General features: G+C 58.4%; 49 protein-coding genes and 2 pseudogenes (1 of these 51 only partly in view). 37 read left to right on the forward strand and 14 right to left on the reverse strand.

Going from position 1 to position 57,671, the window contains the following annotated elements; genetic code table 11:
- Positions 1 to 336: the final stretch of a LysR family transcriptional regulator gene (locus AC1DS6_RS18570; RefSeq protein WP_441632323.1), read on the forward strand. 597 nt of this gene lie to the left of the window's left edge; the window shows 336 of its 933 coding nt (coding positions 598–933); its start codon lies beyond the left edge, outside the window; the stop codon is at positions 334 to 336.
- A 111-nt stretch (positions 337 to 447) separates the two neighbouring features.
- Positions 448 to 1,122: an RraA family protein gene (locus AC1DS6_RS18575; protein WP_477102895.1), complete on the forward strand. Its 675-nt coding sequence runs from the start codon at positions 448 to 450 to the stop codon at positions 1,120 to 1,122.
- 394 nt (positions 1,123 to 1,516) lie between these two features.
- Here the strand turns inward: AC1DS6_RS18575 and AC1DS6_RS18580 are convergent, their stop codons facing one another.
- Positions 1,517 to 2,431, reverse strand: coding sequence for a LysR family transcriptional regulator (locus AC1DS6_RS18580; protein ID WP_441632327.1), 915 nt, complete (start codon positions 2,429 to 2,431; stop codon positions 1,517 to 1,519).
- Between the two features lie 136 nt (positions 2,432 to 2,567).
- Here AC1DS6_RS18580 and AC1DS6_RS18585 point away from each other — a divergent pair, with 136 nt between their 5' ends.
- From AC1DS6_RS18585 to AC1DS6_RS18645, 13 genes are all read left to right on the forward strand, one after another.
- On the forward strand, positions 2,568 to 2,951 hold the full coding sequence (locus AC1DS6_RS18585; protein WP_441632329.1) for a VOC family protein: 384 nt from the start codon (positions 2,568 to 2,570) through the stop codon (positions 2,949 to 2,951).
- A complete protein-coding gene (locus AC1DS6_RS18590; protein WP_477102896.1) occupies positions 2,948 to 3,883 on the forward strand; it encodes an NAD(P)-dependent oxidoreductase in 936 nt (311 codons plus the stop codon). The genes AC1DS6_RS18585 and AC1DS6_RS18590 overlap by 4 nt, the downstream gene beginning before the upstream one ends.
- On the forward strand, positions 3,876 to 5,570 hold the full coding sequence (locus AC1DS6_RS18595; protein WP_441632333.1) for an IlvD/Edd family dehydratase: 1,695 nt from the start codon (positions 3,876 to 3,878) through the stop codon (positions 5,568 to 5,570). The genes AC1DS6_RS18590 and AC1DS6_RS18595 overlap by 8 nt, the downstream gene beginning before the upstream one ends.
- A gap of 31 nt (positions 5,571 to 5,601) precedes the next feature.
- The gene (locus AC1DS6_RS18600; protein WP_441632334.1) at positions 5,602 to 6,942 is read left to right on the forward strand and encodes an NAD(P)H-dependent oxidoreductase; all 1,341 of its coding nucleotides are present in this window, start codon (positions 5,602 to 5,604) and stop codon (positions 6,940 to 6,942) included.
- A gap of 65 nt (positions 6,943 to 7,007) precedes the next feature.
- Positions 7,008 to 7,976, forward strand: coding sequence for a Bug family tripartite tricarboxylate transporter substrate binding protein (locus AC1DS6_RS18605; protein WP_441632336.1), 969 nt, complete (start codon positions 7,008 to 7,010; stop codon positions 7,974 to 7,976).
- A gap of 22 nt (positions 7,977 to 7,998) precedes the next feature.
- Positions 7,999 to 9,537 carry a carboxylesterase/lipase family protein gene (locus AC1DS6_RS18610; RefSeq protein WP_441632337.1) on the forward strand — a complete coding sequence of 513 codons (1,539 nt, stop codon included), beginning with the start codon at positions 7,999 to 8,001 and terminating at the stop codon, positions 9,535 to 9,537.
- Between the two features lie 293 nt (positions 9,538 to 9,830).
- Positions 9,831 to 10,775 (forward strand): LysR family transcriptional regulator, encoded by a 945-nt coding sequence (locus tag AC1DS6_RS18615; protein ID WP_441632339.1) that lies wholly within the window; start codon positions 9,831 to 9,833, stop codon positions 10,773 to 10,775.
- 100 nt (positions 10,776 to 10,875) lie between these two features.
- Complete coding sequence (locus tag AC1DS6_RS18620; protein WP_477102897.1) at positions 10,876 to 12,060, forward strand: CaiB/BaiF CoA transferase family protein; 1,185 nt, start codon at positions 10,876 to 10,878, stop codon at positions 12,058 to 12,060.
- Positions 12,057 to 12,965: an HpcH/HpaI aldolase/citrate lyase family protein gene (locus AC1DS6_RS18625; protein WP_477102898.1), complete on the forward strand. Its 909-nt coding sequence runs from the start codon at positions 12,057 to 12,059 to the stop codon at positions 12,963 to 12,965. The genes AC1DS6_RS18620 and AC1DS6_RS18625 overlap by 4 nt, the downstream gene beginning before the upstream one ends.
- 63 nt (positions 12,966 to 13,028) lie before the next feature.
- On the forward strand, positions 13,029 to 13,997 hold the full coding sequence (locus AC1DS6_RS18630) for a Bug family tripartite tricarboxylate transporter substrate binding protein (RefSeq protein ID WP_441632345.1): 969 nt from the start codon (positions 13,029 to 13,031) through the stop codon (positions 13,995 to 13,997).
- Positions 13,998 to 14,212: 215 nt separating this feature from the next.
- A complete protein-coding gene (locus AC1DS6_RS18635; protein WP_441632347.1) occupies positions 14,213 to 15,166 on the forward strand; it encodes a D-2-hydroxyacid dehydrogenase in 954 nt (317 codons plus the stop codon).
- Positions 15,167 to 15,195: 29 nt separating this feature from the next.
- Entirely contained in the window at positions 15,196 to 16,680 is a 1,485-nt protein-coding gene (gene pyk, locus AC1DS6_RS18640) for a pyruvate kinase (protein WP_441632349.1), read from the forward strand.
- Positions 16,677 to 17,825, forward strand: a complete 1,149-nt coding sequence (locus tag AC1DS6_RS18645) for a glycerate kinase (RefSeq protein WP_477102899.1) — start codon at positions 16,677 to 16,679, stop codon at positions 17,823 to 17,825. The genes pyk and AC1DS6_RS18645 overlap by 4 nt, the downstream gene beginning before the upstream one ends.
- A 459-nt stretch (positions 17,826 to 18,284) precedes the next feature.
- Here AC1DS6_RS18645 and AC1DS6_RS18650 read toward each other — a convergent pair whose 3' ends face one another.
- Complete coding sequence (locus tag AC1DS6_RS18650; RefSeq protein ID WP_477102900.1) at positions 18,285 to 19,247, reverse strand: hydroxymethylglutaryl-CoA lyase; 963 nt, start codon at positions 19,245 to 19,247, stop codon at positions 18,285 to 18,287.
- A gap of 67 nt (positions 19,248 to 19,314) precedes the next feature.
- Positions 19,315 to 20,628, reverse strand: coding sequence for a dicarboxylate/amino acid:cation symporter (locus AC1DS6_RS18655; protein ID WP_477102901.1), 1,314 nt, complete (start codon positions 20,626 to 20,628; stop codon positions 19,315 to 19,317).
- 169 nt (positions 20,629 to 20,797) lie between these two features.
- Between AC1DS6_RS18655 and AC1DS6_RS18660 the strand changes: the two genes are divergently transcribed.
- From AC1DS6_RS18660 to AC1DS6_RS18670, 3 genes and pseudogenes are all read left to right on the forward strand, one after another.
- The gene (locus tag AC1DS6_RS18660) at positions 20,798 to 21,721 is read left to right on the forward strand and encodes a LysR family transcriptional regulator (protein ID WP_441635737.1); all 924 of its coding nucleotides are present in this window, start codon (positions 20,798 to 20,800) and stop codon (positions 21,719 to 21,721) included.
- Positions 21,722 to 21,826: 105 nt separating this feature from the next.
- Positions 21,827 to 22,447: pseudogene (locus AC1DS6_RS18665) on the forward strand (CaiB/BaiF CoA transferase family protein); the annotation flags it as partial.
- 1 nt (position 22,448) lies between these two features.
- Positions 22,449 to 22,614: pseudogene (locus tag AC1DS6_RS18670) on the forward strand (diaminopropionate ammonia-lyase); the annotation flags it as partial.
- Positions 22,615 to 22,811: 197 nt separating this feature from the next.
- Here the strand turns inward: AC1DS6_RS18670 and AC1DS6_RS18675 are convergent.
- The 5 genes from AC1DS6_RS18675 to AC1DS6_RS18695 form a co-directional block, all read right to left on the reverse strand.
- On the reverse strand, positions 22,812 to 24,116 hold the full coding sequence (locus AC1DS6_RS18675; protein ID WP_441635739.1) for an MFS transporter: 1,305 nt from the start codon (positions 24,114 to 24,116) through the stop codon (positions 22,812 to 22,814).
- Positions 24,117 to 24,257: 141 nt separating this feature from the next.
- Positions 24,258 to 25,409 (reverse strand): CaiB/BaiF CoA transferase family protein, encoded by a 1,152-nt coding sequence (locus AC1DS6_RS18680; RefSeq protein ID WP_477102902.1) that lies wholly within the window; start codon positions 25,407 to 25,409, stop codon positions 24,258 to 24,260.
- Between the two features lie 45 nt (positions 25,410 to 25,454).
- Positions 25,455 to 26,246 (reverse strand): enoyl-CoA hydratase/isomerase family protein, encoded by a 792-nt coding sequence (locus AC1DS6_RS18685; protein ID WP_477102903.1) that lies wholly within the window; start codon positions 26,244 to 26,246, stop codon positions 25,455 to 25,457.
- A 64-nt stretch (positions 26,247 to 26,310) separates the two neighbouring features.
- Positions 26,311 to 27,291 (reverse strand): Bug family tripartite tricarboxylate transporter substrate binding protein, encoded by a 981-nt coding sequence (locus tag AC1DS6_RS18690; RefSeq protein WP_441635745.1) that lies wholly within the window; start codon positions 27,289 to 27,291, stop codon positions 26,311 to 26,313.
- A gap of 263 nt (positions 27,292 to 27,554) precedes the next feature.
- Entirely contained in the window at positions 27,555 to 28,328 is a 774-nt protein-coding gene (locus AC1DS6_RS18695; RefSeq protein ID WP_441635747.1) for a GntR family transcriptional regulator, read from the reverse strand.
- 807 nt (positions 28,329 to 29,135) lie between these two features.
- On the opposite strand from AC1DS6_RS18695, the gene AC1DS6_RS18700 reads away from it, so the two are divergent.
- Together AC1DS6_RS18700 and AC1DS6_RS18705 are read left to right on the forward strand one after the other, a co-directional pair.
- On the forward strand, positions 29,136 to 30,089 hold the full coding sequence (locus AC1DS6_RS18700) for a tripartite tricarboxylate transporter substrate-binding protein (RefSeq protein WP_441635756.1): 954 nt from the start codon (positions 29,136 to 29,138) through the stop codon (positions 30,087 to 30,089).
- A gap of 501 nt (positions 30,090 to 30,590) precedes the next feature.
- Positions 30,591 to 31,553 (forward strand): Bug family tripartite tricarboxylate transporter substrate binding protein, encoded by a 963-nt coding sequence (locus AC1DS6_RS18705; protein ID WP_045235684.1) that lies wholly within the window; start codon positions 30,591 to 30,593, stop codon positions 31,551 to 31,553.
- 19 nt (positions 31,554 to 31,572) lie between these two features.
- Here AC1DS6_RS18705 and AC1DS6_RS18710 read toward each other — a convergent pair whose 3' ends face one another.
- The gene (locus AC1DS6_RS18710) at positions 31,573 to 32,502 is read right to left on the reverse strand and encodes a LysR family transcriptional regulator (protein ID WP_045235683.1); all 930 of its coding nucleotides are present in this window, start codon (positions 32,500 to 32,502) and stop codon (positions 31,573 to 31,575) included.
- Positions 32,503 to 32,627: 125 nt separating this feature from the next.
- Between AC1DS6_RS18710 and AC1DS6_RS18715 the strand changes: the two genes are divergently transcribed.
- The 5 genes from AC1DS6_RS18715 to AC1DS6_RS18735 all read left to right on the forward strand — a co-directional run bounded on the left by AC1DS6_RS18715 (position 32,628) and on the right by AC1DS6_RS18735 (position 37,099).
- Entirely contained in the window at positions 32,628 to 33,161 is a 534-nt protein-coding gene (locus tag AC1DS6_RS18715; RefSeq protein ID WP_441635751.1) for a phosphonopyruvate decarboxylase, read from the forward strand.
- 2 nt (positions 33,162 to 33,163) lie between these two features.
- Positions 33,164 to 33,760: a thiamine pyrophosphate-dependent enzyme gene (locus AC1DS6_RS18720; protein ID WP_045235681.1), complete on the forward strand. Its 597-nt coding sequence runs from the start codon at positions 33,164 to 33,166 to the stop codon at positions 33,758 to 33,760.
- Between the two features lie 30 nt (positions 33,761 to 33,790).
- Positions 33,791 to 35,260 carry an aldehyde dehydrogenase gene (locus AC1DS6_RS18725; RefSeq protein WP_441635753.1) on the forward strand — a complete coding sequence of 490 codons (1,470 nt, stop codon included), beginning with the start codon at positions 33,791 to 33,793 and terminating at the stop codon, positions 35,258 to 35,260.
- A 108-nt stretch (positions 35,261 to 35,368) separates the two neighbouring features.
- Complete coding sequence (locus AC1DS6_RS18730; RefSeq protein ID WP_441635755.1) at positions 35,369 to 36,364, forward strand: succinylglutamate desuccinylase/aspartoacylase family protein; 996 nt, start codon at positions 35,369 to 35,371, stop codon at positions 36,362 to 36,364.
- A gap of 84 nt (positions 36,365 to 36,448) precedes the next feature.
- Positions 36,449 to 37,099 (forward strand): alpha/beta hydrolase, encoded by a 651-nt coding sequence (locus tag AC1DS6_RS18735; RefSeq protein WP_477102904.1) that lies wholly within the window; start codon positions 36,449 to 36,451, stop codon positions 37,097 to 37,099.
- Positions 37,100 to 37,145: 46 nt separating this feature from the next.
- Here the strand turns inward: AC1DS6_RS18735 and AC1DS6_RS18740 are convergent, their stop codons facing one another.
- Positions 37,146 to 38,042, reverse strand: a complete 897-nt coding sequence (locus tag AC1DS6_RS18740) for a LysR family transcriptional regulator (RefSeq protein ID WP_441634782.1) — start codon at positions 38,040 to 38,042, stop codon at positions 37,146 to 37,148.
- A gap of 369 nt (positions 38,043 to 38,411) precedes the next feature.
- Between AC1DS6_RS18740 and AC1DS6_RS18745 the strand changes: the two genes are divergently transcribed.
- Genes AC1DS6_RS18745 through AC1DS6_RS18770 form a run of 6 tightly spaced genes read left to right on the forward strand, consistent with a single transcriptional unit; the run spans position 38,412 to position 43,032 of the window.
- Positions 38,412 to 39,230, forward strand: coding sequence for an ABC transporter substrate-binding protein (locus AC1DS6_RS18745; RefSeq protein WP_441634784.1), 819 nt, complete (start codon positions 38,412 to 38,414; stop codon positions 39,228 to 39,230).
- Between the two features lie 57 nt (positions 39,231 to 39,287).
- On the forward strand, positions 39,288 to 39,980 hold the full coding sequence (locus AC1DS6_RS18750) for an amino acid ABC transporter permease (RefSeq protein WP_441634786.1): 693 nt from the start codon (positions 39,288 to 39,290) through the stop codon (positions 39,978 to 39,980).
- Between the two features lie 12 nt (positions 39,981 to 39,992).
- Positions 39,993 to 40,733 carry an amino acid ABC transporter permease gene (locus AC1DS6_RS18755; RefSeq protein ID WP_441634823.1) on the forward strand — a complete coding sequence of 247 codons (741 nt, stop codon included), beginning with the start codon at positions 39,993 to 39,995 and terminating at the stop codon, positions 40,731 to 40,733.
- A gap of 56 nt (positions 40,734 to 40,789) precedes the next feature.
- On the forward strand, positions 40,790 to 41,518 hold the full coding sequence (locus tag AC1DS6_RS18760) for an amino acid ABC transporter ATP-binding protein (protein ID WP_477102908.1): 729 nt from the start codon (positions 40,790 to 40,792) through the stop codon (positions 41,516 to 41,518).
- Positions 41,519 to 41,578: 60 nt separating this feature from the next.
- Positions 41,579 to 42,574, forward strand: coding sequence for a threonine ammonia-lyase (locus tag AC1DS6_RS18765; RefSeq protein ID WP_477102905.1), 996 nt, complete (start codon positions 41,579 to 41,581; stop codon positions 42,572 to 42,574).
- Positions 42,571 to 43,032, forward strand: coding sequence for a RidA family protein (locus AC1DS6_RS18770; protein ID WP_441634790.1), 462 nt, complete (start codon positions 42,571 to 42,573; stop codon positions 43,030 to 43,032). Before AC1DS6_RS18765 ends, AC1DS6_RS18770 begins: the two co-directional genes overlap by 4 nt.
- A 220-nt stretch (positions 43,033 to 43,252) precedes the next feature.
- On the opposite strand, the gene AC1DS6_RS18775 is transcribed toward AC1DS6_RS18770, so the two are convergent.
- Positions 43,253 to 44,176 (reverse strand): LysR family transcriptional regulator, encoded by a 924-nt coding sequence (locus AC1DS6_RS18775; RefSeq protein ID WP_441634792.1) that lies wholly within the window; start codon positions 44,174 to 44,176, stop codon positions 43,253 to 43,255.
- 346 nt (positions 44,177 to 44,522) lie between these two features.
- Here AC1DS6_RS18775 and AC1DS6_RS18780 point away from each other — a divergent pair, with 346 nt between their 5' ends.
- The 3 genes from AC1DS6_RS18780 (at position 44,523) to AC1DS6_RS18790 (ending at position 50,125) form a co-directional block, all read left to right on the forward strand.
- Positions 44,523 to 45,701 carry a CaiB/BaiF CoA transferase family protein gene (locus AC1DS6_RS18780; RefSeq protein WP_441634794.1) on the forward strand — a complete coding sequence of 393 codons (1,179 nt, stop codon included), beginning with the start codon at positions 44,523 to 44,525 and terminating at the stop codon, positions 45,699 to 45,701.
- 114 nt (positions 45,702 to 45,815) lie between these two features.
- Positions 45,816 to 46,634, forward strand: a complete 819-nt coding sequence (locus AC1DS6_RS18785; RefSeq protein ID WP_441634796.1) for an HpcH/HpaI aldolase/citrate lyase family protein — start codon at positions 45,816 to 45,818, stop codon at positions 46,632 to 46,634.
- Between the two features lie 44 nt (positions 46,635 to 46,678).
- Entirely contained in the window at positions 46,679 to 50,125 is a 3,447-nt protein-coding gene (locus AC1DS6_RS18790) for a pyruvate carboxylase (protein WP_477102909.1), read from the forward strand.
- Positions 50,126 to 50,179: 54 nt separating this feature from the next.
- Here AC1DS6_RS18790 and citF read toward each other — a convergent pair whose 3' ends face one another.
- Positions 50,180 to 51,718 (reverse strand): citrate lyase subunit alpha, encoded by a 1,539-nt coding sequence (gene citF, locus AC1DS6_RS18795; protein ID WP_477102906.1) that lies wholly within the window; start codon positions 51,716 to 51,718, stop codon positions 50,180 to 50,182.
- A gap of 26 nt (positions 51,719 to 51,744) precedes the next feature.
- Positions 51,745 to 52,296 (reverse strand): hypothetical protein, encoded by a 552-nt coding sequence (locus tag AC1DS6_RS18800; RefSeq protein ID WP_441634800.1) that lies wholly within the window; start codon positions 52,294 to 52,296, stop codon positions 51,745 to 51,747.
- Between the two features lie 268 nt (positions 52,297 to 52,564).
- Between AC1DS6_RS18800 and AC1DS6_RS18805 the strand changes: the two genes are divergently transcribed.
- The 3 genes from AC1DS6_RS18805 (at position 52,565) to AC1DS6_RS18815 (ending at position 56,324) form a co-directional block, all read left to right on the forward strand.
- Positions 52,565 to 53,413: an HTD2 family dehydratase gene (locus AC1DS6_RS18805; protein ID WP_441634802.1), complete on the forward strand. Its 849-nt coding sequence runs from the start codon at positions 52,565 to 52,567 to the stop codon at positions 53,411 to 53,413.
- 22 nt (positions 53,414 to 53,435) lie between these two features.
- The gene (locus AC1DS6_RS18810; protein WP_477102907.1) at positions 53,436 to 54,596 is read left to right on the forward strand and encodes an acyl-CoA dehydrogenase family protein; all 1,161 of its coding nucleotides are present in this window, start codon (positions 53,436 to 53,438) and stop codon (positions 54,594 to 54,596) included.
- A gap of 384 nt (positions 54,597 to 54,980) precedes the next feature.
- Positions 54,981 to 56,324 (forward strand): MFS family transporter, encoded by a 1,344-nt coding sequence (locus AC1DS6_RS18815; RefSeq protein WP_477102910.1) that lies wholly within the window; start codon positions 54,981 to 54,983, stop codon positions 56,322 to 56,324.
- 195 nt (positions 56,325 to 56,519) lie between these two features.
- Here AC1DS6_RS18815 and AC1DS6_RS18820 read toward each other — a convergent pair whose 3' ends face one another.
- On the reverse strand, positions 56,520 to 57,266 hold the full coding sequence (locus AC1DS6_RS18820; RefSeq protein ID WP_441634808.1) for a site-specific integrase: 747 nt from the start codon (positions 57,264 to 57,266) through the stop codon (positions 56,520 to 56,522).
- Positions 57,267 to 57,671: the final 405 nt, after the last annotated feature.

Here is a 57,671-nt window from a genome sequence, read left to right on the forward strand (position 1 = left end):
TCTCGCGCGGTCAGTCCGACGTACTTCGACAGTATCATCGCAACTTGCCGCGCTGCCGGCTTTTCGCCCCGGATACTCCACGAAGTACGAACTGTTGCTACTCAGGTGGCGTTTGTTGGCTGTGGGCAAGGTATTGCGCTCGTGCCATCGTCTATGAAGAAGGCCGCACCCGAGAGCGTGGTTGTTCGTCCGTTAAAGGAGGCCGTCAATGTCGTCACCACCGCGATGGCCTGGTCGAAGAGCAGGCAGAGCCCTGCAGTTGAAGCCGCCATCGACATCCTTTCGAGTGGAAAAGTGGCCTCGTCGAAGTCACTTCAGCCACGCCAGGCGGGATAGGGCCAACTAGATTAACCATAGGTTTGGCGTATCAAATCCATCCGGTATTTGGAATTTACAGAAGTGAGGCGTTGCCGGAGAGTTCGCATATCACCGCGACCTTTCCAGGAGATGCCTGTGGCAACATCCAACCTAGTAATTAATCCCGTTCCAGACCTCGCGCCTGCCGAAGTTATCGAGGCTTTCCGAAACGTGGTCACTCCGCACATCAGCGACAACCTGCAGCGGTTGTCCGGCGTAACAGGGCTGAAGCGATACAACCGCAGCCGCAAGCTTGTCGGTACGGCCATCACGGTCAAGGCTCGACCGGGTGACAATCTGTTGATTTACAAGGCGTTGATGGAGTTGCAACCCGGCCACGTTTTGGTCGTCGATGGCGGCGGCGACTGTACGAACGCGCTCGTGGGCGAGCTCATCATGCAATACGCGGCGGAACGGGGTTGCGCCGGCTTTGTTCTGGATGGAGCCATCCGCGACACGGCTGCGTTCTATGAGGCAGATTTCCCGTGTTACGCGAGGGGCGTCAGCCATCGAGGACCCTACAAGATGGGGCCGGGTTCCATGAACGCGCCGGTGTCGATTGGGGGCCAGATTGTCTCTCCAGGTGACGTCGTTGTTGGAGATGAGGATGGCGTAGTCACATTCCCTGTGTCTCAGGCAGGCGCTTTGCTGGATGCAGTCACCCTAACCGCGAAGAACGAGCAGAAAATCATGGCAGAAATCGCAAGCGGTGTGAGGGAGCAGGAGTGGCTTCGCAAGGTGCTTGAGCCTCACGGCCTGTACTAATTTAGCGTTGAAGAAAGGGAGGTGATTCAGTTCGCCTCCCGAGCGGGAACCTCTCGCAGTAACTTGAGGCCATCAGCTCAATCTGGTTAGGGGCTCGCGCTATATGGTCGTCAATGCGCAAGTCTGTCACCAACATGTAGCTTGGCTCGTGGCCGAAGGTGATGGGAAACTTGGCGCTCATCACTCTGCACGAATACGGGAATCGAAGGCAGAGCCAGGCGTTCGGCGGCCACCGGCAGCGCGATAAACTGCCGGCGAGACATACGGAATTCAGTCATTTGTTAATTCGCGCCAGCCGGAGGTGGCGGGATGACGCAATGGGTCAAGCACGCAGCGGCGCGCTGGTGTTGAGCGGCCGTCGTGAAGCAGAGTGGCTTTACCGACCGTTAGCAGTTCAATCGGTCGTCTTACTTAGATGCTCGACGAGAAGTGCAGCTGAGCCTGACAAAGCGCGGGAGGCGCTCGTGGCAATGAGCAGCCTTCGCTCTGCCCAGCTGTCCACGAGCCGTATAGCTTTCAAGCCCAGGGGTTCGAGCTTTCGAAAGCATGCTCCGAGGGGGAGTACGCCAATCCCCAGATTCGAAGCTATCATTTCGGACATGGCGTCAAAGCTTCGAACTTGAACGCGCAGCCGCAAAGGGAAGCCGATGTCATGCGCCGCGGTCGAGATGGTGTTGAGCAGTGAGCTTCCGCGATTCAGACCCACGAAGTCATAAGAAAGACAGCTTCGAAAGTCGATTTCGTCCACTTTGCCTAGGGGATGGGTCTTGGAGCAAAGGACAACCAATCGGTCAGTCCGATAGGGGAGTACGTTTAGCCCGTGGGTCGGCGCACCTTCGACAAATATCCCCACGTCGGCCATCCCTTCCACCAACGCGCGCACGATGTCGCCACTAAGCTGCTCCTCGACCTCCACTCGTGTGTCAGGGTAAAGGTGCAGGAAGCGCTCCAGAGCAGAGGGAAGAAACTCGACCAGGGCGGACATGTTCGCCCAAAGCCTAACATGGCCGCGTGAGCCGTTCGAGTATTCGCTCAGCTCATTGCTGAAGAGCTCGAACCCCTGGAACAGTCGCATCGCGTGTTGCAGCGCCACGTGTCCAGCAGGAGTCAGCCGAGTCCCGTGAACTGTCCTCTCCAACAGTATTGCCTTCGAGGCCGCTTCAAAGTCCGAGATGCGCCGGCTTGCGGCCGACAGCGCTAGATTGCATCGCTCCGCCCCCTTCGTAATGCTGCCTGTCTGCGCTACCGCGCAAAACAGACGCAATGTGACGAAATCCACACGAGCGGGGTTGATGAGGTCTTGTGACATGGACAAATCTTAGCAGGTCACTGCGACCCATGTCTTCGCAAAATGCGAAGGACGCATGCGAAATTAGGAATTCCTCCCGCACTTTCAGCCCGCATACAGTCAGGTCATTCGCAAAAATGCAAGAAGGAGACAATCTGTGATTCATCACTTGGACCATCTTGTCCTGACCACCAGCAACGAGGAGGCCTGCGTCGACTTTTACGTCGGGCTCCTCGGGATGACGCTTGAGACATTTGGCGAAGGCCGAAAGGCATTCAAGTTCGGCGAGCAGAAAATCAATCTCCATGAGAAGGGCAGGGAGTTCGAACCGAAGGCCCACCTGCCGGTCCCTGGCGCGCTGGACTTGTGCTTCATTGCGTCGATTCCACTGGATGACGTCATCGCGAAACTGAATGCGCGGGGCGCCCGCATTATCGAAGGGCCGGTCGCCCGTACCGGCGCGAACTACCGCCTGCGTTCGATTTACCTGCGCGACCCCGACCTGAACCTGATTGAAATCTCCGAGAGGGCCGACGCATGACCCAGGAAAAATCCGGCCGCACCATCATTGGCTTCGTGGGTCTTGGCCAGATGGGCAAGCCGATGGCGCTGAACTTGATTCACGCCGATACGGACCTGCGTGTCACGTCAAAAGTACAGGACCCATATCCCGAACTGCAGGCAGCAGGCGCTACGACGGCCGACACCTTGGCCGGCCTGGCCGACGCCAGGATTGTGTTCCTGAGTTTGCCGGGCACTGCAGCAGTACTCGACGTGCTGTTCGGCGACGGCGGCCTGGCATCACTGCTGCGCCCCGGTTCTATCGTCGTCGATACCAGCACCATGGAGCACGGTGCCACGATGGACATCCATACTCGTCTTTCGGCTGCCGGAATCGCCTTCCTGGATGCGCCGGTGTCGGGTATGCAATCGCGCGCGGAAGCCGGCACGCTGACTGTCATGTGCGGAGGCGCCGAAGAGACGTTCGAAACAGTGAGGCCATGGTTCGAACGGATGGGCAACAACATCCTCTATATGGGTGACGCCGGCAGCGGACAGCTGACGAAGCTCGTGAATCAGCTGCTTTTCGACATCAACTGCGCAGCTCTTGCAGAGATTCTTCCCATGGCGCGACGCATGGGACTTGACCCGGAAAAGATTGCGTCGGTCATCAACAGCGGCACGGGGCGCAGCTACGCGTCGGAGTTCTTCCTGCCGCGCATCCTCGCACGCCACTTCAGTGACGGCTATCCGCTCAAGGCGGCTTACAAGGACCTGGTTAGTGCCGCCGAGCTTGGCGCGCGCCACTGCATCCCCATGCCGGTGCTCGCTGCAGCCACCGCTACCTATCAGATGAGTCTGTTGGCCGGCCACGGCACCAGCGACAAGGGCGCGATGACGCGCTTCTTTGAAGACATGCTTGCCGTGCAGTTCAGCGCCGCAGCACCCCAGACGGAGAAAGAAAATGGCTGAACCGCTTGGCCTTGACAATGGCCTGACAAACTACGGCGACCGGGATTTCGCGCGTTATCTGCGCCGCTCGATGGCGCATTCGATGGGCATCTCGGGGGAACTGCTGTCGAAGCCGGTTATCGGTATCGCGGCATCGCCGAGTGATTTCAACAACTGTCACCGCTACATGCCGCAACTCGTGGAAGCGGTATCGCGCGGGGTGTTGGCTGCAGGCGGCTTGCCGCGCATGTTCCCCACGGTGTCGCTGGGTGAGGTGTTCCTTAACCCGACCAGCATGGTGTACCGCAATCTGATGTCGATGGACGTCGAGGAAATGGTGCGGGCCCAGCCGATGGACGCCGTCGTGCTGATTGGCGGCTGCGACAAGACTGTCCCGGCTCAGCTGATGGGCGCCGCTTCTGCCAATCGCCCGGCCATTCAACTGGTGACTGGCCCGATGTCCACGGGTCGCCACAAGGGTGAGCGGCTGGGCGCATGCACGGATTGCCGTCGATTCTGGGGCAAGTTCCGCGCCGGAGAGATTGACCAGCAAGAAATCCAGATGGTCGAAACGCGTCTGGCCACCACAGCCGGAACCTGTGCCGTCATGGGTACCGCCAGTACGATGGCGTGCATTGCGGAAGCACTCGGCATGTCGCTGCCAGGTACCGCGGCGATTCCTGCAGTTGACTCGCAACGTTTGGTCGCCGCTGAAGAGAGCGGAAGGGCTGCAGTGCGACTGGCGCGTTCGCCAATCCTGCCTTCGCAAATCATGACCGAGCAGTCGGTCGAGAACGCCTTCCGCGTCCTGATGGCGCTGGGCGGCTCCACCAACGCCATCATCCACCTCACGGCCGTTGCCGGCCGCCTCGGCATCCGCATTAGCCCGCAGCGGCTGAACGAGATTTCGGACGAGACGCCGGTGCTGGTCGACCTCAAGCCGGTGGGAGAGGGCTACATGGAGGACTTTCATGCCGCAGGCGGTATGGGTGCGGTGCTGCGCGAGCTGCGCCCGTTACTGAACCTGGACTGCCTGACCATTGATGGCCGGACGCTGCGCGAGCGTCTGGACGAACCGGCTGGCTGGGTGGACCGCAAAGTCATCCGTGCGTTCGACAAGCCGGTTAGCGAAGTTGGTGGACTGATTGCCCTGCACGGCAGCCTGGCACCGGACGGTGCCATCTTCAAACGCGCTGCCGCCACGCCTTCGCTGTTCGAGACCGAAGGCCGCGCGGTGGTCTTCGAAAGCCTGGAAGACCTGGCCAACCGTGTCGATTCGCCAGACCTGGACGTCAATTCGGACGACATTCTGGTGCTGAAGAACGCCGGCCCTCTAGCTGCTGGCATGCCTGAGGCTGGATATCTGCCTATTCCTTCGAAGCTTGCAAAGGCCGGTGTGAAGGACATGGTGCGTATTTCGGACGCTCGCATGAGCGGCACTGCCTACGGCACCATCGTGCTGCACGTCTCTCCAGAAGCCGCTGCGGGCGGACCGCTGGAAGCAGTGCGTAACGGCGACCGGATTCGCCTCTCGGTGTCGCAGAAGACCATCGATTTGCTGGTCGAGCCTGAGGAAATCGAACGCCGTCTTACGGAGCGCAAGCCGCTGCCCCAGAAGCGCGGTGGCTATCAGGAACTCTATCAGCGCACAGTGACGCAAGCCCCTGAAGGCTGCGACCTCGACTTCCTCGCCCAGCCTCGCAGCTGACACCGTTCGTTACCTCCTTACTTGATTGACCATGAACTTTTATCCTCAGTTGCTCGCTCGCGCCGAGCAGGGAAAACCCGTGCGCGTTGGCCTCATTGGCGCAGGGAAATTCGGCTCGATGTACCTGGCGCAAGTGCCCCGCACGCCGGGCGTTCACATGGTTGGTATTGCTGACCTAAATCCGGCAAACGCGCATGCCAGCCTTGAACGTGTGGGTTGGGAATCCGGCCGCGCAACCGCAGCCTCGCTCGACGACGCCGTTAGCAAGGGCACGACGCACGTCGGCGATAACTGGGAAGCGCTTGTGGCACATCCCGGCGTTGACATCATTATCGAATGCACGGGCAACCCGATTGCCGCTGTCGACCACTGTCTGGCGGCCTTCAAGCATGGCAAGCATGTCATCAATGTAACGGTCGAAGCCGATGCGTTCTGCGGCCCGCTGCTCGCGCATCGTGCCCGCGAGGCAGGCGTGGTGTATTCACTGGCCTACGGCGACCAGCCGGGCTTGGCTTGCGAACTGGTCGACTGGGCGCGTACCTGTGGCTTCCCCATCATCGCGGCTGGTCGCGGTCACAAGTGGCTGCCGCAGTTCCGAGAATCCACACCTGATACGGTCTGGGACCACTGGGGCGTGACGGCCGAACAGGCGCGAATCGGCGGGATGAACCCGAAGATGTTTAATGCCTTCCTTGACGGCTCCAAGCCGGCCATCGAAAGCACCGCCATCGCGAATGCCACTGGCCTCCAGGTGCAAGCCGAAGGTATCACCTTCGCACCAGCGTCTGTCGAAAAGATTCCGACCGTCATGCGCCTCAAGTCCGATGGTGGCGTGCTGTCGGCCAAGGGCGTGGTGGACGTGGTGTCGTCGCTGAATCCCGACGGAAGCTCTGTCGGCTATGACATCCGCAAGGGTGTGTGGGTCTGCGTCGAAGCACCGACGGACTACATCCAGCGCTGTTTCAAGGAATACCAGGTCTTCACCGACCCCGATGGCCGCTGCATGGTGCAGTACAAGAAATGGCACCTCATCGGCCTGGAGCTTGGCATCTCCGTGGCGAGCGTCGGGCTGCGTCGCGAGCCGACCGGCGTTGGCCAGCATTTCAATGCGGACGTGGTTGCCACTGCGAAGCGCGACCTGAAGGCTGGTGAGATGCTGGACGGCGAGGGCGGCTACACGGTGTTCGGCAAGTTGTTCCCTGCTCAGGAGTCGCTGCGCCTTGGCAGCCTGCCGCTTGGCCTGGCCCATCACATGAAGCTGCGTCGCGACGTCAAGAAAGACCAGTCCCTGACGTGGGAAGACGTAGTCATCGACGCTGAGCAGCCGGCCTACCGCGTCCGCAAGGAAATGGAAGCACTGTTCCAGAAGTAAAGGAAACCAACAAAAGAACCGGGACGGCACCCCCGTCCCGGCAATAACCAAAAGGGAGACAGAAGATGAACTGGAGCGTGAAAGCCTCCGTGACGGCGCTCTTGCTCACCACGGTATTGCCGGCATTCGCCGCCGACGCCTATCCGAGCAAGCCCATCACGATGATTGTCCCGAGCGCGCCCGCCGGGTCAACAGACATCGTTGCGCGACTTATTGGCGAGCAGCTTGCCAAGGATTTGGGACAACCCATCGTCATCGAGAACCGTCCCGGTGCAAGCGGCAACATCGGCACGGAAGCGGTAGCTCGAGCCAAGCCGGATGGCTATACGCTCCTCATGCAGTACTCGGGATATCACGTCGGAAACCCGGCGCTATTTCCCCAGGCACGCTGGAAGCCTAAAGATTTCGTATCCGTGGCGCTCGTGATGCGCGCCCCCCATGTGGTAGCGGTAAGCGGGAAGATTCCGGCTCAGAACCTCAAGGACCTGATTGCGTTCGGCAAAAAAGACAATCGAGGCCTGTTCTACGCATCGTCGGGCAACGGTTCTATCCAGCACATCGCCGGCGTCGTGTTCGGCAAGCAAGCGCAAGTGCCGGTCACGCACGTTCCCTATAAGGGTGCAGGTCCCGTTGTTAGCGACCTCATTGGCGGCCAGGTCGATATTTTCGTGACGACACCTCCGTCGGTGATTGGCCAGGTGAAAGCAGGAAAAATCAAGGCTCTGGCCTACACCGGACCGAAGCGCCATCCGTCGATGCCAGACGTTCCGACTTCTGCCGAAGCGGGATTGCCAAGCTACCAAGTCGAATCCTGGTTTGCCGTCTTTGCCCCGACGGGAACGCCGCCCGACATCGTGAACAGGCTGTCCGCGTCGATTAAGAAGATTGTCGACAGCCCGGACTATCGGCGGAAGATTGAAGAGCAGGGTGGGTTCGCTGCCTACATGGACCCTCCTACGCTCGACAAGTTTGTGTCTCAGGAACTCGCTACCTGGGCGAAGGTAATCAAGGACGGAAACATCACGGCTGAATAAGAAAAATTCTGAGGAGGCAGCAATGAAGGCGGCGCACCTGGTAGCAGCGGCAGCGGGAGCACTCGCAGTCTTCACTTCGGCGGCATCAGCGGCTGAGGTCGTGAAGACCGAGGCAGGAGCGGTCTCCGGCATCGGAGAAGGCGTGAAGAACTATCGCGGCATTCCATATGCGGCGGCGCCGGAAGGTAAATTGCGGTGGCAACCCCCTCAACCAGCCCAACCGTGGGAGGGGGTGTTGGATGGAAGTCGTTTCGGTCCCGATTGCCCGCAGCCTGCGGAGTATCCCGAACTGCGTGGCAATGGAATGAGTGAGGATTGCCTCCGTCTGAATATATGGACTCCGGCAAAGGTTGCTAGTGATAAGCTCCCTGTCATGGTCTGGATTCATGGTGGTGGCTTTCGATACGGCTCGGGTTCGCATCCGACCTACGATGGCGAAGCACTTGCCCGTAGGGGTGTCGTGGTTGTCACCATCAACTACCGTCTTGGCTTGTTGGGATTCCTGGCGCATCCTGGCCTTGCCGCAGAGTCGCCGACGCACACTTCCGGAAACTACGGTCTGATGGACCAAATGGCTGCGCTTCGTTGGGTCCAGCGAAACATTGCAGCGTTTGGAGGGGACCCGGCGAAGGTGACCGTCTTTGGTCAATCTGCTGGTGCACATTCCATCAGCACACTGCTGCTGTCCCCGAAGTCGAAAGGACTCTTCCAGCAGGCCATCATGCAAAGCGTTGGCGTGATGCGGCCGCAGGCTACGCAGGCAGAGGCACAGGAATTCGGTGCGAGATATGGTGACCTCAAATCGCTGCGCAAACTCTCTGGCAAAGACCTAGTCGAGCTGCAGAAGAAGGGGCCGAAGTCCGATGGCAGGATGACAGCGCCTGCGATGATTAGCCTCGTACAGGACGGGGATATCGTTGCCCGGCCTGACTATCAGGCAATCGGCTCTGGAGCGTTGCCCAACATCCCGATTTTGGTTGGTAGTAACGCGGACGAGGGCGGCAAAGCAGCGAAGAGCTTCTTGCAGCCGACCGTCGAACGCTACTTTTCGTTTTTGGACCAGAATTTCCGTGGATTTGAGTCGCGAGCCAGGGCTGAGTATGGCGTGGAGTCTGAAGGTCAAATTTACAAAGCCACCGCCGATATGTACAGCGATACGCAGTTCAACTTCGGCACGCGCGAACTCCTTCGCGCGTATGCGAAAGCAGGACTTCCCGCTTACCGATACTTGTTCTCACGGCACAGGAACGACAGCAAGGCAGCGCCGGTGCATGGTGATGAGCTTCAGTACGCTTTCGACAATCTCTCCGCGTCGCATCGCGGAAAGAAGCCTCCATTCACCAACACCGACTCGAAGGTCGCAGTTGCAATGGCGGATGCATGGGTGAGCTTTGCAAAGACCGGGGTACCCGGAAGTCCCGAGCACGTGGCATGGCCACCCTTTAAGCTCCCACATGAGGCGTATTTGGACTTCGCGGACTCGGTACATGCCGAAAGCGGATTCAAGAGTGGGAGGTTGGACCTTGTGCGCGACTATTACGCTAGCGGCCGAGGTCAATAGTCACCTGATAGCCTGCGTCGGGTTCAAAGAAACTTTTTTGCAGACTGGAGTGCGCCAGCACTAGACCAGCGCGGACGGCGGAGACAGGACTCTACGCGTCCGGATTTCTTTTTCGGAAAGGCGTGTTGACGAACGGTCAATTTTCGCCACACGCCTTTCCTTTCACCATCCTACGACGACATTACCCCCAAGAAAGAAGAGGGGTGGCTGCACACGCGTGCAGCATGCCGCGTCAATCGGAACAAGACTTCGCTCTTCAGTAAGGTTGGTCGGGCTAGGTTTCCGATTCGGTTATGCTTGCTTCTATCGATTCGTATCTCCCCATTGGCTACAAGACTGTGCGGATAGACCCCATCACCCTGACCATCTTTCTCACGGTTGTTGAGGAGCAAAGTCTGGCGCGCGCCGCAGAGCGGCATTTCATGGCCGCTTCGGCTGTCAGCAAGCGGATTAGCGACCTCGAAGACGCGCTGTCAGCGCGGCTCCTCGACCGGCACAGCGGCGGCGTTCGCCCGACAGCGGCAGGCCTTGAGCTCGTCGAGTATGCGAAGGGCATCGTCGACTTGCTTCAGCGCCTGCGTGCCGACATGAGCCAATACAGCGAGGGTACGAAAGGGGATGTTCGGGTTTACGCGAATAGTACGTCGATAGTCGGCTTCTTGGACCAGGACCTTCCCGCTTTCCTCAATCGCTATCCCCAGGTTGAGGTACGTCTGGAGGAGTGGAGCAGTCCGTACATCGTGCGGTCGCTGAAGGACGGCTTGGCCGATGTCGGCCTCTTCTGGGCTGAGACACCTCATGCCGGACTCGAGACAGCAGCGTATCGCTCGGCTCGCCTTGTGGCTGTCGTTCCGAAGGGGCATGCCCTTGCCGACAAGCCAAGCGTGCAGTTCGCGGAGACCCTGGACTTCGCTCATGTTGCCTTCCATGAGGGCAGCATGATTCACAGACTATCCCTTCAGGCGGCTGAAGCACTCCAGCGAACAATTCGAACTCGACTCCAAGTGACAAGCTTTGACGCCATGAGAACCATGGTGTCGGCGGGGGTCGGCATCGGCATCATGACCGACGTCACGGTTGCTGCAAAGCACAATAGGGGCGAGCTTTGTATAGTTCCCCTGCTGGATGACTGGGCCGGGCTGGAAATGAGAATCGGTTATCGCGATTACGCAGCACTTCCGCGAGCGGCGCAGCAATTCGTTGAGCATCTGTCAGCCGAGAAGTCCACGCCGGGCTAGCCATCAAAATCTGGAACGGCCGCCATCGAAATCCAATTATTTACGGTTCTCCGAGTTTTTTCGACACTAGCCACTCAAGCAACAAGATGGCTGGTGCCCCATGACTCTTCCGTTGGATGGAATCACAGTAGTATCGCTCGAGCAGGCAATCGCGGCTCCCATGGCAACGCGTCACTTGGCGGATTGGGGTGCTCGTGTTATCAAAGTCGAGCGTCCCGAAGTAGGCGACTTCGCTCGCGGCTATGACAAGGTCATGCAGGGCATGTCCAGCCAGTTTGTCTGGACGAATCGCACAAAGGAAAGCGTCGCGCTCGACTTCAAGACCGAGGAAGGTCGTCGTGCGCTTGATGCGCTTCTTGAGAATGCGGACGTATTCCTGCAGAACCTCGCCCCCGGGGCTGCCAAGAAACTCGGCCTGGATGCCAAAAGCCTGGTCGCCCGCCATCCGTCCCTGATTGCTTGTGATATCTCCGGATATGGTTCGACTGGCCCGTACCGCTCGAAGAAGGCGTACGACCTGTTGGTTCAGTGCGAGACCGGTTTCCTCTCCATCAATGGCACCCCGGACGCGCAGGCAAAGTGCGGTCTGTCAATTGTTGATATCGCCACAGGCATGTACGCGCTGAATGGCATCCTGATGGCTCTGTACCGTCGTGAGCGTACAGGCCAGGGTACGGCGTTTGAGGTCTCACTGTTCGACAGCATGACCGAGTGGATGAGCTATCCCGCCTACTACACGCGCGACAGCGGAACGCCCCTTACTCGTGCTGGTGCGCGGCATGCCACTATCGCTCCATATGGTCCCTTCAAGGCCGGAGACGGCAAGGCAGTGTTCTTTGGCATCCAAAACGAACGTGAATGGCAAGCGTTCTGCACTCGGGTGCTGGAGGACGCTTCTATCGCAGTTGACCCGCGCTTCAGTACGAACCCGCATCGACTGGCGAATCATGCCGAGTTGGAGGCGGTGATTACGGAACGGTTTGCGAAGTGGTCGAGCGATGAGGTCGCCGTGAAGCTCGAGATGGCATCCATTGCGAATGCCCGCCTGAATGATGTCGCGGAGTTCCTGCAGCATCCGCAATTGCACGAACGTGACCGAATCCGAACTGTCGATAGCCCGGTTGGACGGCTTCAGGTGTTCAAGCCGCCTCTCATCATTGACGGAATCGAGCCGGTCCTCGGTGCTGTGCCAGCGGTCGGCGAGCACACAAACCAGGTCCTTGCCGAACTCGGATTGGATGGGGCGGCTCTGGCTTTGGCGTCTGCCGCAGGGAGTGTCAAATGAGGATTACACGAACTTATCTTGCCGTGCCAGCCCACCAGGAAAAGCTGGTGACGTCTGCCGCGCGCTCCGACGCTGACGCCGTATTTCTGGACTTGGAAGACGCCGTGCCTGAGACGATGAAGGCCGCGGCCCTCGGAGCTGCGGTACGTGCTATCAACGAACTTGATTGGGGCGACAAGGTCGTCGTAGTCCGGGTGAACGGCACTGGGCCCCGCCAGCGGAATGAAATCGACACGCTGGTGAGGTTCGCAACTAGGCTGAATGGCGTGCTGCTGCCCAAGGTGGAGTCGGCCCAGGAAGTCGTCGCCATTCAGCACCAGGTGGACGGTACGAGTGTCGCCATTGAGGCGATGATTGAGACGGCCAAGGGCTTGGTGTTTTGCGAGCAAATCGCTGCCGCCGGAGGAAGCCTCGAGGCGCTGCATTTCGGGGTAGGCGATTTTGGCGCCTCGATTGGGGCCAAAGGGGTGGAAATCGGTCTGTCGCATCCGCAGTACCTGATGACCTCCCGCGCGGAATCCGGCTACGCGGACACTGCCCTCGACATGTGGGCCTACCCGATGATGCGCATCCTGGTTGCCGCACGCGCCTTCGGGTTGCGAGCCATTGACGGGCCCTGTGGTGCCTTCCGCGACGCAACGCTTAGTGAATCCAGTGCGTTGAAGGCAGCAGCCATGGGATATGACGGCAAGCAGGTCATCCATCCTTTGCAGTTGGCTTTCACCAATCGCGCTTTCACCCCCTCGGAGGAGGAGTACGTTGCCGCGCAGCGGATTGTTGCCGCTCTTGCGGAGGCGGAACTGGAAGGGCGCGGTGCCGTTCAGCTCGATGGCAAGCTGGTGGACTACGCGAACATCCGGATGGCAAAGAAGGTGGTAGAAGTCCGCGACCGCGCTATCGCATAGGCGGGGCCCATTTACTGAAATGCCGGCCACGTTAGAGGGCCGGCAATACCCCAGGAGACAAAAATGAATCGACCGGTTCGCATGGCGCTTGCCTGCGTTCTCTTCGGCGCATCGCTCGCGAACGCCGCCACGGACAACTACCCTTCGAAGCCAGTAACCATTGTGGTACCGCAGGCGCCCGGCGGTACGAACGATATCGTCGGCCGAATTATCGGCGCCGCACTTTCCCAGTCCACAGGTCAGCAGTTCATCGTTGACAACAAACCTGGCGCCGGCGGAAACATCGGAAGCCAGTACGCTGCCCGGAGCAATCCGGACGGCTACACGGTTCTGCTGACCATCAGTAGTACCCAGGCAATCAACCCTGCGCTGTACAAGAAGATTCCGTTCGACCCAGTGAAGGACTTTGAGCCCGTCGCGCTCGTGGCCAGCGTGCCGAACGTTCTGGTGGCCAACCCGGCGTTTCCCGCAAACAACATGAAGGAACTCATCGCGTTGGCGAAGAAGAAACCGAACGAGTACCGGTTCGGCTCCGCCGGCAATGGCTCCCTCAATCATCTCTTGGGCGAAATGCTGAACAACATGGCCGGCATTTCCCTCGAGCATGTGCCGTATAAGGGCGTGGGCCCGGCGCTCAATGACCTGTTGGGCAATCAGATTCCGCTAGCCTATGCTAGCCTTCCTTCGGTCATCTCCCATATCAAGGCGGGCAAGTTGAAGGCTCTTGGCGTCAGCTCAGCCAAGCGTTCCAGCGCTGCACCAGATATCCCCGCTATTGCCGAGACTGTCCCGAACTATAACGGAGACCTTTGGGTCGCTCTCTATGCGGTACACGGCACGCCCAAAGACGTCGTTGCAAAGTTGACGAATGCGGTGGACAAGGTTCTTGACGACAAATCGGTCCAGGAAAAGCTGAAGGCTCAGGGCGCCGACTTGCCGAGGGCCACACCGCAGCAACTCTCCGCGATGCTGAAGACGGACATGGACAAGTGGGCCAAGATTGTCAATGCATCTGGCGCCACGGTCGACTGAGCGGAAGTCACCGAAGCTAAGGAAGGTATGGCCGCATAACCCTTTCCATTTGGGAAAGGAAGGTCAACAAAACCGCGGTTCTCCTATCTCGGCCTTCCCCTCATCATGTAAATGAAGCGACCCGGGCGGCGATGCCGCCCGCAGTTCATTCAGGTTGGCGAGTCGCAACACGCTCGCGCGAAATCCACCTCAGACCGTACCCCGGCACTATTCCGATGAAGATTGTATTCCTGGACCGTTCGACCATCTCCCCTCAGACGACGCTCAAGACACTCCCGTTTTCTCACGAGCTTGTTCTCCACAATGAGACGGCCGACGAGGATGTGGCGGGCCGTATCGCTGACGCTGATGTGGTGATTACCAACAAGGTGAAGCTCAGCGGTCAGCAACTGGAGCAGGCGACCAAGCTCAAGCTCATCGCCGTAGCAGCGACCGGCACCGATATCGTCGACCTCAAGGCGTGCGCGGCGCGAGGTATTGTCGTCTCCAACATCCGGAACTATGCCGTCAATACGGTGCCGGAACACACATTTGCCCTGATTTTTTTGCTGCGTCGCAGCCTGACGGCGTACCACGATGCCGTGCGGAATGGACGCTGGCAGGAAGCCGGGACCTTCTGCTTCTTCGACTACCCCATCAAAGACCTGCATGGTTCGGTACTGGGCATCATCGGCGATGGCGTTCTCGGACAATCGGTTGCTGCACTTGCACGAGCGCTGGGCATGCAACCGCTTATCTCCACGTACAAAGGCCGCAGTGATATGGGGCCACTGTACACACCGTTTGAAGAAGTCCTCCGCCGAAGCGACATCATCACTTTGCACTGCCCTCTGACTCCTCAGACCCGCAATCTCATCGATGCCGCGGAATTTGACATGATGGAGAAGCGTCCGCTGCTCATCAATACGGCACGCGGTGGCTTGGTGAACGAGTCCGCGCTTGTAGACGCCGTGAAGAGCGGGAAGGTTGCTGGTGCGGGTTTCGATGTCGCCACCCAGGAGCCCCCGAGCGAAGACCACCCCTTCCAACAGTTGAAGGACGAGCCCAACTTTATCCTCACCCCACACGTCGCGTGGGCCAGCGACGAGGCGGTGCAAGGATTGACCGACCAGCTCTTCGACAATATTGCCGCGTTCGTTCAGGGAAGCCCTTGCAACGTAGTGGTTTGACCCACAAGCTGCCACAGGAGGCAAAGCCCATGAGACGCTACCGCAAAGCAAAGATTGTCGCGACGCTGGGGCCGGCGACGTCATCCCTCGAGGCTATCCGTGCGCTGTTCGTCGCCGGAGCAGATGTCTTTCGATTCAACTTCAGTCATGGGTCTCATGAGACTCATCAGCAGAACTACGGTTTTGTACGTCAGGTTGAGAAGGAAACTGGGCGGCCAATCGCGGTACTGGCCGACTTGCAGGGGCCCAAGCTGCGAATCGGGATGATGCGCGAACCAAGCACCCTGGTCGAAGGTGCGGAATTTGTCCTCGACCGCTCGCTGGAGCCTGGTGATGCCACGCGCGTGTGTTTGCCTCACCAGGAGCTGTTCGACTGCGCAGAGCCCGGAAAGACGCTGTTGATTGACGACGGAAAGCTGCAGCTCCGCGTGGAGACCGTTGAATCGGAGAAATTGGTGACCACGGTCATCACCGGCGGCGTCCTCTCTTCGCGCAAGGGTGTGAATGTCCCCGATGCCGTCATCCCCATCCCGGCTTTGACGGATAAGGATATTGCCGACGTGGAATTTGCACTGGCACTCGGTGCCGACTGGGTTGCGCTCAGCTTCGTGCAGACTGCGGAGGATGTTACGGCGGCAAAGGAACGAATCGCGGGCAGGGCAACAGTCGTTGCGAAGCTGGAGAAGCCGGCGGCAATCGAGCATCTCGAAAAAATTGCACTGCATGCCGACGCAGTGATGGTAGCTCGTGGCGACCTTGGCGTTGAGCTGCCGCCCGAACGTGTACCCGCTGTACAGAAGCGAATCTCACGAGTATGCCGGCAGTTGGGGCGCCCCGTGATTGTCGCGACGCAGATGCTGGAATCCATGATTTCGGCGCCTGTGCCCACGCGAGCGGAAGCTTCTGATGTCGCAAGCGCGATTTACGACGGCGTGGATGCCGTGATGCTCTCGGCAGAGTCTGCGTCTGGTCGGTACCCCCGGGAAGCAGTCCAGATGATGGACCGAATTATCCGAGAGGTCGAAGCCGACCCGCTTTATCGCAACCTGATTGATGCTCAGCAGGTCGCTGCGCTGTCCAATCGACAGGATGCCGTATGCGGTGCTCTTCGTGACATTACTCGGACGGTCGGCGCAAAGACCACGATTGCCTACACATCTTCCGGTGCCACGACGTTGCGAGCTGCCCGTGTGCGGCCGCAAACTCCGATTGTCGGTGTAACACCGTCCCTCGAGGTCGCACGTCGGATGTGCCTCACCTGGGGCGTCCATGCTTCGGTGGTACCTGACGTAAAGGATGTCGATGAGATGGTTGCTGTGGCCAGCAACGCAGCATTGACTGAAGGCTTCGCCGTTGATGGTGAAGAAATAGTCATTGTTGCGGGCATGCCGTTCGGCAAGCACGGTTCGACAAACTTGGTGCATGTCGCCCGCATCGCAATGGCCCAGAATTCGGCGCTTAATGCAGGGACGGCCTCCCCAGAATCGGCTGCTCGTGAGGGAGTTCCCGCATGAACAAGGCAGCATTTCGCGTCCTGGTTGCCCCCGATTCGTTCAAGGGTAGCCTGGGTGCCTCGGATGTAGCCGAACGGATTCGTACGGGGATTCTGAGGGCCGTTCCGGAGGCTGAAGTCGTGCTGGCGCCGATAGCCGACGGCGGCGAGGGAACGGCGGAGGTTCTGGCGGCAACCCTGCCTGGCATGTGGGAGGAGGTATGTGTTAGCGATGCCAATGATGCGGAGAAGCCTGTACGCTATTTTCTTGGTCACAGCAATGAGTATGGGAGCATCGCCATCCTTGACGTGGCAGCAGTGGTCGGCCTTCCTGATGCCATAGCCAAGCCAGCCAGGCGGACAACGCGGGGTGTCGGGCAAGCCTTGCGATTGATTGCAGCGCGGGGGGTTAGCACCATTGCAATAGGGCTTGGCGGCTCTTCCACCAATGAGGCTGGGGCGGGTCTGCTCGCGGAGCTCGGGTTCTGCTTTTCCGATGCAAACGGCAATACGCTGTCGCCGTGCCTAGAGAATCTTGAGTCTATCCGTGATGTCCGCTACGAGCAGCCACCTGCTCTTGCGGGCGCTCGACTCATCGGTCTTTCAGATGTTAATGCTCCTCTTTGCGGCCCAACGGGAGCAACCTATGTGTTTGGGCCGCAAAAGGGCGTGGAAGCCCTGGCTGCGGTCGATGCGACGCTGGAGCGATTTGCACAGCGATGCACGTCGGCTGCGGGTCAGGACTTTGCAAACGAAGAGGGCAGTGGAGCTGCCGGCGGAATTGGCTATGCGCTTCGCCTATTGGGAGCTGAATTGGTATCGGGTGCGTCCTTTGTATTGAGTGCAGCCGGATTGCAGGAGGGGTTGAGTGAGTTCGACTGGGTGATTACGGGAGAAGGGCGTTCAGATGCTCAGACAATGATGGGCAAGGGGCCAGCGACTATTGCCGACTTGGCACGGCATGCTGGCGTTCCAGTTTCCCTAGTTTCCGGGGCGGTAGATAGTAGCGCTGCACTGACGGAGGCTTTTGACGGGTGTATTTCAATCCAGCAGGGCCCGGTATCGTTGAGCTATGCGATGGAGAACGCTGGGCGCCTGCTTGAGGATGCGTCGCTTCAGCTGACGCGGCTCGTTACATCCGCTCGGCGTTGGAGCAAAGGCTTGTAGGTGCCGACCACTGATTTTGTGGTTTCAGAGCCAGTTGCCCGTCATGTGCACTGGCTCTTTTTGCTTGGCATCCCCTCCTGCTTAGGGATACCGGAACGGGAGCGGGCGAGCCGCGCGTCCCGTTGGTCGTTGCGGTCACTCGTTCCGTGATGGACACGATTGCGGAGGGGACGTTTCGTGAGCGAGCCTAAACCTTGGGCGGCCATCCTCTGCGCAAGCATTCAGGGTTGCGCGAGAAGTGTCCTGCGTTAGCAGTGGGGCGAGGTCCCCTCTCGATGGTTGGCTGCTGAGACATTCGGCCGGGGTGTCAAGTATCGAGGTGGCTCAACAGTTCAACGCTGAGCGCTTAACGTAAACTGGTACTTCTTACTCGTTGAATCGAGATGACTGCCTGCCGTCAACGAAATCTGCCAACGCACGTAGTGTGCGTTGGCCGACAGTAATTCTGAGCAGCGGCACTTAGTTAGCGCATGTCGCGAATGCTTTCTGCTCCGGTAGGCTATCGGTTGCCGGCATCGGGTGAAGGTCCGAACGTCGACCAGCCTTAAGCAACTGACTCGGAACATCGTGGCCAATGAGGGAAGGTAATCGGGCTGAGGCGGAGAGGATGGCGGCTAGGTCGACGCCGGTATCGTATCCGTCCAACTCTAGCATGTGCACGAGTTCTTCTGTGCAGACGTTTCCCGTGGCCCCAGGTGCGTAGGGGCACCCACCGAGTCCGCCCAGGGACGCATCGAATCGGTCGATGCCAGCTTCCAGAGCTGCAAGGGTATTAGCCAGGGCCAGGCCGCGAGTGTTGTGGAAGTGGAGCGTCAGTTCGAGAAACGGGCATCGGTACTTAGCAGCCTCGCACAGAGCCTTGACCTGGGATGGGTACGCCATTCCGGTGGTGTCGCACAAGGTCACCCCATGAACGCCCAAGTCCGCGAACCGTTGCATCCAGCCGAGTACGGTTTCGACAGGTACGTCCCCTTCCATCGGGCAACCCATTGCTGTCGAAAGGGATACGTTGATGGCGGTTGGGGTGCTGCGGACCACTTTGATGACGTCCGACAGCTGGGCGAAGGATTGCTCCCGGGACATACGAAGGTTTGTTCGATTGTGGCTTTCACTGACGGACATAACAAGATTGACTTCGTCGACGTTGCAGGAAAGGGCTCGTTCCGCTCCACGGACGTTCGGAACCAGAACCGTGTACACCACGCCGTCCTGACGGGTGATGAGATGCATCACGGCCTCGGCATCGCGTAGGGCAGGGATTGCCTTTGGCGAGGTGAATGAGGTCACTTCGACCTTCGCATAGCCACACGCGCTGAGAGCGTTGATGAGGCTTACTTTGTCCTCCGTCGCTACGAATTTTGCCTCGTTCTGGAATCCGTCGCGCGTCGCGACTTCCTGGATGAATATCTTCTTGGCGTCCATGATGCTTTCCTCATTGACTTGGCTCACGAGCTGGCAGTCAGATGCCCCGGCTCGGAACCATTACTACTTAACTGAAATCGGGGCCCTGCTTAAGCTCGCGTTGGAGCGTTTCCTCGTCGAGGACCTTTTCCCATTTGGCAACCACGATGGTGGCGATGCCGTTTCCAATGACGTTTACGATGGCGCCGCCTTCCGAGATGAACCGGTACACGCCGAGAACGAGTACTAGACCTGCGACCGGGAAGCCGGGAATCGTCCCGAGGGTCGCGGCGAGGACGATGAAGGCGCCACCGCTCACGCTTGCCGCGCCCTTCGATGTCAGGAGCAGAATAGCCAGCAGCGTAATCTGTTGCCCCAGGGAGAGGTAGGTGTCGGTGGCCTGCGCAATGAAGATGGCGAGGACCGTCATGTTGATGCAGCTCCCGTCGAGGTTGAACGAGTATCTAGATGGGACAACCAGGCCGACAGCCGACTTGTCGCAACCAAGCCGCTCAAGCTTTGCCATCAGTCGAGGAAGCGCCGACTCGGACGATGACGTGCCGAGGACAATCAGGAGTTCTTCGCGGATGTATCTCAGGAAGCTAAAGAGACTGAACCCGGCTAAGCGACAAACCGCGCCAAGCACAATCACAACGAACAGCACCGCGGTGAGGTAATACGTCGCAAGCAATTGACCATACGATGCCAATGACCCGATGCCGTACTTCCCAATCGTGAATGCAATGGCGCCGAACGCGCCGAGAGGCGATACGTACATGACGATACGTACCATATTGAAGAAAGTGTTCGCTGCTGAATCGATAACGTCCAGCATCGGCTTCCCTTTTTCCCCCAGCATCTGCAGCGCGAACGCGAAGATGATGGAGATGAAGAGAACCTGAAGGAGGTCCCCTTCTGCAAACGCGCCAATCACCGTGTGGGGAATGATGTGGGATATGTAGCCGACAACTGTCTGCTCGTGTGCAGCCTTCGTGTAGGCAGCAATGGACGACGCATCGAGGCTGGTCGGGTCAACGTGCATGCCGACCCCTGGCTTCATTATGTTGACAACGAGTAGACCGATGGCAAGGGCCAACGTCGTCATTACCTCAAAGTAGATGAGTGCCTTACCACCAAGGCGACCGACCGCTTTGATGTCTCGCATACTGGCGATGCCATGCACGACGGTACAGAAGATTAGCGGGGCAACCATCAACTTCACCAACTTCAGGAAGTTGTCGCCCAGAGGCTTCATTGCTTGGGCAGCATTTGGGTAGAAGTGCCCTAAGAGGATGCCGATTACTACGGCGATGAATACCTGAACGTATAGATGGCGGTACCACTCCTTGTGGGAACGCGCGACTGGCGCGGCTGCAGGGATGGCCGAGTGCACTGTGGGCATGTGTGTCTCCTACTACTTTGCCCGGCGGGTAATTCCGCTCGTGAGTGCACTATTCTTTGACGTGCGCCCACATTGGAAAATCAGTCATCTCTCAAGGACCCTTTCCCAATTGGAAAGGCGACCATATGAGGAGTAACATACCATCCCCACTAGTACGGAGCCTGGCGCAGTGCTCAAGCCAACACATTTCGACCTTCAGTCGCTCCGAATCTTCCTGCTCGTCGCTGAGAACGGCAGCGTCACACGTGCGTCTGAAAAGGCGCATATGACGATGTCTGCGGTGAGCAAGCGGATTGCCGATTTGGAGCGCACGGTCGACTGCCCATTGTTTCTCCGCCTGCCTCGCGGCCTCATGCTGACCGCTGCGGGCCACGAATTGGTGAGGCACGCAAAGAGCGTGCTGGAGACCGTGAACCGCATGGCCAGTGCCATGGGCGATTTTTCGGTTGGAGTTCGTGGTCATGTGCGGGTATGGGCCAATACCTCAGCAGTCGTGCAGTTCCTGCCGAAGGACCTCGCCGCATTCCTGAGCAAAGAGCCACTCATCAGAATCAGCCTGGAGGAGCGTCTGAGTCACGAGGTTGTGGAAGCGGTGATGAATGGTGTGGCCGACGTAGGCGTGTTTGCTGACAATGTGCACGCTCCAGGGCTGCAAAAGTATCGCTATCGGGATGACGCTCTCGTGGTGCTGGTGCCGGCAGAGCACCCTCTCGCTCACCGTACGGAAGTGCAGTTTGCACACACCCTCGAATATGATTTCGTGGGCCTGAATCAGGGCAGCTCGTTGCTGGACCGCATGAGCGAGGCGGCGGCCGCGCTCGAGCGCGTGTTGAAGCTGCGGATTCAGGTGACGAGCTTCGATGGCATCTGCCGCATGATTGAAGCAGGACTTGGCATTGGCATTCTGCCGGAGGGAGCAGTACGGCAGGAAATCCTGGTCGCGGGGTTAAGAGCTGTCCGGCTATCGGACCCGTGGGCCGCCCGCTCGTTGTGGTTGGGGGTTAGGGACCCCAATGCATTGCAACCGGAGGCAACGAAGCTCGTCGAGCACTTATGCGGCCTGAAGCCACAGGGCTCCAACTGCGGCAACTGATTACGACCCTTTCTAGCTTGGAAAGGGTGCGTGACAATACCGCAAAGCTATGAGCGCCTGGATGTCACATCATTCTGTTCATCCAAGGACAAATGTAGTGAGGCAATGGAACAGGCTCTGAAAGGAATCCGCGTCGTCGAACTCGGACAACTAATCGCAGGTCCCTTCGCGGCGAAGATGCTCGGAGAATTCGGAGCAGAAGTTATCAAGATTGAATCCCCCCAGAACGGTGACCCACTCCGCAAGTGGCGCATGCTGCATGATGACACTTCCGTCTGGTGGGCAGCACAGTCGCGTAACAAGCAGTCTGTCACCCTAGACTTGCGTTCCCCGGAAGGCCAGGATGTTGTTCGACGACTCGTTGCATCCGCCGACGTTCTAATTGAAAATTTTCGGCCAGGAACGCTGGAGGGATGGGGCTTGGGATGGGACGAGTTGAAGTCCGTCAACCCGAAGCTAATTATGCTTCGGGTTTCCGGATACGGGCAGACCGGGCCGTATCGTGACCGGCCGGGCTTTGGCGTCATAGGCGAAGCGATGGGAGGGTTGCGTCATTTGAGTGGCGAACCAGGGCGCACTCCTGTAAGAGTTGGCGTATCCATTGGCGACTCCCTGTCCGCGCTACATGGGGTGATTGGAGTGCTTTTGGCACTTTCTCATCGTGAGCGCAACGGCGGTGAAGGCCAGGTCGTTGATGTTGCTTTGTACGAATCGGTGTTCAACGTTGATTGTCGTTGAGCCAGTGCAGGCCGATTGCCTGTACCAAAGTGCTCTGCAGGGACGGGGCGACCACTGCAACGGGGTCTGTCGATTCCGTCATGGCCGGGCTTGTCTGTGATGAGACGTCGCCGCTCGCATGGCGCTTCCTTGGGAACAGCGTCGACGCCTTCATTCTTCCAGACGCCGTTGCCCATCGCATGCGAGCCCGACAAGCACCCGTGAGGGTGGCTTGGCAGACTGGACCTCACGAGCGCCAGGTGTGCCTTCATTCAAGCTGGTGCGGATGGGGCGCCCGGTTTCGCGTCACCACTGGGCACCCATCGTGGGGCTACGCGACTACTGCGTCGTTCAGCCTCCGTGACCGTGCAAATCAAGCTTCTGTTGCCTGGGCGGCGCCATTCACTGTGGAAGTGGTCGTCCTGGATTTTGCGGCAATGATTAGGACTCCACCCAAAATCCCCGCACATCCCAAAATCACGAACGAAAGTGAAAAACCAGTGGAATGTGCTTTGGCGTAGCCCACAATGAGGGGGCCCAGAAACTGGCCCAGAAAGCTCCCGCCGCCGACGACCACGCCCACGGCAGGAATCGCCTTCTGGAGAGGGAGAATCTCTGTCAAGTAGGAAGAGACAAGTGGGGTAGGCATCTTGAGCATGAAGCCCACACACAAAATGAGGGCGATTTGGATGTACAGGGCATGAGTAGGCATCTCAGCGAGGACAACCAATGTCAGACCAGAGATGACCATCGGGATGGCCGCATGCCAGCGGCGTTCCTGGTTGTGCTTGTCGGAGCGGCTGGTAATGTAGTAGACCCCGACCATCGACATAATGAACGGCGCGCCGGAGAGGACGCCGACCATCATCTCGCTGACGCCACTGAACGACTTGAAGATGGTGGGTAGCCAGAGCGTCAGGCCATAGAGGATGATTTGGCTGCATGCGAAGCCAATCGTCAGCAGCCAGACGGACGGCTCCTTGAATACGACAATCCACGACGAAGTGTTATTGTCCTTGTGGGAAGCTTGCTCTGCCGCGAGCTCCCTCTCGATGCTCAGGCGGTCTCCCTCCGCGAGCCACTTCGCGGATTGCAGGCTCTTCGGAATCGAGTAGAACCATACAAGGCAGAAAATCCATGCCGGCAGGCCCTCGATGACCATCATCATGCGCCAGTCATGATGCGCTAGCACGGCCGCGGAGATAGGGCCGGCAAGGAAGCCGCCGGCTGCAACGCTTAGGTTCCAGATGCCGAAGGCGCGTCCGCGTTCCGACTTGACGAACCATTGTGTGAGCAGCATCGAGGATGCCGCATATATGGGCCCTTCCGCCAGTCCAAGCGCGAATCGGATTGCGAGTAGTTCTTCGAAGCTTCTGGCGAATCCCGTAAGTATCGAGATGCCCCCGAACAGCACAAGACAGACGCCGATGAGCTTGCGCGAGCCGAACTTGAGGGCCAGGTAGCCGGCGAGCAGCTGCGTAGCGAGATATCCCCATGCAAACGAGCCGCCAAGCCATCCGGCTTGGATTTCATTGAGCGCCAGCTCCTTCGTAATGTGGGGCAGCGCCATCCCGATGTTGACTCGGTCAAAGAACGAAATCATGTACATCAGGAACACCGCCGGCATGACGATGAGCCATCGTAGCCGTGCTGAGTTCTCGGACGTGGGGTTTAGCATGAAAGCCTCCGTGCCGTCTTCGGCGGACGCCGGCGGCGGTATTTCTGGTGCTGGCGCAGCCATGTGTGTTGCACGTTGGCCAGGAGATACGATGCACCTGAGCCTATTGCCCAGGTGCGTGATGCCCATGGTTCCTGCCAGTCAGGCGGCTTGTTTGGTCGGAGCCAGTGCCATGGACTGGTCTGCGCCGAGTGGATTGCACGGGCTTTGACTCAAACGCTCACCATCGAACTTCAGCGGGTTTGCCAGCAACTTCAGGTCGTCCTTCTGCGGATGCGGGACCTGGCTAACCATGCCAACTTCCTCGACGAACGGATTGTCCAGTGCCTGCTTCAAGTTCAAGACCGGGGCAATCGGCAGGACGCCGCGCAGGACATTGAGCCAATGCTCGACGGGTTGCTTCTTGAACTCGTTGTCGAGCGCCACGGTCAATGCGTCCCGGTTCGTAAGCCGGAGGGCCTGTGACTGGAAGCGCTCGTCTGCGCGCAGGGTGGGGCTGCCGAGCACTTCAAGCAGCGAGTCCCAGAACCGGTCGGTCATGCACATGACGTAAATCCAGCCATCTGCCGCCTGGAAGGTTTGAACCGGCGTGACCGAGAGGTGAGCCCCGCGGGGTACGCGGCCAGACACAAAGCCTTCGTTGAGGTACCACGTACCAGCGTAGCCCAACTGGTGCAAGGCGACATCAAACAGACTGACATCCACATCACCGCCGATTCCCGTCCTGTCAGCACTGCGCAGCTTGCCCAGCAGCCCCACCATGCCGGTGATGCCCGTCATGTAGTCGATGACCGATGCACCGAAGCGCGTCGGGGCGCCAGATGGGTCGCCGGTCAGGTCCATCAGGCCAGATTCGGCCTGCATCAGGAAGTCGTAGCCCGGCCAGGCTTCCCGCGAGTTGTTGCGACCATATGCCGAGATATGCAGGCAGACAAGCTTGGGATTCAGATGCTTGAGGCTCTTGTAGTAGATGGAGAGCTTTTCAGGCTGGTCGCCCCGCAGATTGTTGACCACCGCATCGGCACCCGCTACGAGCTTCTCGAAGACTTTGCGGTCATCTTCGGCCTTCATGTCGAGGACGACGCTGCGCTTGTTGGTGTTCCAGCCCTGGAAGAACAGGCTGTCCGCCTCGCCAAGATGGTATGGGCCAATGTGGCGCGAGGGGTCTCCGCCAATCGCCTTGTTCTCAATCTTGATGACCTCGGCACCCATATCGGCCAGGAACATCGAACCATAAGGGCCGGCAGCGAACTGCTCGAGCGAGAGAATGCGAAGACCTTCCAGCGGTTTCATTTGTACTTCCTCCAACTAATACGGGATGACACAGCAAGCGTTGATTCAAATGCCTTCGTAGTTTGGTGCTCCCTTCGCAAAGAAGGCACGCACACCCTCTGCACACTCGGGCGAACTGAACGCCTTATCGCTGGCGGCAAAGGAGACGTCCATGGCTTCGCGCATGGGGAGGTCGAAGGACAGATTGATGATGGATTTGCAGAGCGCCAGCGCCTGGCGTGGGCGACGGACCAGGGTGGCGCAAAGCTCCTGTGCCATTGTGTGAGCTTGGCCGGAAGGAGCAACACGGTTAATAAGACCCCAAGACAGTGCTGTTGTGGCATCCAGAGGCTCGCCCAGGAACATCATTTCCTTCGCGCGTGCCGAGCCGATGCGACGCGTCGCGCGAACGGTGCCACCGCTGCTCGGGAAGACGCCGAGCTTGATTTCCGGCAGTGCCACGCGGCTGGTCTTGGATGCCACAATCAGGTCGCAGCACAAGGCGAGTTCCAGACCGCCACCAAAGGCAAGTCCTTCGATTGCGGCCACGGTCGGCTTTGGAAAGTTCTCAAGCTGGAAGAAAATCTCGTTCTGGCGCTTAAGCTTCTTCGGTACCACTTGGCCGGGGGACATGAGCTCGAGTTCGACGAACTCTCCGATGTCCGAGCCGGCGCAGAAGGCTTTGGTACCTGCGCCTCGCAGAATGACAGCGCGGACATCGTCATTCGCAGCCAGTGCGTCCAGGGTCTCACCCAGTTGGCGGGAGAGGGTCAGCGTCACAACGTTGACCGGGGGATTGTCCAGAGTGATGGTGGCAACGCCGTTCTCGATGGCGCAAAAGACTTGCTGTGTTGTCATGCTGTTTTGGCTTACTGATACGAAGTGAAAGGGAGACCCTCAGCAGTACCGAAGGAGAGGCCGCTCAGTTGACGACCAACTTGGTCTGCGCGACCAGGTTCTTGAAGTCGGCAATTTCCTTGGTGATGAGCGCCTTGAACTCCGCCTGGCTGCTCGGGTGCGGTTCGATGCCTTGTGCAAGCAGTTGCTTGCTGATGGTCGGGTCGCTAACGGCCTTGACGATGGCGGCGTTCAGCTTGTTGATGATGGGCTGCGGTGTGCCCGCGGGCGCTAGGACGCCGAACCACGTGCCGACGTCGATGCCTTTCACGCCGGCCTCGGCCAGCGTGGGTACGTCGGGCAGGGCGCTGGAGCGAGTGGCGGTGGTCACGGCGAGGGCGCGGGTCTTGCCGGACTTGATATGGGGCAGCGCCGAGGTCACCGTATCGAACATGATGAGCACCTGGCCGCCTAGCAGGTCGGACACAGCCGGCGCACTGCCGCGATACGGAATGTGCGTGATGGGAGCACCGGTGCGCAGCTTGAACATTTCGCCAATCAGGTGGTGCGCGCTGCCGGGGCCGGCCGAGCCATAGTTGTACTTGTCCGGATTTGACTTCGCGTCCGCAACGAGTTCTTGGATGGTCTTCGCCTTGACGTTGCTGTTGACGACCACGACGTTCGGCACGATGGCAGTCATGGCAATGGGCACCAGGTCGGTATCGAATTTGTAGGAAAGTTTCAGCACCGACTGAGCAATGGTGTGGTGAGCGCTGCCGGCCAGCAACGTGTAACCGTCAGGCGGTGACTTCGCCGCGGCATCGGCACCAAGCGTCGCGGAGGCACCGGACTTGTTCTCGATGACGACGGGTTGCCCCAGCTCCTTGATGAGCGTGGGCGAAATCAGACGCATCAGCGTGTCGGTCGTGCCGCCCGCAGGGAACGGCACAATCATCTTGATGGGGCGGGTGGGGTAGTTTGCTGCCGGGTCTGCTGCGAATGCAGGCGTAGTCGCGGTAACCGTACAGGCGAGCGCTCCCAGCGCCAGGCGGAACATGGCGTTCATGCTTTGTCTCCTTGATTTTTCGAGTGGTAGTTGGGTGCCGTCAGGCCGGCCCTAATTCAAAGAAGCCTGACGGGAAACGCGAAGCGCTATGAAGGACTCGACTGAAGCGATGTGCGGTACAGGTTCTCGCGAGTCATCTCTTCGCCGAGCTGTCCATGCGCGCAGGCTGTCCGGGCAACTAGGCATGAGGCATTCAGGCCGGGCGGCGACAGCCGTAGTGAGAGAAGATGGGTTGTGCGGCGCATGGTCGAGGGCGGATGCAGTCAGATTTCGGTTGGCGTGGCCCGATAACGAACGGTCTGTGTGTACCGGTCGTGCGGGTAGTAGCTAATCGATGCCTGAATCATTCCCTGGTTGGCATCGTAGAAGAAACGCACCATCTGCAGCGCAGCGCTTCCAGGTTGGGCTTGCAGGATGTCGGCGAGTTCTGCGTCGAGCAGCGTCGCAGTGGTGTGCTGCTGAATTTCGGCCACACGCACGCCAAACATCTTTTCGATGCTCTTGTAAATCGGCGCGTTCGAGACGGCGTGCCGCTTCTGTGCTTCGGCATACCGCGGCGATACGTAGATACGGACATAGCTCATCGGCAAGTCCGCGCCGGGGCGCTTGCGAACGAAAGAGACTTCCGAGAGGAGGAGTCCTTTTGCGGCATTGAGCGTATTTGCCAACGCGTCGTCGACCACCACCTCGCGATGGCTTACCAGGTGCATCTCGGTGTTCTCAACGAACTGGAGCAAGTCGCTGACCGAGTTCACGGCGCTGAACACGTCGTCTCGATGCACCGGCTCGCGCACGATGGTGCCTATGCCGGGATGCGAAGAGATGAGTCCCTGTTCGCGCACGGCCCGCAGTGCTTGGCGCACCGTCTGGCGGCTGACGCCATACCGCTGCGCCAGCTCGTTCTCAGACGGCAGGATGGAGGCTGGTTGGTATTTGCCTTCCTGGATATCCGTGGTGAGGAGATTGGCCAGGGTCGAGTACAGCGGCTGCCTCCCGCCGGTACTTAAAAGAAGATTCTTGCCGTGTTCCGAGGCCATTGCGTTGTTCCCCATGCCCGCTACGGGCGGATGCGACCCCGTACCGGAGTCATTGAGTTCACTAACGCGAATTATCTCCGAAGCCTGTACGGTTGTCCGGCCAATACGGCCCGCTCCGCCCCGGGAACTGGGAGAACCGACATGCGGATGTGGCGAGCGGGCTGTTTTCATTTGGCTGTTCGAATGTACGTACTGTACGGCTGTACGTACATTATGCTTCCGTGACCGGGTTTGGTATGAGGGTTTCTACTAGGTCAAGCGCGGTGCCTGTCTCGGGGCCCAGAATGTACAGAGAGAGGCAATGCGGCGCGAAGGCCCGAAGGCCGCCTAATAGGGACGCAGGCAAACAAACTGTCGGCCGCCGGCACGCATGCCGAAATATGCGAGGGGCAGCAAGCCTTGCTCGGGAAAGCGCCCTGGCGCGTAACCGGTTGTCGAATCCACACCGACACAGTGAGTCCCTAAGGGGCTGAGCGCGGGTCGGCGGGCAAGTCTCTTCGCGCGCCGAGCGCGTTGTACCGCTCGCGCGTCGTCTCCGCGCGGCATTCAGGCCCAAGCTGAACTGTGGGACGGCATCGGTGCCGCATCTAGTAGGTGAATTTTGGTCAAGTAGCCCCTGGCCGGCGTTCGCCCGAGCCGTATGGCCCATTCAGAAAATCCGGATTCTCCCCGTGCCTGTTCTCCGGCAACCTTGCGCCACTACCGAGGAAATAGGCAGGCCTGCAGCCTGCCAAGACGGTATTGGAGACAGACATGATTTGCAGAACCGGAGTAATGAGCCTTTGCCTTGGCGCCAAGTGGCTGGTCATGGGGGCAGTGGGGCTCGGGATTTCCTCGGGAGTGATGGCCGAGAATGCGTTTCCGTCGAAACCTATCACCCTCGTCGTGCCGTTCTCGGCCGGCGGTCCGACGGATGTGGTTTCCAGGGCACTTGGTCAGGCCATGTCCAAGGACCTAGGGCAAAGCGTCATCGTGGAGAACCGCCTGGGCGCAGGAGGAACGGTGGCGGCTGCATATGTCGCTCGAGCACAGCCGGATGGCTACACCATCCTCATTCACCACAATGGGATGGCGACCGCGCCGGCGTTGTATAAGAAACTCTCGTACGACCCGCTAAAGGACTTTGCGTACATTGGGCAAGTTGCCGATGTGCCAATGACGCTTCTCGGGCGTAAGGACCTTCCGCCCACAACGGCTGCTGACTTAGTCAAGTACGTGGCCCAGAACAAGGACAAAGTTTCTCTAGCCAACGCCGGTCTGGGCGCAGTGTCGCAACTGTGTGGGCTCCTGTTTGAGGAAGCCGTGCATACGAAGATGAACTCGATTCCTTATCAGGGTACAGGGCCAGCACTTACTGCATTGCTGGGCGGTCAGGTTGACCTGCTGTGTGACCAGACGACCTCGACGCTGTCGCACATCAACGCGAACCGACTCAAAGTTTATGGGGTCACCACGCCGAAGCGAATCAAGGCGCTTCCCAATACGCCGACTCTGCAAGAGGGTGGTCTCAAGGGTTTCGAGATGAAGGTGTGGCATGGGCTATACGCTCCCAAGGGTACCCCGCCGGCGGTGACAGCACGTCTCACCAAAGCTCTGCAGAAGGCGCTGCAGGACCCGATGGTATCCAAACGACTCGATGAGCTTGGTGCCGAGATTGTTCCGGTAGACAAGCAAACTCCGGAGGGGCTGAAGACTTGGCTTAAGGCGGAAAGCGACAAATGGCAACCGTTGTTGAAGACGATGAAGGTAGAGGCGGACTAGGACGCTCGCCTGCGTGGATGGCCGAGTACCACGGCCATGCGCGTCGGAGATAGTGAAACCCGTGACGACAGAAACGCCGGCATTGCGAATGCAAGCCGGCGTTTTCGCATTTTTGCCACGCGCTAAGCGCTCATTCAGAACATCCTGGGACGACCAGGCTTGTGTCGGCCCAGCGTGTCGCCGCCTGCGCCAAAAGATGCGCGGGTTGTTCCAGTTGCTTATCTCCGAGCGCTTTCGACGTGGTGCGTTGCTACATCCATGGGGGCGGCTGCGGCATGGCCACTTGCGGACCCGATTCTAGTCTCGCCTGTCCTGTGGGTAGCGCTGGGGACTCTCGGGACGTTCACGCAGACGGCAGATTGATTTCCGGGCGCAGTCAAAACATCCGTTGATGGCAGCAGCATTATTTTCTATTTCACCATGCGCCTCCGTACTAGATACCATCGATGCAACGGGTATCGATGCACACACCACCCGGCTAAATAATTACCTGGAAGAGACATGAAACGCTTGTTGGTTCAAGTGGGGATTGGTGCGCTCGTAACCTTTGGCGCTCAAGCCCAGCCGGCATACCCGGACCATCCGATTCGCATGGTTGTAGGTTTTGCCGCCGGTGGAAGCACGGACCTAGTGGCCCGTATTGTGGGTAACAAGCTAGGTGCCATACTGGGCCAATCTGTCGTCGTGGAGAACAAGGCGGGGGCAGGAGGCACTATCGCCACTGACGCCGTGGCCAAAAGCAAGGCCGACGGTTACACGCTACTTTTTGGCACCAGTTCCCATGCCATCAACGCTTCCTTGTACAAGACTCTGCCGTATGAGCCCAACGCGGTAGTGCCAGTTGCGGTGGTGGCAGCCGTGCCAATGGTTCTCGCCGTGAATCCGTCCGTCAAGGCAAACACGGCCAGGGAACTGGTCGACGACATCAAAAAGAATCCTGGGAAGTACAGCTACGGTTCTGCAGGAAAGGGTAGTGCGTTGCACATGGCAGTGGAGCTGCTCAAGTACCAGGAGCATCTAGACATTGTCCACGCGCCATTTCGAGGCGCAAGCCAGGCCGTTCAGTCTGTGATTTCCGGCGACCTCCAGTTCATCACTGATGCGGTTACTACCGCAGGACCGATGATTAAGGCCGGCCGTCTGAAGCCTCTTGCTGTGACGACGGGCACACGCTCCAGTGTGCTGCCGAATGTGCCGACAATGAAGGAGGCTGGTTTTCCTAACTACGAGACATCCATCTGGAACATGGTGATGGTGCCTCGAGGCACGCCGGCCCCTGTCGTCCAGAAGTTGAGCGCTGCCTTGTTACAGACAGTCAAAGACCCGGAAGTCCGCGAACGGCTAGCCAAGATTGGAGTTGAGCCCATCTTGGATTCCACACCCGACAAAGCCGCCAAGTTCGTTCAAGCCGAGACGCAACGATGGGCAGACGTTATCAAGGCAGGAAACATCCAGCCGGACTAACCGTCGTCAATGCATGCCGCTACGGGCCTACCCACTCGGCGCCTGGCCAAGCTCCATCGAGCACTAGCCGTTTGGCCAGAGTCACCAGTTCCGCCGAAACAAAGCTCGCGGCTGGGGACATTCGACGCGTAGCCGCATGTGCCAGCACGATTCGCCGGGAGAGGTTGGGGGAGGTAATTGGTGCAGCCGCCAATATGCCTTTTTCCAGTTCTTCGGATACCGCCGAGCTGGGTAGAACTGTGTACCCAAAGCCCTTTGCAACCAGAGATTTTTGGACAGCCAGGGAATTGGTCTCGACCGCGATAGTGGGTTTGATTCCTGCGACAGCGCACGCATGCTCGACCACTGTGCGAAGACCGTGCGGCGCGTTTGGTAGCACAAGCGGAAGGTCTCGAAGGCTCTCGATGGTGTGCGCATCGCCTTGCGGCACGGTGCCAGGAAGGCCGACTAGATAGAGCTGTTCGTCGAGCAGCGCCTCTACTTGCAGGCCAGGGGAAGCTTTGATGTCGTACAAGAGCGCTATCTCAACGTCGCCTGCCTCAAGCCACTGAAGGAGGTTGCCTGCGTAGCCCACATTGAGCCGAACAACGAGTTGCGGATGCTTGCCTTTCACAGTTGCGACAAGTTCTGCTGCCAGTAACTCGCACGTACTCGGCAGCAAACCGATGACGGCTGTGCCTGAAATCGCCCCTTTCACCGGCTGAATCTCAGCCTTGGCTCGGTCCAGTTCGCGCAACGCGCGTCGGCCGTACTCAACCAATGTTCTACCAGCCTCCGTGAGGACCATTCCATGCCGCTCGCGCTCAAAAAGCTCTACACCGAATTCCTCCTCAAGCAGCCTTACATGCCGGGAAACAGCCGGTTGAACAATGCTAAGGAGTTCGGCGGCCTTGGTGGCGCTCCCGGTTTCCGCGATGGCCAGCAGCGCACGCAGTTGCTTGATATCCATATGTCCCCTAGTGCACTTTGCTGTCATCCAAATTACTGATTGGAGGAATCACTTTATTGTATTTCATAAAGCCTATCAGTCAATTCTATGATAGCAGATGTCATTCCCCACCGAGACAATCTCCCATGACCAATCCAAATTCTGAGCCCCTTGCCTGGCAAGAAGATATCTTTCAAGTCCTCAAGCAAAACGGGGTTCGCCAAGTTGCTTACGTGCCGGACGCCGGCCATTCCCATGTCATCAAACGGGCCAAAGAGGACCCCGAAATCCGCGACGTTGTTCTCACCACCGAAGAAGAAGGTGTCGGTGTTGTCAGCGGCGCGTGGCTGGGTGGCGAGCGTGCGGTCCTGCTAATGCAGAGCAGTGGTGTTGGCAACTGCGTGAATATGTTCTCGCTGCTGGATAGCTGCCGCTTCCCGTTCTTCACCATCGTCACCATGCGCGGCGAGTACGCCGAGTTCAATCCGTGGCAGGCGCCAATGGGCTTGGCCACCGCCAAGGCGCTTGAGCTGATGGGCATTACGGTGTATCGCGTGGACTCGCCGGAAGATGCCGCAGAACTCATCGACGCGGGACTGGTCTCCGCATTCGACGCAGGACAACGCGTCGCCATTCTTCTCTCTCAAAGCCTCATCGGCCGCAAAAAGTGGGTGCGCTGAACATGACTACCTCGACCTCCAAGTCGGCGATTAACCGCCGCGAATTCGTTGCCGCCCTGCTGAAGCAGTTTCCTGATGCGCTCGTCGTGACGGGTCTTGGCTCCCCTTCGTACGACGTTTTTGCGGCCGGGGACCGTCCTTCCAATTTTTATCTTTGGGGCGCTATGGGCGGGTCTACCTCGGTTGCGCTCGGGCTGGCCCTGGCACAACCCGAAAAGCAGGTCATTGCCATTACAGGCGATGGCGAGCAGTTGATGGGTATCGGCAGTCTTGCCACTGCCGCAGCTCAAAACCCAAGGAACCTGGCAGTTGTGATTCTTGACAACGGTCACTTCGGTGAGACCGGCATGCAGCAAAGCCATACTAGCCTGGGCACCAACCTCGCAAAGGTGGCAGCCGGATGCGGTGTTCGCTCGACGCTCGAAGTCTCCGAGATTGCGGAACTGGATAAGCTGACGCAGGCAATCAAGAATGCGGATGGCATGACCGTGGCTCAGGTGTACATTGCCGCGGAAGAGCATCAGCGCGCTCTGCCCCCGCGCGACGGCGTATTCGTCAAGAACCGCTTCCGTCAGCACCTGGGATTTGCGCCGCTCTAGTCTTCTAACCCATCCGGACAGCATTGCGCCATGAAGCAGTATCAAATGTTCATCGACGGGACCTTCGTGAATGCGAGCGATGGTCGTTGGTTCGAAACCCAGAATCCCTTCACCGGGAAAGCCTGGGCCCAAGTCGCTCGCGGCACGGAGGCGGACGTCGACCGCGCGGTCAACGCAGCCGATAATGCGTTCCGCGCTGGCCCGTGGGCAGAAATGACAGCCACCCAGCGTGGCGCTTTGCTGCGGAAGCTAGGAGACCTTATCGCCAGGGATGCCGAACAGCTGGCTGAGTTTGAAGTGCGGGACAACGGCAAGTTGCTCGCTGAGATGAGCGCGCAGGTGAAGTATCTGCCGCAGTGGTTCTACTATTTCGGCGGCCTTGCCGACAAAATCGAGGGAACGGTAGTTCCGCTAGACAAGAAGGGATACTTCAACTACACGCGGAATGAACCCGTGGGTGTCGTAGCCGCCATTACACCGTGGAACTCCCCGCTAATGCTGTTGGCGTGGAAAATCGCGCCGGCGCTGGCTTCGGGGTGCACGGTAGTCGTAAAGCCGTCCGAATTCACTTCGGTCTCCGCTTTGGAACTGGCTCTGCTCTTCCAGGAAGCGGGCTTCCCAGCGGGCGTGTTTAATGTGGTGACGGGTTTCGGAGCCGAGGTTGGGTCACCGCTCGTCATGCATCCACTTGTTAAGAAGGTAACGTTCACGGGCTCCGATGCAACCGGGCGCGCCATCAACCAGCAATGTGCAGCACAGTTCAAGCACGTGAGCCTGGAACTGGGCGGGAAATCGCCCAACATCGTGTTCAATGATGCAAACATGGACGATGCAGTCAACGGCGCTGTCTCGGGCATCTTCGCGGCCAGCGGGCAAACCTGCATTGCTGGCTCTCGTCTGCTGTTGCAGGAGGATATCCATGATGCGTTCATCGACAAGCTACTAACGTTGGCGAAGACAGCGAAGCTTGGCAATCCAATGAACGCGTCGACGCAGGTGGGCCCCATCACAACGCCGGCACAGTATGAAAAGGTCCTCTCCTACATCAAGATTGCGAAGGAAGAGGGGGCAAACCTTTTGCTGGGTGGCCAGCCGGCATCATGCGGAGATGGGTGGTTCGTCGAGCCCACTATCTTTTCCAATGTGACGCCACAGATGCGCATTGCCCGAGAGGAAGTGTTTGGTCCGGTACTTTCGGTTCTGAAATTCAAGGACGAAAAAGATGCTATCGAGATTGCCAACGATAGCTGCTATGGGCTTGGGGCAGGGGTTTGGACATCTGATATCGGTCGCGCGTTTCGGATGTCGGAAAGGATTCAGGCCGGCACCGTGTGGGTGAATACCTATCGAGCCGTCAGCTTCATGTCGCCCTTTGGCGGCTATAAGGATTCGGGTCTGGGTCGGGAAAACGGGATTGATGCCATCCGCGCGTACCTCCAGACAAAGAGCGTGTGGATTAACACAGGCGCCGGTTCAGGGAATCCGTTCACTATTCGGTGAGTCGTGGCCTGCGCGGATGCTTGCGCCGCGCAGCGCCCCCATTTCCGGCGGTTGACAATCTGCCATCGGCTGCACCAGGGCGACTAGGTGCGGCGCTTACCAAAAAACATGATGACAAAGAGCAGAATTTCACTGGATTTCGATTTGGCTAAGCCGGGCAAGCACGCCGGCTATGCAAGACTTCCATACTCAGTGAATCGCTCGGCGTACGGATGGCTTCCCATCCCGGTAGTGAGCATCAAGAACGGCGTAGGTAAGACCGTGTTGCTGTTGTCCGGAACCCATGGCGACGAATACGAAGGGCAGGTGGCACTGACGCGCTTGGCGCGACAATTGCAGGCCAACGATATTCAAGGGCATCTCATCATCTTGCCGATGGCGAATTACCCGGCAGCCAAAGACGGTAATCGTGTGTCTCCGATAGATGAGGGAAACCTGAACCGCCTCTATCCCGGAAATCCGAGCGGCGCACCCTCCGAGATGATTGCCCATTTCATCGAGACCGAACTGATGAGCCGCGCGGACTTCGTATTCGACCTCCATAGCGGCGGGACATCGCTCAACTATTTGCCTGCGACGACATCCGTCGCTTCAACGGGCTCTTCGTCTGAAGCGGAGCGTCGAGCTCTGATGTCGACGTTCGGAGCGCCCTACGGACTATTGTTCTCGAGTGCACCAGGGAGCGGCAGTTCTTCCGAAGCCGCGGCGCGCACCGGCATACCGCGTCTGGGCACTGAACTAGGCGGCCGCGGATGGGTTCATCCTGGCTACCGTGAGATGTGCGAGTCGGGCGTACTGCGTGTATTGGCTTGGCTTGGCGTGACTAAATCAGAGGGGCTTCCTCCGCCGCCCGAGGTTAGGTTTCTTTCTGTTGACAAGGATTGCTTCGTCTACGCGCCAGAAAATGGCCTGTTTGAAGCTCGTGTCATGCTTGGCGATGAGGTGAGGGTGGGTGACCTCGCCGGCTACGTCTATTTCCCTGAAAGCCCGCTCCGCGTTCCTGAAGCGGTGCATTTCTTGGCAAGCGGTGTCGTGGTTTGCGAACGAGCCGTGGCAATGTGCGAGCGCGGAGACTGTCTCCTCCACTTGGGGAAGGCAATCTAGTCCGGTAAAGAGCGTAAGCCGGCAACGCGGGATTCGGCTTCTAGACAGGGTCTGAGCAGAAATGGACGTAAAGAAAGTGGTACGATGACTTCTTCAGCAATCGAGAGGTTTGTGATACGCGGAATCGTCGGTGACATTGAGCTGTTGGTTAATGTGCCGGAGGGACCCATTCGCGGCATCGCGGTCATCGCCCACCCTCATCCGCTGCAGGGCGGAACCGCAGAACATAAGGTTCCAAATTTGTTTGCGAAGATACTAGCGTCCCGTCAATACGTCGCCGTTCGCCCCAATTTCCGGGGCGTAGGGGGCTCGGAAGGCACGCATGACTTCGGAAACGGAGAGACTCTCGATGTGCTATTGGTCATCGAGCACTTGCGACGAATCTATCCGGCCTTGCCCCTTGTTTTGGCGGGATTCTCCTTCGGCGCATACGTGATTGCACGGACCACGGGGGTGCTACACGAACAGGGGGTCAATTGCACTCACATCGTGCTCGCCGGCACACCATGGGGAACTATCGAAGGGCAGCGCACCTACGAGACGCCTCCCGTACCATCCACGACCATGGCAATTCACGGTGAGAGGGACCAGCGCGTAGAGCTCAAAGCTGTGTTCGACTGGGCGCGTCCGCAAGGCTTGCCTATCGTCGTTGTTCCTAACGCCAGCCACTTTTTTACCGGAAAATTGGCCGTCCTGGAGCGCTTGGTGGGCGCATATCTGGACCGCTCGCCATAACCGGTTGACAGTCGCGCGAGCTAAGGTGATGGCTGGCCGGCATTCATCACGCCGTCTGGAAAATTGTAGAAAAATCGCAGCACTCCTGAGCGAGCATGACGATGGCTGCAATCAGCGTGCTTCGTTGGTCCGACTTGTACATCGCCACGTAGGTGGCATCCGGTAGCGGCGGATTAACTTCAAGGACATCGAGAAGTCCAGCGCTTTGCATCTGACGAAGGCAGTCTTTCGGGAAGTAGCTCACTCCGAACCCGGATATGGTAAGGGCTATCAATGCCACGATGCTATTGCTGACGATAACGTTGACGGGGCGAAATCCTATCGACTTGAACCAGCTGTCGTAAATAATCCCCGTGCCAGACTTGTCCACGAGTACGCGCCTCGCCGCGAGTTCGTGTATCTGGATTGGCCGCTGAGCGTCAAGCAATCCGGGCTTGCACATCCACGCGTTCTCAACTTTGCCTACTACCTTTGATGCAAAGCGCGCATCTGTATAAGCATCGGGCACTACCATCAAATCAAGCTCGTCCGCCAGGAGCTTGTCCCGTAGCTTAGTGCTCATATCCACTTCGGGCTCGATGACGACTCGTGGATAGTGTTCGTGAATCTGATTGACCAGTCGGGGTAGCCAGGTCATGGCCGATAGCTCGGTAACGCCAATGCGAACCCGACGCTGCATCGCGTCCGGTTGGGTGAATTGCTCCATCGCTGCATCCCGTTCCGCCAGAAGCTTCTTTGCCAACAAGAACATCTCTTCCCCTTTTTCCGTCAGCCGGGCGGTTCTTGTTCCGCGGTCGAACAATTGTGTGTTGAAGAGTTGTTCGAGCTCCTGCACCCTTTTGGAGACTGCGGACTGGGTTGTGTGCAACCTCAGGGCGGCTTGCGCGAATCCGCCCGCTTGCACGACCCAGAATATTGCCTCAAGTTGTTTAAACGTAACCACAGTGCACCTTGCTAGGGATAACCACTAAAACACATTGCTTCTATTCATCGAATCGCATCGATAAAACTCGTTTGTTGTAATTGTATTCTGGTATCAAAATGCATCCAACAATTTCTCCTCCCGAGAGGCAAAAAGAGAGAATCTCGCCCCCTCTAGCTGAGGAGGGGTAGGGAGGCCGGAGACCTTCGAAAATGCAACGGTCCGTCATACACGGGCCGGATGCCCGTGGAAAGCAGGTAACAAGACGGGCGACTCTTGCTCCATCTATTTCGAGCCAGGGACGTTCGCGTGCCCCACGCGTGCGTCGCAGTTCCGAGCCTCAGCCCTTGCTGAGGCTTCCAATCCCCAAGACCTGAAAGGATGAATTCCATGCGTAAGTTGTCGGCAATCGCTATTGCAGCCGTGAGCCTCTCGCTGACTACAGTCAGTGCCTTCGCGGACCAGCTGGCGGACATCAAGCAGCGAGGTGCACTGGTTTGCGGCGTGTTGGGCACTATCGAGCCATTTAGCTTCACCAATGCCCAGACCAGGGAAGTACAAGGGTACGACGTGGATTTCTGCAGCGCGATTGCCAAGAGCCTGGGTGTGAAGCTCGAACTCAAGCTGATTGCGACCGCGGCGCGGATTCCCGAGCTACAGCAGGGGCGAGTGGACATCCTTGCAGCCGCACTTGGCTGGACGCCGGAACGGGCCGAACAAATTGGTTACAGCGACCAGTACTTTGTCAGTCTGACCAAAGTGGCGGTGAAACGCTCGGAAGGACTGAAAACTACGGCTGACCTCGCGGGAAAGCGCGTGAGCGCGAATAAGGGGTCGACGTCGGAGATGGCCGTCAAGAAGACAGTCCCGACGGCAACAACCGTAACCTATCAGGACGCGCCCGCTGCCTTCTTGGCACTGCAGCAGGGCCGAGTGGACGGTTTGGCACTTGGCGAGATGATGTTGGTCAAATTGAAGATGCAGGCAGAGGCGACGACGCCCATCGAAATCCTCGAACCGCCGGTCATGCACGAATACTGGGGGCTTGGGATGCGCAAAGGGGAAGCCGGCTTCGCGAGTCACGTGAACGGAGTGCTGCAGTCGATGGAAAAATCGGGAGAGGCGACACGCATCTTCGACAAGTGGCTGGGCAGTGGCACGCAGTACAAGATGCGCCGCGACTTCAAAGTTGAGCCAATCAAAGGCTAACGACTTGTGGGCCGGCGTACGCCGGCCCTTCCCGAACACCCACTTGGCGCATTACCTATGAAGTTGGATTTCTCAATACTTTTGCAGGCCGAGTATCCACGCCTGATAGCAAGCGGAGTCGTGACGTGGCTAGAGCTAGCCACGCTATCCTGGTTGCTTGCGATTGTGCTCGGAACCGTCCTAGCGGTTGTCCGGTTGAGCAACAATCGCTGGGGGCAAGCGGCGGTGGCTGCCTATGTTGAGTATCACCAAAGCGTGCCCATCCTGGTGCAGGTGTTCCTCTGGTACTTTGGGCTTCCGACATTGCTTCCGGAGTCGGTCCAGATGTGGTTCAACACGAACAACAGTGAATTCGTCTTCGCCTTCATAGCCATCGGTCTCTGCATGGCAGCATATATGTCGGAGGACCTTCGGGGTGGAATTCGCTCGATATCCAAGGCACAGCTAGAGGCATCCCGCGCCCTGGGTATGACCTATCTCCAGGCTTGCCGGAAGGTCATACTGCCGCAGGCGGCACGAATCGCTTTGCCCCCGATGATTAGCCACACCGTCCTGCTCGTCAAGAACACCAGCCTTGCCATGACGATTGGGGTGGTAGAACTGACTTATGTGACGAGAGAGATTGAGAGCGCAACTTTTCGCACGGTCGAGGTCTATCTGTTCACGACCATCGCATACCTCGGTGTCTCTCTGCTAATCATGGCTGGCGGCTCTGCCCTTGAGCGCCACTATCGACTGAAGACGAGGTAAGCCGTGGACTCCATTATTTCAATTCTTTGCGAGAACGGCGAGATTCTGCTAATGGGGCAGTATTCTAACGGCCCCCTTGGGGGACTGGCTATTACGCTGCTACTTTCCCTGCTCGGTCTTCTGCTGGCGTTTCCGCTCGGGATTCTCGTTGCGCTCGCCCGTGTGTCACCCATAAGTTGGTTGAACAAACCTGCCGTCTGTCTTGTGTATCTCGTCCGTGGCGTTCCACTGCTCATGTTCATCTTCTGGGTGTATTTCTTTGTACCCATCTTGATTGGGCGGACAGTGAGCGGATTCACGACGATGCTGGTGACACTCGTCATCTATGAGGGCGCCTATATCTCAGAAATCATTCGCGCGGGCATAGAGGGTTTGCCGAAGGGACAGACGGAAGCAGCTCGTGCAGTCGGCCTCTCCTATATGCAGACAATGAGAAAGGTGGTCCTTCCCCAGGCACTGTACAACATGATTCCTTCGATGATTAGCCAGTTTGTCTCCATCATCAAGGACACGTCACTTGCTTATGTCATTAGCGTCAATGAACTGACTTTTGCTGCAAACCAGGTGAACAGCATACTTCTCACCAAGCCGTTTGAGGTGTTCCTCATCCTTGCTGCGGTCTATTTCTTGCTCGGCTTCGCTCTGACATCTTTGGCGCGCTATGTAGAGCGCCGCATCACCAACAAGCGTACGGGCGTCCGTCGTGACGCTGCCTCCGTATCAGTGGTGTCGCCGGCAGTCGTCGTTGACTAATTTAACGGTCATTGGAGGTATTTTCAATGCAAAACAGTGCAGCATCTCAGATTCCAATGATTAATTTCAAACGCGTTAACAAATGGTACGGAAGCTATCACGCCCTCAACGACATAACTGCCGAGGTTGCACGGGGGGAGGTGATTGTTGTATGTGGCCCGTCCGGTTCGGGGAAGTCGACGCTGATTCGAACAGTAAACCGCCTGGAGGACATTCAGAAGGGGACGATTGAGTTTGGTGGACAGGACGTAAATTCGCCGGCACTCGACATCAACAAGTTACGCAGTCACGTTGGTTTTGTCTTTCAAAGCTTCAATCTGTTTCCCCACTTGTCCGTGGCGGAAAATATTATGCTTGCCCCGATGTCTGTTCAAAAGAAGAAGAAATCGGATGCTCGGCAACGAGCCGCGCAATTGCTGGAACGCGTCGGCTTGGCGAGTAAGGCGGACTCTTATCCCGGGCAGCTTTCTGGGGGGCAGCAACAGCGTGTTGCCATTGCGCGCGCACTTGCTATGGACCCGCCAGCCATGCTGTTTGACGAGCCAACAAGCGCACTGGACCCGGAAATGGTGGGCGAGGTACTGCAGGTGATGAAGAGCCTTGCACGGGACGGGATGACAATGATGTGCGTCACGCACGAAATGAACTTCGCACGCGAGGTCGCTGACCGTGTTTGGTTCATGGACAACGGTTGCCTAGTCGAGAGCGGTAACCCAGACACCTTCTTTTCCAACCCGCAGAGTGACCGTGCCAAGAAGTTTTTGAGCGACCTGCGGACCCATTGATTTACCTTATCGGCTTGGCGCTTTAAGCGCATCTCGCTGAACAATCTGAGCGCATGTAGGATGAAACAATTCGATATCGCGGCCATACGGGCTGCCGCAGAACGTTTGTCTGGGTACATTATTCGGACCCCCATCATCGAATCGCCCATGCTGGATGAAGCGTGCGGCTGCAACGTATACGTGAAGGCCGAGCCGCTGCAGCGTACAGGTTCCTTCAAGATAAGGGGAGCGTTGAACAAGATGCTCTCTCTGAATGCGGAGGAACTTAGCAGAGGCGTAATTACATTTTCTGCTGGCAACCACGGTCAGGGAGTTGCCGCGGGTGCCAAGTTTATAGGATGCCCCGCCGTCATTGTTTTGCCGAAGACCGCGGCTGAAATCAAGATTGAGAGCTGCCGCTGGTGGGGAGCGGAGATTGTTTTGTATGACCCGCAGACGGAGGACCGCGAAATCGTAACACGTCACATCATGAAGGAGCGAGGACTGACCTTTATTTCGCCGTTCGATGACTATGACGTCATGGCAGGGCAAGGTACCGCCGGATTAGAGATTTGCGAGCAGTTGGAGGCGCGCGGGGTAGTGCCGGATGCCATCCTGGTCAACTGCAGTGGCGGCGGCCTTTCGTCGGGGGTAATCACGGCGGTGAAGGCAGTGTGGCCGAATGTTCGGGCGTACATTGTGGAGCCGGCCGGATATGAGAAGATGGCGCTGTCATTGGTGAGTGGTGTTCCCGAGAAGAACAGCTCAGTTCCAAAAACTGTGATGGATGCCATAGCCGGTCCCGTTGCGGGCACCAAGCCTCTCAGCGTACTCTTGCGTCACGATGTGAAGGCGCTGAGCGTGAACGACGATGAGGCGTTGTGCGCAGTAGCGACAGCATTCCGCCTGCTGAAGCTCGTCGTCGAGCCTGGTGGCGCAGCTTCGCTGGGGGCGCTGTTGGCGAGGAAGGCCGACCTGGTTGGGAAGAACGTTGTGGTTATCTGCTCTGGCGGAAATGTGGATGCTGGCGTGTACACGCGGGCAATAGTTGGGAGTACAGGGGGAAACAACTCATGAGTCCTGAAGAAAGACTCTTGGAACTTGGACTGGAACTCCCGGCGGCCTTACCCCCCAATGGCACATACGTGCCCTATCGGGTGGTCGGGAGCATGCTTTACCTGTCGGGCCATGGGCCTCGTCTACCCAACAATACCTATCGACTAGGCCGGCTGGATTCGCTGGAACAAGCGTCGGCGGCGTATGAGGATGCACGGCTTACGGCGTTGAACATGCTTGCGAGCATCAAGCTAGCTCTCGGGGACCTGAGTCGTGTGGAGGCAATAGTCAAGCTGTTGGGTATGGTGCATGCTACTCCGAGTTTCAAGAATCATTCCCGGGTCATCGATGGCTGCTCAGACCTTCTGGTGAGTATCTTTGGGGAGAAGGGGTTGCACGCCCGCTCGGCGGTTGGTATGAGCTCCCTTCCCCATGGAATGACGGTTGAAATCGAGGCAATCATCCAGATTCGTGAGTGAGCATGTTCCGTTCGTCTTGCGTCCCACGGAGTGGGGCAGGACTCCGGCAATGAGGTGCCGTCAGTCCTGCCCGATAAAAGCTTCTAAACCCTGAATGCTTCAAGGGCCATCAAAACACCATCCATGAACGCGGTGTTGTCGCGATGGATGTTTGCTGGTTGGGCGTGAGCGGAAGAGGGTGTATTGCCTTGGCGTGTTGTCATCAGGCGAGACCAGCCCCTCAGGCTACGCTTCCGCTCGGACTGCCCCCTGCGGCCTCCGCGACTTTGATAAGCTCGTCAATGAGGGCCTTCGCGCAGCTAGGAAGTCCATCCAATTCCCGAGCAATCACTACGCGCTCGCGTATAGCCCAAGGCTCGTCGAGTTCCAGGATTTCCAACTTCATCGTACGGCGATGGCGAAGGGTCGCCGATAGAGGAAGGATACCAATGCCAACCCCGGCTTCTATCATCCGGCACATGGCCTCAAAACTACGAACCTGAATTCGAATTTGCAGCTTGCGCCGCTCGTCTCGGACGAGGTCGGTAAGGAAGGCGTGAAGTGTACTTCCTTCATGCATACTTACATGCTCATACTCAAGTGTATCAACAAGCGAAACGTTCGACCTTTCAATCAGGGGATGCCGAGCAGGAGTCACCAACACCAGCTTGTCCGTACTGAAATGGACGACCTCAAGACCCTCCGAGTTTAGCGGACCAGAGATGATTCCCAAATCGGCGCTAGCGTCCAACACCCCTCGAATAATGTCTCGCGTCTGGCGCTCTTGGAGGTCCACAGTGACCGCCGGCCGCTCTGCCATAAAGTGGGCGAGCACCTCGGGCATGAATTCCGTGACTGCGGTCGTATTTGCGAAGATGCGTATATGGCCAACTGAATCCTTGGAGAATTCCTCAAAGTCGCTGCGTACGTGTTCGAACTGGCGCTCGATGACCCGCGCATGCCGAAGAAGTCGCTCACCTGCGGGAGTCAGGGCCAGCCCTTTGCTTTCGCGATAGAAGAGCCGGGTTCCTAACTGGTCTTCCAGCGCCTTAAGTCTCGCACTAGCCGCAGCGGGGGATAAAAATGCCTTTTTCGCCCCACGAGATAGGTTTTCCTCCTCGGCGATGCGTGCGAACAGCCGGAGGTCGGCGAAATCAAAGTGCATGAGGTACTCCTTCAGCATAACTGTACCAAGGCGTCACTTTTGTCGCAAACTTTGTCCGAGGAATGCCCGCCGAGGTTACATGGTAGCTCTATCAAGCGCTGCTTTCGGTGGAGGCGAATGAGCGGTTCGAGAATTCGAGATTTACCGCAGGGCTCCGCGCTGCGAGACTAGCCTCCGTGCGCAGAAATGCATCTCTTACGAGATGCGGTTGATACCTGGCGGTAAAGCAGGATGCGCTGGCATCGCGTGGCGACTTCTACTGTAACGAGCAGCTGCCGCGTACCAAATTCTTTCGCCCGTTCCCGCTGTGGTAGGTCAGGCGAGGTACTTTCTTACTAAGGCTGCTATGCGTCCCCTTGATGGCATCACCGTTGTATCTCTAGAACATGCAATCGCAGCGCCCTTTTGCACCCGTCAGTTGGCCGACTTAGGTGCCCGGGTTATCAAGGTTGAGCGACCCAAGGTTGGCGATTTCGCCCGGGGTTATGACGAGCGCGTGGATGGCATGTCGTCGCATTTCGCGTGGACAAATCGCTCCAAGGAGAGTCTTGCTCTGGACCTCAAGCACCGCGAAGCGCCTGCCATCCTCCAGAAAATCCTCGATAAAGCGGATGTGCTTGTGCAGAACCTCGCCCCGGGCGCTGCCGACCGCCTGGGCCTTTCGTACCAGGCGCTTTCCCAGCGCTACCCGGGCATCATCGTCTGCGACATTTCCGGCTATGGCAATGATGGCCCCTACCGGGACAAGAAGGCCTATGACCTGCTAATCCAGGCGGAGTCGGGATTCGTTTCTATCACCGGCACGCCGGAGAGCCCTTCGAAAGCGGGTTGCTCCATTGCCGACATCGCAGCAGGCATGTACGCGTACACCAACATCCTGGCCGCGCTGTTGCAGCGCAGCAAGACCGGTAAGGGGGCGCATATTGACGTATCGATGTTGGAGAGCATGGTTGAATGGATGAACTATCCACTCTATTACGCTTTTGACGGTGCCACGCCGCCTCCGAGGGCCGGCGCATCGCATGCGACCATCTTTCCTTATGGCCCGTTCACGGCCGGTGACGGGAAGACCATCATTCTGGGGCTTCAGAATGAACGCGAATGGGATGCCTTCTGCCGGGTTGTCCTGGAGCGGCCGGAACTTGCGACTGATGAGCGGTTTGTCTCAAATTCGCTGCGTGCCAAAGGCCGGGTGGAGCTGACGGAAATCATCGCCAATGCATTTTCCTCGCTGACTATTGATGCAGTAGTGGAGCGCCTGGAGCACGCGCAGATTGCTAACGCACGCATGAATGATATGCGGGATGTCTGGAATCATCCGCAACTCAAGGCACGGGAGCGCTGGACTTCGGTCCAATCACCGGTGGGGGTCATCCCGGCATTGCGCCCTCCTGGGATGCCGCAGTCGTTCGAACCACGGATGGATGCAATCCCCGCGCTTGGCCAGCACAGCGAGAGCATTCTTCGTGAACTCGGCTACACCAGTGATGACGTCTCCCGCTTGAGCACCGAAGGCGCAATCTAACGTCACGCTCTACCGTAGACTGACGCCGCTCCCTCAATTCGTGCTGCCTCTTCACGCCTCGTTCGTGGGCGAGAGGGCGGGGGCATGCGCGCTTGCACACCAGAATTTGACCAAATGGCAACCAACAACTCTGCTCGTTCCTATCTCTTTGTGCCGGCCAATCGCCCCGAGCGCTTTGCCAAAGCTCACGCCTGCGGCGCCGATGTGGTCATTCTTGACCTTGAGGATGCCGTTTCTACTGACGATAAGGACCGAGCCCGGCACCTCTTGGTGGACTACCTGGCAACTGGCGGCTCTGGAATGGTGCGAATCAACGCGACGCAGACGCAATGGTTCGAGGACGACATCCGAGTGTGTCGCAAGGACGGTGTCCGTGGAGTGATTCTGCCGAAGGCAGAAAGCGCAGCGGATATTGCTCTGGTGGTGAAGCATCTTCCTCCGGAGGTCAAGGTTCTTCCGCTTATTGAAACCGCCAGAGGCATGGCCAACGTCAGCGAAATTGCTGCTGCACCCGGAGTAGCGCGCCTTGTATTTGGTACTGTGGATTTCCGGACTGAGCTCGGCATCGAGGGAGACGACCAGGAGTTGCTCTTCTTTCGTTCGATGCTCGTCTTGGCGTCGCGGGTTGCGGGAATTGCTTCGCCAGTGGATGGGGTGACGGTATCCATTTCCGATGTGGATGAACTTCACAGGGCGAGTGAGCGCGGTCGGAGGCTGGGATTCGGGGCAAAGCTGTGCATTCATCCAGCACAGGTCTCCGGGGTGAATGGCGCCTATCGGGCCACCGAAACTCAGCTTGCCTGGGCGAAGAAGGTCGTTGAGCAAGCCAAGACCAGTCCCGGCGCCTTCCAACTCGACGGAGAGATGGTGGATGCACCGGTCATTGCGCGCGCGGTCGACCTGCTAAGGCAGGCCGGTCCGCAGCCAGATTGAAAGCATGCACGCGCAACATTCTCAACTACGAAGTGGCCCCCACGATGAAGAAAATCTGCAGTCTCCTAGTCGCAAACAGGAGCGAAATCGCCATCCGCGTGATGCGCGCCGCCAGTGAGCTGGGTATCCGTACCGTAGCCATCTACTCGTACCAGGACCGGTTTGCACAACATCGCTTCAAGGCGGACGAGAGCTACCTCGTTGGCGAGGGGAAGAAGGCGGTTGATGCGTACCTCGACATCGATGACATCTTGAGGGTGGCAAGGGAAGCAGGCGTAGACGCAATCCATCCGGGCTATGGATTCCTGTCCGAGAATCCGGAGTTTGCCGAGCGTTGCGCGCACGAGGGCATCGCCTTCATTGGCCCGAAGCCAGAGGTGATGAGGGAGCTTGGCAACAAAGTGGCCGCAAGGGCGCTGGCCGAGCGCGTGGGTGTACCGGTGGTTCCTGCCACGAATGCTCTGCCGGATGACATCGAGGAAGCCAGGAAGCTGGCGGCGGCCATCGGCTACCCCCTGATGCTGAAGGCTAGTTGGGGCGGAGGCGGCCGCGGCATGCGGGCGATTCAGCAGGAGGGAGACCTGGCTGACGCCATCGCAGCGGCCCGTCGCGAAGCGAAGGCGGCCTTTGGCAACGACGAGGTCTACCTCGAGAAGTTCATCGTGAGAGCGAAGCATGTGGAGGTCCAGATTCTCGGCGACACCCACGGCAACATCGTTCATTTGTTCGAACGTGATTGTTCGGTGCAACGTCGAAATCAGAAGGTGGTGGAGCGGGCGCCCGCTCCCTACCTAGATGACGCCACGCGACATGCCTTGTGCGGCGAGGCGTTGAAGCTTGCGAATGCGGTGTCGTATACGCATGCCGGCACGGTGGAATTCCTGATGGATGCTGACACCGAGGAGTTCTACTTCATCGAGGTAAATCCCCGAGTGCAAGTCGAACACACCGTTACCGAGGAAGTGACGGGTGTCGACATCGTGAAGGCTCAAATTCGCATCACCGAAGGGGCGAGCATTGGTGACGCCCCGTCGGGGGTGCCAGACCAGGACGGCATCAAGCTGCGCGGACATGCTGTCCAATGCCGCGTTACCACCGAAGACCCAGAGAACGGATTCGCACCTGACCACGGCAAGGTGACTGCCTATAGAAGTGCTGCAGGCTTTGGCATTCGCCTGGATGCGGGTACAGCCTACACGGGGGCCGTTGTTACCCCGTACTACGATTCGTTGCTCGTCAAAGTGACTTGCAAGGGCCGAGATGCGGATGAGGCCAATGAGCGCATGAGTCGGGCACTGCGCGAGTTCCGGGTCCGGGGCGTGGCGACCAACCTAGCGTTTCTGGGGGACGTTATCGAACATGAAGAGTTTCGTTCGGGGCGCTGCACTACCCGGTTCATTGACAATACCCCGGAGCTGTTTAGTTTCCGCCAGCGCCGAGACCGAGCGACGAAACTGCTGAACTTCATCGCCGATGTCAACGTCAACGGCAATCCCGATGTCAAGGGCCGCCTCGTTCCCAAGTCCATCATCCTGTCGCACCCGCTTCCTCTGAAGACGGTTAGCGATGAGATTCCGGAGGGAAGTCGGACGCTACTGTCCAGGCTTGGACCCAGAGCCTTCGCCCAGTGGATGAAAGACAGTTCTGGCGTCTTGCTCACCGACACTACGATGCGCGATGCTCACCAGTCGCTGCTGGCAACGCGGCTCCGCACGCAAGACATGACCGCCATCGCACCCTACTACGCGCGCCAGTTGTCGGGACTCTTTTCAATGGAATGCTGGGGTGGCGCTACGTTCGACGTGGCAATGCGGTTCCTGCGTGAAGACCCGTGGCAGCGCCTTGCGGCACTACGCGCCGCCGTCCCCAATATCCTGTTCCAGATGCTGCTGCGCGGCTCCAATGCCGTTGGGTACACGAACTATGCGGACAACGTGGTGCAGCACTTCGTCAAACGCGCTGCCGCGGAAGGCATTGACCTTTTCCGGGTTTTCGACTCGTTCAACTGGGTCGAAAACATGCGAGTGGCGATGGATGCCGTCATTGCGTCCGGGGCGCTTTGCGAAGGCACAATCTGCTACACCGGCGATTTGTTTGACAGTTCGCGAGACAAATACAACATTCGCTACTACGTTGACATTGCAAAGTCGTTGGAAAAGGCCGGCGCACATATTCTTGGAGTCAAGGATATGGCAGGTGTTTGCAGGCCGCAGGGCGCATTCGCGCTGGTGAAGGCCTTGAAGGAGGAAGTGGGTATTCCCATTCACTTCCACACTCACGATACGAGCGGCGCATCCGTGGCGTCGGTGCTGGCGGCCGTGGAGGCGGGGGTGGATGCGGTCGACGGCGCCATGGATTCCATGAGCGGGCTGACGTCCCAGCCAAGCCTGGGTGCCATTTGCGCAGCCCTTGAGCATGACGCGCGCAAGCCGGCAGTAGGCTATCGTGACCTGCAACCCTTCTGCACATACTGGGAATCAGTCCGCAAGAACTACGAGCCCTTCGAGGCGGCGATGCGGGCGGGCACCTCGGATGTCTACCGTCACGAGATGCCTGGCGGTCAGTATACAAACCTGCGGGAGCAAGCTCGGTCGCTGGGACTGGAGGCGCAATGGCCAGAGGTCGCACAGGCTTATGCCGATGTCAACGTCATGTTTGGGGATATCGTTAAAGTCACGCCATCTTCGAAAGTCGTTGGCGACATGGCGCTTCACATGGTCGCAAACAAGCTGTCCACAGGCGATATCCTGGACCCCGCGAAGGAAGCCTCGGTGCCGGAATCGGTCGTCTCAATGTTCCGTGGAGAGATGGGCTACCCAGCCGACGGCTTCCCTTCGGCTCTGCAGCAAAAGCTCCTGCGGGGTGCCAAGCCAATCGTCGGTCGCGCCGGCGCTCATATTCCGCTGGTGGACTTGGAAGCGGCGCGCAGCCAGGCGGAACGAGAGATTGGTCAGCCGGTTTCCGACAACGACCTCGCCTCGTACCTCATGTATCCCAAGGTCTTCAAGGACTTCTGTGCGCATCGGGAACAGTACGATGACGTTTCCATCCTTCCCACCCCCGTCTTCTTCTACGGGCTCACTCCCGGTAACGAAATTGCGGTGAACCTGGAGCGGGGTAAGACGCTGTTCGTAGGCTTGAACGCCCAAGCCGAGCCGGACGAGGAGGGCGGCGTGCGCTTGTTCTTTGATGTCAATGGTCAGCCGCGCCCAGTTCGTGCCAGCAAGCGAGAGGCTGGGAAGCTTGCCGCGGGGGCAAGAATGGCCACCGCCGGCAATCCGATGCTGGTCGGCTCGCCGATGCAAGGTGCCGTGATAACTGTGAACGTCAGGGTGGGGCAAGTTGTCGCCAAGGGTGAAGTCGTGGCTGCAATTGAGGCAATGAAGATGGAGACAAGTGTCGTGGCTGAAGTCAGTGGGACGGTGAAGGAGATTCTCGTGCAACCAGGCGCTCAGGTTCGCGCTGGCCAGCTACTGATGGAGTTGCAGTAAGACATTCCAGGCTGATGAAGGCGGCGGCACACTGGTGTCGCCGCCTTCGATTCGTCAGGCTCCAATGGAACGGATGACATCCAGAGTTGTACCGTCACGATATTCGACGATTCCAACCACCTTGCCCTCGGCTGTGCCGGGCTGATGATAGTGCTCAAGGCCACGGCAGGCCTTTTCCTGCAATTCGTGGATGCTGACAACCGGAAGACCGGAGGCAATCAGTCGCTCTTTGACCTCAAGGCGAAGCGGGTTGACTGCGATACCTGCTTCCGTCACGACCACGTCAATGGTGGCGCATGTGGTGACGGTACGTACCTGCTCCACAATCTTCGGTACGTTTCCGGCTCTCAAGCGAGTTGTGACGATGGCGAGTTCGGCACCGGCTGCTGTGTCGCTGTGACCGCCGGACCCGCCAATGATGCGACCGTCGCTGGCGGTCGTCACGTTGACATTGAAATCAAGGTCGACCTCCGCTGCACCGAGAACCATGGCGCTCAGGCGATTGACAACAGCTCCCTTGTTCCAGGGATTCGCGTACATCGAGGCAGACATTGCCTGGTGAAGTGGGTTGGTGCGGAAGGATTCCACTGCACGTAGGTCGAAGCACTGAACGTCCAGCAGACTGCGAAACAGGCCTTGCTCGAGCATCTCAACCAAGTAGCCGGTGATGCCTCCAGCCGCAAAGCTGCCTTTGACACCGCGACGGGCCATGATTTCGCCAAGGGCCGCGGCAACCGCGAGAGAGATGCCGCCGGCGCCGGTCTGGAAGCCAAAGTCCTCGCCAAGGAGGCCCGCCGCTTCGATGACCCGAGCAGCCAGAGATGCAATGGCCAGGCCCACGGGCTCATCGGTTGGCCGGGTCGTCCCGGACACAATTCTGGTGCTATCCCCGATGGAATGGACAGGGACCACATAGTCGATGTAGTCCTGGCTGATGGCGATAGGGCAGGCGGGATAGGGAACCAGGTTGTCGGTGACCGCAATCACCGTGGCCGCGTAGCGCACGTCGGCTTCGGCATAGCCGAGCGTTCCACAGGCTGACGGGCCGGACACACCGTTCAAGTTTCCATAGTTGTCAGCGGTCGGTGCAGCTACAAAGGCGGCATCGATAGCTAACGCGCCTGACTCGATGAGGCGGGCGCGCCCTCCATGGGTGTGCATGAACATGGGGGCGGCAAGCGCGCCGCGCGCCACCGCGCCGGCGACGGGACCTGACGCATACCCAGTGTAAATCTGGCCAATGACGCCGGCTTCCATGAGTTCCACCCACGGGCCATGTACCGGGAAGATTGAGCTGGCGGCCACGGTCAGGCCGCGCAAGCCTTGATTCGCGGCCTCGCACAACACTGCATTGGCAACAGCATCGCCGTTGCGAAGATGATGGTGGAAGGAAATGGTTGAGCCGTCACGCAATCCGGCCGCGTCGATGGCTTCGCGCAACGAGGGCAGTACCTTCGGAGTGCCACGGGGAAATGTGCGTAGGCTGGGCGCCGCGCGCCGATGCACCTCGGGGCAACCGGTGATGCCAGCATAAGGTACCAGACGTTGGCCGCCCACCCATTCCGGAATATCACGTCCAATCTTGTTTTTCACGCGTCCTCCGCATTGCATTGTAGGAACTACAGTCCATCGTCTCTCAGGCGTGCGACCGTCTGGAGCGATACGCCAAACCAATCGTAGAACGACGCTTCCAGGTCGCCTTTGCTACCCCAGCCCACTCTGTCCCGCAGGTCCGCGACGGAGAGCTTGAACTGTATCGACTCGAATAGCGCGCGCATGAGACGTTGCGTCCGGCATATGTGCGTGAAGGCCATGCCTTGCGTGAACAGAGCGGTCCGGATTCGTTCGGGTGTCGTGTTCAGCGCATGGGCAACTGTATGAGCATTCCAGTTCTCCTGTGGGTGGTGAAAGACCGTTCCCGAAATCATGTCCCGCAGAAGCGGCGCCCATGAGGGCGTTTCCGCGCTTAGGTGCGATGGGCCCAGGGTAATTTCCTTCAGGTTCCCATCGGCGAGTTCCAGATAACAGCTAGACGCGGAAAACACGCTGCCACCCAGTTGCAGGTCGATTGATTCGAAAGCTGGAATGTCGATAGCACGGTCCGTTTGCAAAGTGCGTGAAAATCCATTTCGCGTAAGGGCATGTTCGCCGTGACAGGAGGCAATCCGCATGGGAAATGCCGGCACGAGTCTGTGGAGAGCCACTCGGGAGCGACAACGAATCTGGACGCGCATGGGGGTCTGCCGAATCGGATGGTTTGAGCCAATCTTGGCCACAGTTTCGCGCTACGTAAATCCGGTTCTTCCGAACGCTCCATTCGGGTAAACGCATGCTCGATGTTTTCTGTGCAGCCGAAAGGCTCGTTCCGAACTTGCGAATGGGAAGTTGCCCTTAGCCCGTGCATAGTGGGGGCCTAGAAAACAGACCGAAGAGACGTTCATGGACACTGCCAAGCTGAAGGAGTGGGTCGGCAACTCAACCGAGTCCCACGACGAGATAACCGCGTTCCCCGTCAAGGCGCTCTCCGCGACCCTGGACCGTGAAGACCCAGCACCGGTTCGCGGAGACGCACTCGCCCCTCTCTGGCATTGGCTGTACTTTTTGCCGTTGCACAGGCAGTCTGAGCTGGGCGTTGACGGCCATGCCAAGCGAGGCGGCTTCCTGCCGCCGGTGCCGCTTCCGCGACGCATGTGGGCCGGCGGGCGGTTGCGGTTTCATCAGCCCCTCCGCGTAGGTGAGACTGTATCGAAGAAGTCCACCATTCTGGACGTGAATGCCAAAACAGGGCGGACGGGGTCACTGGCCTTCGTCACCGTGGAGCACCAGTATTCCGGAGCGCGGGGCCTTGCGGTGACCGAAGAGCACGACATCGTCTACAGGGAAGAAGCCTCGCCAAATGCGACTGGTCCGGAGCCGGTTGCTGCGCGTACCGACGAAGACTGGTCTCGCGAAGTGGTGCCCGACCCAGTGCTGCTGTTCCGATTCTCCGCCCTGACCTTCAACGGTCACAGAATTCACTACGACCACCCGTATGTGACTGCTGTCGAGCATTACCCTGACCTCATTGTCCACGGCCCGTTGTTAGCCGTGCTGCTCCTCGACCTGGTGCGCAGGAACTTGCCTGACGCCACGGTTAGCAGCTTCTCCTTCAAGGGAGTTCGCCCCACCTTCGTGCCCCAGCGTTTTTACGTCTGCGGGAAGCGAAGCGGGGACGGGAAGTCTGTTGAACTGTGGATTCGCCACGAGGGCGGTGCGCTTGCGATGACTGCTACTGCCGAACTTAGCTAAACGAACGTACACGGAGACTATCGTGCTGAACAAAGTCGATGAACATCAAGAAATCCGCGAAGCTATCCGCGATTTGTGCGGTCAGTTCTCTTCGGAGTACTTCCGCAAGATTGACGAGGTGCGAGGCTACCCGGAGGAGTTCGTCAACGCACTGACGGCCGCCGGCTGGCTGGCAGCTCTGATTCCTGAGGAGTACGGTGGCTCCGGGCTGGGCCTGACGCAGGCGTCGGTCATCATGGAAGAAATCAACCGCGCCGGCGGTAATTCCGGCGCTTGCCACGGGCAGATGTACAACATGGGAACGCTGCTGCGCCATGGCTCGGCAGCGCAAAAGAAGGAATACCTTCCGAAGATTGCGAGCGGAGAGCTACGTCTGCAATCGATGGCGGTTACGGAGCCGACTACAGGCACCGACACGACAAAAATCAAGACCACCGCAGTGCGTAAAGGCGACAAGTATGTCGTGAACGGGCAGAAGGTCTGGATTTCGCGTGTCCAGCACTCCGACCTCATGATTCTGCTGGCACGGACCACGCCGCTGGCGGAGTGCAGGAAGAAGTCAGAAGGAATGTCCATCTTCCTCGTGGACCTGCGCGAAGCCATCGGTAAGGGTATGACGGTCCAGCCCATTATCAACATGGTCAACCACGAGACTAATGAGCTCTTCTTCGACAACCTGGAGATTCCGGCGGAGAACCTCATCGGCGAAGAGGGCAAGGGTTTCAAGTACATCCTGGATGGCCTGAACGCCGAACGTACGCTGATTGCAGCGGAGTGCATTGGAGACGGCTACTGGTTCATCGATAAGGTGACCAAGTACGTCAACGAGCGTGTGGTGTTCGGTCGCCCCATTGGCCAGAATCAAGGCGTGCAGTTCCCAATCGCCAAGGCCTTCGTGAACGTGGAGGCAGCAAGCCTAATGCGTTTCAAGGCTGCGAAGCTGTTCGACGAGCATCAGCCCTGCGGCGCGGAAGCTAACATGGCCAAGCTGTTGGCAGCGGATGCATCGTGGGAAGCCGCCAACGCCTGCTTGCAGTACCACGGTGGCTTTGGCTTCGCTGCAGAATACGATGTCGAGCGCAAGTTCCGTGAGACTCGTCTGTACCAGGTCGCCCCGATTTCCACGAACCTGATTCTCTCGTATGTTGGTGAGCACATCCTTGGGATGCCACGCTCATTCTGATTTTCTGGCCTTGTGACCTATGGTGACTGGCAATCGGTTGCGAGTCGCATCCTTAGGCCGGGTAATCGTAGGTCATGGGTTCATCGGTGTCCTCCTCACTTGGACCTCAGTTCGTGCCCCGTTTCGGAGCGAGAGGCGCAATGATGCGAGTTGCCCCCCTTGTGCAGGCCATGCAGTTCCTTGATGCCGGCATCAGGAAAATCTATTTCATCACGCGTCGCTTCGCGACGTAGATATGGCACCGATACGTAAGCTGCAGTATTAGCTGTCATAAAGAGCAGTGCAGCCTACGCAAAAAATATTAGCGGAAGCGATTTTGAAATCGCAATTTTCGCAAAATTGCATTGTCAGGAGACAAAGATGTTGCCTAAAGATGTGGCCCATATGGGGGCCGACGGGCGCTTGCTTGCTGCTCAAGAACCTATCCAAAGTCGCGTCAAAGGAATTATCGGTGCCTGCTCCGGAAACCTGGTTGAGTGGTATGATTTCTTTGTCTACGCTTATACCTCTATCTATTTCGCCTCGGCCTTCTTCCCTTCCGGAAATCAGTTGAGCCAACTGTTGGCAACTGCCGGCGTCTTCGCGGTGGGGTTCTTTATGCGGCCACTAGGCGGATGGATATTCGGTTGGATTGCGGATACCCGAGGTCGGAAAATATCGATGATTATCTCGGTCTTCATGATGTGCGCCGGCTCGCTGATGATATCCGTGTTACCAACCTATCAAACCATCGGCGTCGCTGCTCCCGTTCTCCTCGTTGTCGCCCGCTTGTTACAAGGCTTATCGGTCGGCGCGGAGTATGGTACCGGAGCGACTTACATCAGTGAGGCATCGGTCGCCGGTCGCCGAGGTTTCTTCGGGTCATTCCAGTACTTCACAATTGTTGCCGGACAATTGCTTGCGCTGTTGACGGTCACTGTTCTGCAGCATACTTTATCCCATACAGAACTAATGGAATGGGGTTGGCGGATACCCTTCTTCATGGGGGCTATGAGTTCAATTGTGGTTGTTTATCTCCGTAGAGCCATGACTGAAACGGTGTCCATGCAGGAGATGAAACGGAAGGATGCGGGCTCGATTTTTGGTTTGCTGCAACATAAGCGTGCAGTGCTGCTGGTTCTTGCATTCACTGCAGGTGGTTCGCTCTACTTCTACACGTTTACGACGTACATGCAGAAGTTTCTCGTCGTATCCGCTGGCATGAATCCAGAAAACGTTAGCATAATCATGACGGCGTCACTGGTATTATTTATGCTATGCCAACCAATTTTTGGGTTGCTGGCGGATAAAATCGGAATTAGGACCAATATGCTGCTATTTTCTGGCCTGGCGACGCTGCTAGTAGCTCCCATACTCTTCGCGCTGCACTCGGTAACGAACCCATATGCGGCATTTGGATTGGTAGTATCGGGTCTTTTGATTGCATCCTTCTACACGCCAATTGCAGGGATTGTAAAAGCTGACTTGTTCCCAGCGACGGTCCGTGCGCTCGGTGTTGGCTTGCCTTATGCCCTTGCAAATGCGACGTTTGGGGGAACTGCCGAGTACGCAGCTCTGTCGCTGCATTCGGCGCACATTGAATCGTATTTCTTCTTCTACGTTGCGGCACTTGCGGCAGTCACATTCATCGCCTCGACACTGATGCCAGACCTCGCCAAACACGGCTACCTAGACGGGTCCGGAAGGATTGAAGCGAATACCGGCTTCCGACGGCGAGGTCTATTGTGATGTTGCTCCGCAGGACCGCAGACCTGGCTGGGAGAGGTCTTGTGTGGCATAAAGCACTATCTTTGCCGAAGTTCCACCGGTTGCCGTCGTTGACCTGATGTACTTCGGGTATCGCTTACCATCCATGCGATTGGTGGAACTTTGCTCAGCAATTAGGGGGGAGGACGGGCGGCGCAGGAGCGCCGCCCGTTGTCTTTACGGCTGGGTGCGGTCGAGATGCCCGGTGTCAAGCGCGGGGTAGACCAGTTGTTGCATGACTTCTACGAGCTGTGCAGGTGCCGGGCGTTCCTGGCCGCCGGCATTGCGCCCGCGCCGAAGCGCCGGGGTGCCCCCTAGGATGGCGATGTGGGCGTTGCCGCGCGACGTGCCCCCGGCGAATGCCGCAAAAGTGTGCCGGAAACTGCAGAATGTGAGAGGGCGCTCGCCGAAGCCAAGTTCCTGTCGGACGTAGCGGGAAAACCAGCGGCTGAAGGCCATTGCACGGTAATCGGCGCGGTCCGTCGCTAGCTGGGGAAAAAGCGGGCCGCTGCCGCGCGCGGTGCGCTCGCCGGCGACATAGGCAGGGAGGCCCCACCGCAGCAAATGCGAATGGAGCGGGACATGCCGTACCCCGGCTAGTGAGGCAGTCGCGTCGTCGCGCCTGCGCTCACGAAAACGCAGGCACCACACCCCCTCGAGTTCGAGGACGTCGGACAGCTGGAGGCGGCAAAGTTCCGGCAAGCGCGCGCCGGTGTAGAGTCCTAACAGGGGCAGCCAGTATGCGGCGTCGCCCCAGGTCTTGACCTGACATTCTCGCTGTGTGTAGACGGGCGAAGCAAGCAGCGCATTGAGCTCCGCGATGGTGAATGCACGGGGGGGATTACGACGCGCCCACGATGCCGCGGGCCGCGCCTTGACGCTGCGTAACAGATTTTTGGCTGAGGTGTCAGATTGTCGGCGCATGGTTTCGCCAGGCCGTTGCGATGTCAGGTGGTACGAATTCGGTTGGTGTTCACGACGGCAGTCTTCTTCGTACGGGGGCGTCGGAGGGTGAGGCTCGAAATTATGCGCGAAGGCCTGGGCGCGGGGTGTAACGATAACAGGCTTCATCTCTAAATACTCCAATGTGGTAGGAGCTTTGTATAGCGAGGGCGGCCATCACCGCGCCCTGTCTAAAACGAATTTCCAGAAAAATTAAAAAGAACGTGAGCGCGTGCGACTTAAAATGAAGTCGCAAAGTTGGCGGCGCCGTGCCAATTGGTTGTTCCTGGCCAATTGCTTTGTCACAGATGCCTGCGGACTATGGCGGGGATGGGGACCTCGCGGCGCCTTGCGACTCTGGGCAGGGCTCAGGGGGCGAGGCGCTGC

The sequence above is a fragment of the Cupriavidus sp. 05L310 genome, assembly GCF_056398185.1.

Coding starts and splice junctions, on each gene's coding strand:
- AC1DS6_RS18710 (WP_045235683.1), bottom strand. CDS start 32,502: ATGGATATCAAGCAACTGCGTGCGCTGCTGGCCATCGCGGAAACCGGG.
- AC1DS6_RS18635 (WP_441632347.1), top strand. CDS start 14,213: ATGAAGATTGTATTCCTGGACCGTTCGACCATCTCCCCTCAGACGACG.
- AC1DS6_RS18805 (WP_441634802.1), top strand. CDS start 52,565: ATGGACACTGCCAAGCTGAAGGAGTGGGTCGGCAACTCAACCGAGTCC.
- AC1DS6_RS18735 (WP_477102904.1), top strand. CDS start 36,449: ATGACTTCTTCAGCAATCGAGAGGTTTGTGATACGCGGAATCGTCGGT.
- AC1DS6_RS18760 (WP_477102908.1), top strand. CDS start 40,790: ATGATTAATTTCAAACGCGTTAACAAATGGTACGGAAGCTATCACGCC.
- AC1DS6_RS18600 (WP_441632334.1), top strand. CDS start 5,602: ATGAACTTTTATCCTCAGTTGCTCGCTCGCGCCGAGCAGGGAAAACCC.
- AC1DS6_RS18675 (WP_441635739.1), bottom strand. CDS start 24,116: ATGCTAAACCCCACGTCCGAGAACTCAGCACGGCTACGATGGCTCATC.
- AC1DS6_RS18690 (WP_441635745.1), bottom strand. CDS start 27,291: ATGAACGCCATGTTCCGCCTGGCGCTGGGAGCGCTCGCCTGTACGGTT.
- pyk (WP_441632349.1), top strand. CDS start 15,196: ATGAGACGCTACCGCAAAGCAAAGATTGTCGCGACGCTGGGGCCGGCG.
- AC1DS6_RS18775 (WP_441634792.1), bottom strand. CDS start 44,176: ATGCACTTTGATTTCGCCGACCTCCGGCTGTTCGCACGCATCGCCGAG.
- AC1DS6_RS18625 (WP_477102898.1), top strand. CDS start 12,057: ATGAGGATTACACGAACTTATCTTGCCGTGCCAGCCCACCAGGAAAAG.
- AC1DS6_RS18745 (WP_441634784.1), top strand. CDS start 38,412: ATGCGTAAGTTGTCGGCAATCGCTATTGCAGCCGTGAGCCTCTCGCTG.
- AC1DS6_RS18765 (WP_477102905.1), top strand. CDS start 41,579: ATGAAACAATTCGATATCGCGGCCATACGGGCTGCCGCAGAACGTTTG.
- AC1DS6_RS18785 (WP_441634796.1), top strand. CDS start 45,816: ATGGCAACCAACAACTCTGCTCGTTCCTATCTCTTTGTGCCGGCCAAT.
- AC1DS6_RS18645 (WP_477102899.1), top strand. CDS start 16,677: ATGAACAAGGCAGCATTTCGCGTCCTGGTTGCCCCCGATTCGTTCAAG.
- AC1DS6_RS18720 (WP_045235681.1), top strand. CDS start 33,164: ATGACTACCTCGACCTCCAAGTCGGCGATTAACCGCCGCGAATTCGTT.
- AC1DS6_RS18715 (WP_441635751.1), top strand. CDS start 32,628: ATGACCAATCCAAATTCTGAGCCCCTTGCCTGGCAAGAAGATATCTTT.
- AC1DS6_RS18615 (WP_441632339.1), top strand. CDS start 9,831: ATGCTTGCTTCTATCGATTCGTATCTCCCCATTGGCTACAAGACTGTG.
- AC1DS6_RS18750 (WP_441634786.1), top strand. CDS start 39,288: ATGAAGTTGGATTTCTCAATACTTTTGCAGGCCGAGTATCCACGCCTG.
- AC1DS6_RS18705 (WP_045235684.1), top strand. CDS start 30,591: ATGAAACGCTTGTTGGTTCAAGTGGGGATTGGTGCGCTCGTAACCTTT.
- AC1DS6_RS18580 (WP_441632327.1), bottom strand. CDS start 2,431: ATGTCACAAGACCTCATCAACCCCGCTCGTGTGGATTTCGTCACATTG.
- AC1DS6_RS18820 (WP_441634808.1), bottom strand. CDS start 57,266: ATGCGCCGACAATCTGACACCTCAGCCAAAAATCTGTTACGCAGCGTC.
- AC1DS6_RS18770 (WP_441634790.1), top strand. CDS start 42,571: ATGAGTCCTGAAGAAAGACTCTTGGAACTTGGACTGGAACTCCCGGCG.
- AC1DS6_RS18595 (WP_441632333.1), top strand. CDS start 3,876: ATGGCTGAACCGCTTGGCCTTGACAATGGCCTGACAAACTACGGCGAC.
- AC1DS6_RS18630 (WP_441632345.1), top strand. CDS start 13,029: ATGAATCGACCGGTTCGCATGGCGCTTGCCTGCGTTCTCTTCGGCGCA.
- AC1DS6_RS18725 (WP_441635753.1), top strand. CDS start 33,791: ATGAAGCAGTATCAAATGTTCATCGACGGGACCTTCGTGAATGCGAGC.
- AC1DS6_RS18650 (WP_477102900.1), bottom strand. CDS start 19,247: ATGGACGCCAAGAAGATATTCATCCAGGAAGTCGCGACGCGCGACGGA.
- AC1DS6_RS18730 (WP_441635755.1), top strand. CDS start 35,369: ATGATGACAAAGAGCAGAATTTCACTGGATTTCGATTTGGCTAAGCCG.
- AC1DS6_RS18655 (WP_477102901.1), bottom strand. CDS start 20,628: ATGCCCACAGTGCACTCGGCCATCCCTGCAGCCGCGCCAGTCGCGCGT.
- AC1DS6_RS18680 (WP_477102902.1), bottom strand. CDS start 25,409: ATGAAACCGCTGGAAGGTCTTCGCATTCTCTCGCTCGAGCAGTTCGCT.
- AC1DS6_RS18800 (WP_441634800.1), bottom strand. CDS start 52,296: ATGCGGATTGCCTCCTGTCACGGCGAACATGCCCTTACGCGAAATGGA.
- AC1DS6_RS18620 (WP_477102897.1), top strand. CDS start 10,876: ATGACTCTTCCGTTGGATGGAATCACAGTAGTATCGCTCGAGCAGGCA.
- AC1DS6_RS18780 (WP_441634794.1), top strand. CDS start 44,523: ATGCGTCCCCTTGATGGCATCACCGTTGTATCTCTAGAACATGCAATC.
- AC1DS6_RS18685 (WP_477102903.1), bottom strand. CDS start 26,246: ATGACAACACAGCAAGTCTTTTGCGCCATCGAGAACGGCGTTGCCACC.
- AC1DS6_RS18815 (WP_477102910.1), top strand. CDS start 54,981: ATGGGGGCCGACGGGCGCTTGCTTGCTGCTCAAGAACCTATCCAAAGT.
- AC1DS6_RS18700 (WP_441635756.1), top strand. CDS start 29,136: ATGGGGGCAGTGGGGCTCGGGATTTCCTCGGGAGTGATGGCCGAGAAT.
- AC1DS6_RS18695 (WP_441635747.1), bottom strand. CDS start 28,328: ATGGCCTCGGAACACGGCAAGAATCTTCTTTTAAGTACCGGCGGGAGG.
- AC1DS6_RS18590 (WP_477102896.1), top strand. CDS start 2,948: ATGACCCAGGAAAAATCCGGCCGCACCATCATTGGCTTCGTGGGTCTT.
- AC1DS6_RS18610 (WP_441632337.1), top strand. CDS start 7,999: ATGAAGGCGGCGCACCTGGTAGCAGCGGCAGCGGGAGCACTCGCAGTC.
- AC1DS6_RS18790 (WP_477102909.1), top strand. CDS start 46,679: ATGAAGAAAATCTGCAGTCTCCTAGTCGCAAACAGGAGCGAAATCGCC.
- AC1DS6_RS18575 (WP_477102895.1), top strand. CDS start 448: ATGCCTGTGGCAACATCCAACCTAGTAATTAATCCCGTTCCAGACCTC.
- AC1DS6_RS18605 (WP_441632336.1), top strand. CDS start 7,008: ATGAACTGGAGCGTGAAAGCCTCCGTGACGGCGCTCTTGCTCACCACG.